The sequence below is a fragment of the Sulfurimonas sp. HSL1-2 genome (genome assembly GCF_039645565.1).
In the GTDB taxonomy this organism is placed as follows: Bacteria; Campylobacterota; Campylobacteria; order Campylobacterales; family Sulfurimonadaceae; genus Thiomicrolovo; species Thiomicrolovo zhangzhouensis.
In genome coordinates this window covers 1526440-1581500 of record NZ_CP147914.1, presented here as the reverse complement: position 1 = coordinate 1581500, position 55061 = coordinate 1526440, and the positions used below count along the sequence as shown (strand labels likewise).

The 55061-nt window shown below is 56.7% G+C and carries 64 protein-coding genes (2 of these 64 only partly in view); 35 read left to right on the top strand and 29 right to left on the bottom strand.

Annotation, left to right across the window (positions count from 1 at the left end; all coding sequences use genetic code 11):
* Positions 1–783 carry the 3' portion of a M18 family aminopeptidase gene (locus tag WCX18_RS08205; RefSeq protein ID WP_345987128.1) on the top strand. It extends 477 nt beyond the left edge of the window, so the window shows 783 of its 1260 coding nt (coding positions 478–1260); its start codon lies beyond the left edge, outside the window; its stop codon occupies positions 781–783.
* 105 nt (positions 784–888) lie between these two features.
* Here WCX18_RS08205 and WCX18_RS08200 read toward each other — a convergent pair whose 3' ends face one another.
* From WCX18_RS08200 to WCX18_RS08185, 4 genes are read right to left on the bottom strand one after another with little or no spacing between them, the layout of a single operon-like run.
* A complete protein-coding gene (locus WCX18_RS08200) occupies positions 889–1392 on the bottom strand; it encodes a hypothetical protein (protein ID WP_345984646.1) in 504 nt (167 codons plus the stop codon).
* Positions 1393–1412: 20 nt separating this feature from the next.
* Positions 1413–2057 carry a hypothetical protein gene (locus WCX18_RS08195; protein WP_345987127.1) on the bottom strand — a complete coding sequence of 215 codons (645 nt, stop codon included), beginning with the start codon at positions 2055–2057 and terminating at the stop codon, positions 1413–1415.
* Positions 2058–2060: 3 nt separating this feature from the next.
* Positions 2061–2306 (bottom strand): hypothetical protein, encoded by a 246-nt coding sequence (locus WCX18_RS08190; protein WP_345987126.1) that lies wholly within the window; start codon positions 2304–2306, stop codon positions 2061–2063.
* Positions 2299–2694: a NifB/NifX family molybdenum-iron cluster-binding protein gene (locus tag WCX18_RS08185; protein WP_345987125.1), complete on the bottom strand. Its 396-nt coding sequence runs from the start codon at positions 2692–2694 to the stop codon at positions 2299–2301. The genes WCX18_RS08190 and WCX18_RS08185 overlap by 8 nt, the downstream gene beginning before the upstream one ends.
* An 80-nt stretch (positions 2695–2774) precedes the next feature.
* On the opposite strand from WCX18_RS08185, the gene WCX18_RS08180 reads away from it, so the two are divergent.
* The 10 genes from WCX18_RS08180 (at position 2775) to WCX18_RS08135 (ending at position 8924) form a co-directional block, all read left to right on the top strand.
* A complete protein-coding gene (locus WCX18_RS08180) occupies positions 2775–3674 on the top strand; it encodes a NifU family protein (protein ID WP_345987124.1) in 900 nt (299 codons plus the stop codon).
* 11 nt (positions 3675–3685) lie between these two features.
* Complete coding sequence (locus WCX18_RS08175; RefSeq protein ID WP_345987123.1) at positions 3686–4135, top strand: TOBE domain-containing protein; 450 nt, start codon at positions 3686–3688, stop codon at positions 4133–4135.
* 27 nt (positions 4136–4162) lie between these two features.
* Positions 4163–4555, top strand: a complete 393-nt coding sequence (locus WCX18_RS08170; RefSeq protein WP_345984640.1) for a 4Fe-4S dicluster domain-containing protein — start codon at positions 4163–4165, stop codon at positions 4553–4555.
* 168 nt (positions 4556–4723) lie between these two features.
* Entirely contained in the window at positions 4724–5101 is a 378-nt protein-coding gene (locus tag WCX18_RS08165) for a NifB/NifX family molybdenum-iron cluster-binding protein (protein WP_345984639.1), read from the top strand.
* Between the two features lie 81 nt (positions 5102–5182).
* On the top strand, positions 5183–5578 hold the full coding sequence (locus WCX18_RS08160; RefSeq protein WP_345984638.1) for a 4Fe-4S dicluster domain-containing protein: 396 nt from the start codon (positions 5183–5185) through the stop codon (positions 5576–5578).
* Between the two features lie 9 nt (positions 5579–5587).
* Positions 5588–5863, top strand: a complete 276-nt coding sequence (locus WCX18_RS08155) for a hypothetical protein (protein WP_345987122.1) — start codon at positions 5588–5590, stop codon at positions 5861–5863.
* A 19-nt stretch (positions 5864–5882) separates the two neighbouring features.
* The gene (locus WCX18_RS08150) at positions 5883–6221 is read left to right on the top strand and encodes a hypothetical protein (protein ID WP_345987121.1); all 339 of its coding nucleotides are present in this window, start codon (positions 5883–5885) and stop codon (positions 6219–6221) included.
* Positions 6222–6315: 94 nt separating this feature from the next.
* Complete coding sequence (locus tag WCX18_RS08145; RefSeq protein WP_345987120.1) at positions 6316–7626, top strand: ammonium transporter; 1311 nt, start codon at positions 6316–6318, stop codon at positions 7624–7626.
* A 66-nt stretch (positions 7627–7692) separates the two neighbouring features.
* Positions 7693–8031: a P-II family nitrogen regulator gene (locus WCX18_RS08140; RefSeq protein WP_345987119.1), complete on the top strand. Its 339-nt coding sequence runs from the start codon at positions 7693–7695 to the stop codon at positions 8029–8031.
* 125 nt (positions 8032–8156) lie between these two features.
* Entirely contained in the window at positions 8157–8924 is a 768-nt protein-coding gene (locus tag WCX18_RS08135) for an SDR family NAD(P)-dependent oxidoreductase (RefSeq protein ID WP_345987118.1), read from the top strand.
* Between the two features lie 15 nt (positions 8925–8939).
* Here the strand turns inward: WCX18_RS08135 and WCX18_RS08130 are convergent, their stop codons facing one another.
* A complete protein-coding gene (locus WCX18_RS08130; RefSeq protein ID WP_345987117.1) occupies positions 8940–11624 on the bottom strand; it encodes a cation-transporting P-type ATPase in 2685 nt (894 codons plus the stop codon).
* Between the two features lie 159 nt (positions 11625–11783).
* Entirely contained in the window at positions 11784–12347 is a 564-nt protein-coding gene (locus WCX18_RS08125; RefSeq protein ID WP_345987116.1) for a hypothetical protein, read from the bottom strand.
* Between the two features lie 236 nt (positions 12348–12583).
* Here WCX18_RS08125 and WCX18_RS08120 point away from each other — a divergent pair, with 236 nt between their 5' ends.
* Both WCX18_RS08120 and WCX18_RS08115 read left to right on the top strand, forming a co-directional pair.
* Positions 12584–13027: an META domain-containing protein gene (locus tag WCX18_RS08120; RefSeq protein ID WP_345987115.1), complete on the top strand. Its 444-nt coding sequence runs from the start codon at positions 12584–12586 to the stop codon at positions 13025–13027.
* Positions 13028–13048: 21 nt separating this feature from the next.
* The gene (locus WCX18_RS08115; RefSeq protein WP_345987114.1) at positions 13049–13339 is read left to right on the top strand and encodes a helix-hairpin-helix domain-containing protein; all 291 of its coding nucleotides are present in this window, start codon (positions 13049–13051) and stop codon (positions 13337–13339) included.
* Here WCX18_RS08115 and WCX18_RS08110 read toward each other — a convergent pair whose 3' ends face one another.
* Positions 13340–13543, bottom strand: a complete 204-nt coding sequence (locus tag WCX18_RS08110) for a hypothetical protein (RefSeq protein ID WP_345984630.1) — start codon at positions 13541–13543, stop codon at positions 13340–13342.
* A gap of 5 nt (positions 13544–13548) precedes the next feature.
* On the bottom strand, positions 13549–14730 hold the full coding sequence (locus WCX18_RS08105) for a NifS family cysteine desulfurase (protein WP_345987113.1): 1182 nt from the start codon (positions 14728–14730) through the stop codon (positions 13549–13551).
* Positions 14731–14943: 213 nt separating this feature from the next.
* On the opposite strand from WCX18_RS08105, the gene WCX18_RS08100 reads away from it, so the two are divergent.
* Positions 14944–16947 (top strand): diguanylate cyclase, encoded by a 2004-nt coding sequence (locus tag WCX18_RS08100; RefSeq protein ID WP_345987112.1) that lies wholly within the window; start codon positions 14944–14946, stop codon positions 16945–16947.
* 99 nt (positions 16948–17046) lie between these two features.
* Here WCX18_RS08100 and WCX18_RS08095 read toward each other — a convergent pair whose 3' ends face one another.
* The 6 genes from WCX18_RS08095 to WCX18_RS08070 all read right to left on the bottom strand — a co-directional run bounded on the left by WCX18_RS08095 (position 17047) and on the right by WCX18_RS08070 (position 21872).
* Positions 17047–18042, bottom strand: a complete 996-nt coding sequence (locus WCX18_RS08095) for a rod shape-determining protein (RefSeq protein WP_345987111.1) — start codon at positions 18040–18042, stop codon at positions 17047–17049.
* Positions 18043–18173: 131 nt separating this feature from the next.
* On the bottom strand, positions 18174–19403 hold the full coding sequence (clpX, locus tag WCX18_RS08090; protein ID WP_345987110.1) for an ATP-dependent Clp protease ATP-binding subunit ClpX: 1230 nt from the start codon (positions 19401–19403) through the stop codon (positions 18174–18176).
* On the bottom strand, positions 19403–19999 hold the full coding sequence (locus WCX18_RS08085; protein ID WP_345987109.1) for an ATP-dependent Clp protease proteolytic subunit: 597 nt from the start codon (positions 19997–19999) through the stop codon (positions 19403–19405). The genes clpX and WCX18_RS08085 overlap by 1 nt, the downstream gene beginning before the upstream one ends.
* 94 nt (positions 20000–20093) lie before the next feature.
* The gene (locus WCX18_RS08080) at positions 20094–20960 is read right to left on the bottom strand and encodes a hypothetical protein (protein WP_345984624.1); all 867 of its coding nucleotides are present in this window, start codon (positions 20958–20960) and stop codon (positions 20094–20096) included.
* Entirely contained in the window at positions 20960–21442 is a 483-nt protein-coding gene (locus WCX18_RS08075) for a hypothetical protein (protein WP_345987108.1), read from the bottom strand. The genes WCX18_RS08080 and WCX18_RS08075 overlap by 1 nt, the downstream gene beginning before the upstream one ends.
* Positions 21432–21872 (bottom strand): hypothetical protein, encoded by a 441-nt coding sequence (locus WCX18_RS08070; RefSeq protein ID WP_231018413.1) that lies wholly within the window; start codon positions 21870–21872, stop codon positions 21432–21434. The genes WCX18_RS08075 and WCX18_RS08070 overlap by 11 nt, the downstream gene beginning before the upstream one ends.
* Positions 21873–22220: 348 nt before the next feature.
* Here WCX18_RS08070 and nifB point away from each other — a divergent pair, with 348 nt between their 5' ends.
* From nifB to WCX18_RS08000, 14 genes are all read left to right on the top strand, one after another.
* The gene (gene nifB, locus WCX18_RS08065) at positions 22221–23603 is read left to right on the top strand and encodes a nitrogenase cofactor biosynthesis protein NifB (protein ID WP_345984622.1); all 1383 of its coding nucleotides are present in this window, start codon (positions 22221–22223) and stop codon (positions 23601–23603) included.
* 108 nt (positions 23604–23711) lie between these two features.
* Entirely contained in the window at positions 23712–24833 is a 1122-nt protein-coding gene (nifV, locus tag WCX18_RS08060; RefSeq protein WP_345984621.1) for a homocitrate synthase, read from the top strand.
* The gene (locus tag WCX18_RS08055; RefSeq protein WP_345987107.1) at positions 24824–25648 is read left to right on the top strand and encodes a GNAT family N-acetyltransferase; all 825 of its coding nucleotides are present in this window, start codon (positions 24824–24826) and stop codon (positions 25646–25648) included. Before nifV ends, WCX18_RS08055 begins: the two co-directional genes overlap by 10 nt.
* Positions 25649–25659: 11 nt before the next feature.
* Positions 25660–25887 (top strand): FeoA family protein, encoded by a 228-nt coding sequence (locus tag WCX18_RS08050; protein WP_231018409.1) that lies wholly within the window; start codon positions 25660–25662, stop codon positions 25885–25887.
* Between the two features lie 71 nt (positions 25888–25958).
* Entirely contained in the window at positions 25959–26153 is a 195-nt protein-coding gene (locus WCX18_RS08045; protein WP_345987106.1) for a CCE_0567 family metalloprotein, read from the top strand.
* Between the two features lie 39 nt (positions 26154–26192).
* Positions 26193–26459, top strand: a complete 267-nt coding sequence (locus WCX18_RS08040; protein WP_345987105.1) for a hypothetical protein — start codon at positions 26193–26195, stop codon at positions 26457–26459.
* Between the two features lie 2 nt (positions 26460–26461).
* The gene (locus tag WCX18_RS08035; protein ID WP_345987104.1) at positions 26462–27970 is read left to right on the top strand and encodes a GNAT family N-acetyltransferase; all 1509 of its coding nucleotides are present in this window, start codon (positions 26462–26464) and stop codon (positions 27968–27970) included.
* 327 nt (positions 27971–28297) lie between these two features.
* Complete coding sequence (gene nifH, locus WCX18_RS08030) at positions 28298–29203, top strand: nitrogenase iron protein (RefSeq protein ID WP_345987103.1); 906 nt, start codon at positions 28298–28300, stop codon at positions 29201–29203.
* Positions 29204–29304: 101 nt separating this feature from the next.
* Positions 29305–29658 (top strand): hypothetical protein, encoded by a 354-nt coding sequence (locus tag WCX18_RS08025; RefSeq protein ID WP_345987102.1) that lies wholly within the window; start codon positions 29305–29307, stop codon positions 29656–29658.
* Positions 29659–29706: 48 nt separating this feature from the next.
* Positions 29707–31179, top strand: coding sequence for a nitrogenase molybdenum-iron protein alpha chain (gene nifD, locus WCX18_RS08020; RefSeq protein ID WP_345987101.1), 1473 nt, complete (start codon positions 29707–29709; stop codon positions 31177–31179).
* On the top strand, positions 31179–32726 hold the full coding sequence (gene nifK, locus WCX18_RS08015; protein WP_345987100.1) for a nitrogenase molybdenum-iron protein subunit beta: 1548 nt from the start codon (positions 31179–31181) through the stop codon (positions 32724–32726). The genes nifD and nifK overlap by 1 nt, the downstream gene beginning before the upstream one ends.
* A 244-nt stretch (positions 32727–32970) precedes the next feature.
* Entirely contained in the window at positions 32971–33123 is a 153-nt protein-coding gene (locus WCX18_RS08010) for a hypothetical protein (protein ID WP_345984611.1), read from the top strand.
* 8 nt (positions 33124–33131) lie between these two features.
* A complete protein-coding gene (locus WCX18_RS08005; protein ID WP_345984610.1) occupies positions 33132–33371 on the top strand; it encodes a hypothetical protein in 240 nt (79 codons plus the stop codon).
* 118 nt (positions 33372–33489) lie between these two features.
* A complete protein-coding gene (locus WCX18_RS08000; RefSeq protein WP_345987099.1) occupies positions 33490–34053 on the top strand; it encodes a DUF2628 domain-containing protein in 564 nt (187 codons plus the stop codon).
* 24 nt (positions 34054–34077) lie between these two features.
* On the opposite strand, the gene WCX18_RS07995 is transcribed toward WCX18_RS08000, so the two are convergent.
* Positions 34078–35244: a hypothetical protein gene (locus WCX18_RS07995; protein ID WP_345987098.1), complete on the bottom strand. Its 1167-nt coding sequence runs from the start codon at positions 35242–35244 to the stop codon at positions 34078–34080.
* A 9-nt stretch (positions 35245–35253) separates the two neighbouring features.
* Positions 35254–36399, bottom strand: a complete 1146-nt coding sequence (locus tag WCX18_RS07990) for a hypothetical protein (protein ID WP_345987097.1) — start codon at positions 36397–36399, stop codon at positions 35254–35256.
* A 188-nt stretch (positions 36400–36587) separates the two neighbouring features.
* On the opposite strand from WCX18_RS07990, the gene WCX18_RS07985 reads away from it, so the two are divergent.
* On the top strand, positions 36588–36800 hold the full coding sequence (locus WCX18_RS07985) for a hypothetical protein (protein ID WP_345987096.1): 213 nt from the start codon (positions 36588–36590) through the stop codon (positions 36798–36800).
* Positions 36800–36997: a hypothetical protein gene (locus tag WCX18_RS07980; RefSeq protein WP_231018395.1), complete on the top strand. Its 198-nt coding sequence runs from the start codon at positions 36800–36802 to the stop codon at positions 36995–36997. The genes WCX18_RS07985 and WCX18_RS07980 overlap by 1 nt, the downstream gene beginning before the upstream one ends.
* Before the next feature lie 27 nt (positions 36998–37024).
* Here WCX18_RS07980 and WCX18_RS07975 read toward each other — a convergent pair whose 3' ends face one another.
* From WCX18_RS07975 to WCX18_RS07940, 8 genes are all read right to left on the bottom strand, one after another.
* Positions 37025–38428: an efflux transporter outer membrane subunit gene (locus WCX18_RS07975; RefSeq protein ID WP_345987095.1), complete on the bottom strand. Its 1404-nt coding sequence runs from the start codon at positions 38426–38428 to the stop codon at positions 37025–37027.
* Entirely contained in the window at positions 38415–41549 is a 3135-nt protein-coding gene (locus WCX18_RS07970; RefSeq protein WP_345987094.1) for a multidrug efflux RND transporter permease subunit, read from the bottom strand. Before WCX18_RS07970 ends, WCX18_RS07975 begins: the two co-directional genes overlap by 14 nt.
* A gap of 12 nt (positions 41550–41561) precedes the next feature.
* A complete protein-coding gene (locus WCX18_RS07965; RefSeq protein WP_345987093.1) occupies positions 41562–42686 on the bottom strand; it encodes an efflux RND transporter periplasmic adaptor subunit in 1125 nt (374 codons plus the stop codon).
* On the bottom strand, positions 42683–43138 hold the full coding sequence (locus WCX18_RS07960; protein WP_345987092.1) for a MarR family transcriptional regulator: 456 nt from the start codon (positions 43136–43138) through the stop codon (positions 42683–42685). Before WCX18_RS07960 ends, WCX18_RS07965 begins: the two co-directional genes overlap by 4 nt.
* 138 nt (positions 43139–43276) lie before the next feature.
* The gene (locus WCX18_RS07955) at positions 43277–44848 is read right to left on the bottom strand and encodes a SulP family inorganic anion transporter (RefSeq protein ID WP_345987091.1); all 1572 of its coding nucleotides are present in this window, start codon (positions 44846–44848) and stop codon (positions 43277–43279) included.
* A gap of 112 nt (positions 44849–44960) precedes the next feature.
* Positions 44961–45602: a hypothetical protein gene (locus WCX18_RS07950; RefSeq protein ID WP_345987090.1), complete on the bottom strand. Its 642-nt coding sequence runs from the start codon at positions 45600–45602 to the stop codon at positions 44961–44963.
* A gap of 71 nt (positions 45603–45673) precedes the next feature.
* On the bottom strand, positions 45674–46492 hold the full coding sequence (locus tag WCX18_RS07945; RefSeq protein ID WP_345987089.1) for a thioredoxin family protein: 819 nt from the start codon (positions 46490–46492) through the stop codon (positions 45674–45676).
* Positions 46493–46587: 95 nt separating this feature from the next.
* Positions 46588–47499: an AraC family transcriptional regulator gene (locus WCX18_RS07940; protein ID WP_345987088.1), complete on the bottom strand. Its 912-nt coding sequence runs from the start codon at positions 47497–47499 to the stop codon at positions 46588–46590.
* Positions 47500–47642: 143 nt separating this feature from the next.
* Between WCX18_RS07940 and WCX18_RS07935 the strand changes: the two genes are divergently transcribed.
* The 3 genes from WCX18_RS07935 to soxZ all read left to right on the top strand — a co-directional run bounded on the left by WCX18_RS07935 (position 47643) and on the right by soxZ (position 49168).
* Positions 47643–48230 carry a DUF302 domain-containing protein gene (locus tag WCX18_RS07935; RefSeq protein WP_345987087.1) on the top strand — a complete coding sequence of 196 codons (588 nt, stop codon included), beginning with the start codon at positions 47643–47645 and terminating at the stop codon, positions 48228–48230.
* A 138-nt stretch (positions 48231–48368) separates the two neighbouring features.
* A complete protein-coding gene (locus WCX18_RS07930) occupies positions 48369–48821 on the top strand; it encodes a thiosulfate oxidation carrier protein SoxY (RefSeq protein ID WP_345984596.1) in 453 nt (150 codons plus the stop codon).
* A gap of 41 nt (positions 48822–48862) precedes the next feature.
* Entirely contained in the window at positions 48863–49168 is a 306-nt protein-coding gene (gene soxZ / locus WCX18_RS07925) for a thiosulfate oxidation carrier complex protein SoxZ (RefSeq protein ID WP_231019449.1), read from the top strand.
* A 112-nt stretch (positions 49169–49280) separates the two neighbouring features.
* On the opposite strand, the gene WCX18_RS07920 is transcribed toward soxZ, so the two are convergent.
* The 3 genes from WCX18_RS07920 to WCX18_RS07910 are packed head-to-tail and all read right to left on the bottom strand — an operon-like array spanning position 49281 to position 51917.
* Positions 49281–49676 carry a hypothetical protein gene (locus WCX18_RS07920; protein ID WP_345987086.1) on the bottom strand — a complete coding sequence of 132 codons (396 nt, stop codon included), beginning with the start codon at positions 49674–49676 and terminating at the stop codon, positions 49281–49283.
* A 57-nt stretch (positions 49677–49733) separates the two neighbouring features.
* Positions 49734–50903: a VWA-like domain-containing protein gene (locus WCX18_RS07915; RefSeq protein WP_345987085.1), complete on the bottom strand. Its 1170-nt coding sequence runs from the start codon at positions 50901–50903 to the stop codon at positions 49734–49736.
* A gap of 9 nt (positions 50904–50912) precedes the next feature.
* Complete coding sequence (locus WCX18_RS07910; protein WP_345987084.1) at positions 50913–51917, bottom strand: MoxR family ATPase; 1005 nt, start codon at positions 51915–51917, stop codon at positions 50913–50915.
* A gap of 249 nt (positions 51918–52166) precedes the next feature.
* On the opposite strand from WCX18_RS07910, the gene WCX18_RS07905 reads away from it, so the two are divergent.
* Positions 52167–52322: a hypothetical protein gene (locus tag WCX18_RS07905; protein WP_345987083.1), complete on the top strand. Its 156-nt coding sequence runs from the start codon at positions 52167–52169 to the stop codon at positions 52320–52322.
* Between the two features lie 169 nt (positions 52323–52491).
* On the opposite strand, the gene WCX18_RS07900 is transcribed toward WCX18_RS07905, so the two are convergent.
* Positions 52492–53415 (bottom strand): glutaminase, encoded by a 924-nt coding sequence (locus WCX18_RS07900; RefSeq protein WP_345990786.1) that lies wholly within the window; start codon positions 53413–53415, stop codon positions 52492–52494.
* Positions 53415–53822: a hypothetical protein gene (locus WCX18_RS07895; RefSeq protein ID WP_345987082.1), complete on the bottom strand. Its 408-nt coding sequence runs from the start codon at positions 53820–53822 to the stop codon at positions 53415–53417. Before WCX18_RS07895 ends, WCX18_RS07900 begins: the two co-directional genes overlap by 1 nt.
* A gap of 335 nt (positions 53823–54157) precedes the next feature.
* On the opposite strand from WCX18_RS07895, the gene ald reads away from it, so the two are divergent.
* Positions 54158–55061, top strand: partial view of an alanine dehydrogenase gene (gene ald, locus WCX18_RS07890; RefSeq protein ID WP_345987081.1) — the 5' portion only. The gene runs 194 nt beyond the window's last position; the window shows 904 of its 1098 coding nt (coding positions 1–904); the start codon lies at positions 54158–54160; its stop codon lies off the right edge, out of view.

Sequence of the window (55061 nt, the reverse complement as noted above, 5' to 3'; positions counted from 1 at the left end):
GAGGCGAACCAGAGCCGTTCGGTCAATCCCCAGACGGACCTGCCCGCGCTCATCGGCTGTGATGAAAGTTTCGACTTCGAAGCGTGGGTGGCGACGCAGCTGGAAGCTTCCGGCGTGAGCGACTTCGAGCGGCTGCTGTCGCACGAGCTGAGCCTATACGATACGCAGAAGGCCTCCTACGTCGGTGTGGCAAAAGAGTTTATCGCTTCGGCACGCCTGGATAACCTGTTGAGCTGCTATGTGGCACTGCTCGCCATCTGCAGCGTCGGAAATGACCGTCCCTACCTGATGATCCTCTCCGACCACGAAGAGGTCGGCAGCGAGAGCACCAGCGGGGCGGCAGGGCCTTTCCTGGAAAATACGCTGCAGCGCATGACGGGGAGCTACGAAGCCTTCGTGCAGCTCTGCCAGCGCTCGCTGATGGTCTCGTGTGACAATGCCCATGCGCAGCACCCCAACTACGCCCACAAGCACGACCCGGAGCACGCCCCCTATATCAATAAGGGGCTGGTGCTGAAACTCAACGCCAACCAGCGCTATGCGTCGAACTCCCGCACCGTCTCGCGGTTCGTGCTCGCCTCGGAACGTGCCGGACACCCGCTGCAGGAGTTCGTCACCCGCAGCGACATGGGTTGCGGCTCCACCATAGGCCCCATCACCGCGACGCGGCTGGGCATAGAGACCCTCGACGTCGGGCTGCCTACTTTCGCCATGCACTCCATCCGCGAACTGGCGGGCACGAAGGATGCTTTCGAGCTCTACGAGATGCTGCTGGCGCTTTAAAGCGTCAATGCCAAAGAAAGGGTGGGGACACTTTCACTGAAGCAAGTAGTGAAAGAAGATGTGGTTGGGCCGTCCGGACTGTGTCCGGATGGCGTAAAGCACGAGTTAGGCCAATGCCTCTTCGATCTGAGCCAGGGCGAGTTTCTTGCCGTTCTCTTCCTCTTCCGCGCTCCACCAGTACTCGATGATCTGCTGTTCGATAGAGCCCAGCAGGTCCATCGGCAGGTTGGCGAAGACTTCGAAGGAGCTGATGTCGTCGCGGCTCACCCCTTTGGATTTCGCCAGCGTGTCGATAAGTTCGCGGATCGATTTTTCGATGTCGGTGGGTTCGGGCAGCGGCATCTCATCGGTGGGTTCCTGGATGACCCGGGCATAGTCGATCCAGGTTTTGATCTCGCCTTCGAGGTAGTCGTACCCCTGGATCTGGTAGCACAGCACCCGGTTGTCGCCGTAGAGGATCTCGTCGCTGTCATCAAGGACATCCGAGGTCTTGGCGACACCGTCGTGCAGGTAGACTTCGATACGTTCGTTCTCGTGCAGGGTCGAAGCGGTTTCAAAAGCGTTGCGCGCGTGTTTGAGAAGTTCTTCTTTGAGGGTTTCTTTATCCATAGGTAACCTTTCTGTTCAATTCAATTCATGTAGGGGATATCGAGGACGGCGTCGCGGTCTTCGGCGTCGTACTCGAAGGTTTCGATCCGTGCAATGTTTGCGATCTTGCCGGTGATGGCGAGGCGCTGCAGCGGATGCAGTTTCCGGGATTCGACGCTCTCTCCGATAGCGTCGCAGTAGTGGTTCGTAATGATGGGGTGCCACTGCCCGTGGTGCGCCGCAAGTGCTTCGGCAAACGTTTTGAGCGCTTCGAGCTCCATGGCATCGAGGCGCGGGAGCTTGCGGACGAGGTTGCGGACAAACTGCTTCGTGAAAAAGGGCTCCCCAAGCTCCAGCAGCCGGGAAGCGGCGTCGATACTCGCTTCGTTCTCGCTGTAACTGTAGGCGTAGCGGAAATGTTCACAGACCCACTCGATGTAGCGGGGGTAGTGTTCCAGCACCATGACAAGCTCTTTGAGGTCCTGGTCGATCAGGACCTGGAAAAGACTGACGGTATTCTTGCTGATACGCCGCCAGTGGGGTTCTTCGGGCTGGAAATTGTCCTTGTCCAGGATGATCCGGTAGCGGTCGATCTGCGCACCGGCGGCTGTCAGCCGCCCTTTTTCACTGTACTCAGAGGTCTCATCAGGCACGCGGGCCTTACTGGCCTTGCTGTACTCCGGCATCCCTTACATTGCCTTTTTCTGCACGGTTTCCGTGCGGGCGTTGTGGAAGTCCCAGAGCTGTTTGTAGTGCGTATCAAGCTGCGAGAGCACGCCGTCAACGGCGATCAGGTCCTTGAACTTGCCGAAGCGTTCGTTGGGGAAGCGGTCGTACCACTCCTGCATCTCCGCCTTGAGCGCATTGCGCTTGGCGACGGTCTGCGCGATCAGGCCGCGGATCTCATGCATTTCTTTGGTGATAATCTCAGTCATGGCTGCATCCACATCCGCACTCTCCCGATGCCGTGCCCGGATCGAGGTAGGTCTGCGCGTTCGCCGAAATCACTTTGACGAAATTTTCCGTTTCCATCCCCTCGATAATAGTGGAAAGCGCCAGAGGCTCCTTCCCGAGGTAGTAAACACCGATGCCTTCCTCTTCCAGGATGCCGTAGGGGCCGTCACCCATGAAAGAGTAGACGACGGACGTCACGGAGAGATCGGCAAGCAGTTTGGCGGTTTTGACACCGTCCCCCTTGCCGTTGTTCGGAACGAAGTGGAACGCCTTTTCATCATTACTGTAAAGGGCGAACGCCTGGACGTTTCCGAAGAGTTTCGATGACTTGACATCCATAGACGCCTTGTCCACCGGTATAGCGATCATGTCGCCTCCTTAGATGAATTTTGCTTATCTTTGCAAAAAGTGTTCCACGGTTCTGGAACGTTCTTTGCATAAGGCCGGGTATGAAAAAGTATGCACTCGATTATTTCGGTTTTTCCAACGAGGAGGGGGACGGCTGCGTCGCCCAGTTCGTCGATTTTCCGGAGATCAAAGGGATCGGCGACTCCTTTGAGGAGGCCGAAGAAGATGCATATGAACGGCTCGAAGCCTATTTTCAAAATCAGGAGGAGCAGAAAATGACTACATTCGAAGCGGGCGTCAGCGCCTACGAGGCCAAACAGTATAAAGAGGCCTATGACCTCTTTGTCGATTCGGCGGCAAATGCGGATGCCAACGCCATGGTGAACCTGGGGGTCATGGCGATGCAGGGCAAAGGGTGCGGCCGCGATATCGAAGCGGCAAAATCGTGGTTTGCCAAGGCGGCGGAGCGCGGCAATATGCATGCGATGATGAGCCTGGCGCAGATCCATGAGAAAGGGATCGACGGTATGCCCGATGCCAAAGGGGCGCTGCAGTACTACAGAGCGGCCGCCGATATCGGCCATGTCGACGCCCAGTTCAAAGCGGGCATGCTCCTCAAAGAAGCGGGGCAGAAGGCCGAAGCGATGCGCTACCTGATCACCGCTGCGCACAATAACAATGTACGGGCACAGGAGGTCGTCACCTATGTCAGCAACAAAGAGCTGGCAACCCTGCGTAACGAACCGTTCCGCAGCCTGCCGGTGGAAAAGCAGATCACGCTGGTGATGCAGGTGATCGACCAGAAGATCCGCCCGACCCTCGAAGCCGACAGCGGCGGGATCGAGCTGCTCAATTACGTTCCGGGCGAGACCCCGCAGATCTGGTTGAACTACCTTGGTGCCTGTTCGGGCTGTCACCTCGGTTCAACGTCGACAGCGGACATGCTGCTCGACGCTTTCGAGGAGCTGATCGACAAAAATGTCGTCCTTTACCTGATGTAAGGGGGAAGAGGATGAACAGGATCGCCGCAGTCGTTACCGAGATCGAACAGACGGACATCGTCACCTATATCACCCTGCAGTGCAATGACACGCAGGTCCGTCTTATCAAAACAAAGACACCGCTTTGGGCCGGGGTGGGTGAAAAGGTCCTCTTCAGTTTCCAGGAGGCTTCGGTCTGTATCAGCAAGGAGTGCCCGGGCAAGGTCTCCATCGAAAACCGTATTCCGGGTACGCTCCTGAAGATCCGCAGCAAAGACTCGCTCTGCGAACTGACGTTTGAGAGCGATATCGGGACGGTCGTGTCGCTGATCACGGAAAACGCCTGCCGGGAGCTCGGTCTGGAAGTGGGCTGCAGGGCAACGATGCTGCTGCGCGGCGTGGATATCCACCTGGAGCCCGATGTGGTTCCGATGACAGTGGAGAGTTTCAAGAAGCGTTCGGGAACGAAAGTTGCAAACTGATAAGCATACTTTTTACAGGAGAAACAAATGGCAGTAATGATTACGGATGAGTGCATCAACTGTGACGCATGTGCACCGGAGTGTCCGGTCGCGGCAATTCTGAGCAACGGTGACGAAAAGAACCCTTATGACGACGAGCGCTTCTATGTGAAGCCGGAGACCTGTGTCGAGTGTGTCGGTCATGCGGATACACCGCGTTGTGCGGAAGCGTGCCCGACAGAGGGTTCCATCGTATGGGATATGCCGTTCACGGTTGACTTCGAAGAGTACTACGCCAAAGGAAACGAGGACGGTACCTACAAGATCCGCGAACACAAGAAAAAAGGGCTGATGCTTCCTTCCGTCAAGGAGCAGAAGTTCATGGACGAGATCGGTATGGATGCACGCGAAGCCCATGCCAACGTCGCCGATTCATTTTAAGTAATGCCCGGGGGCGCGTCAGCCTTCCCGGTTTCGGAGCGTTGGCAGATGCAAAGCCGTTTGCCTCTGCTAACGCTCTTCAACGCTCTACCTTCACTGGGTGAAGGTACTGTGCAGGAAGTGCCCCCGGGTGCATGTACGCATACAAACTCCAAAAAGGACTTACAGATGAGAATTGCATTTGCTTCATCAACGGGCGAGAAGATCGATCAGCACTTCGGCTGGTCCAAGACGTTCCATCTTTACGAAATCGATAAAGAGAGCGCGACGCTGCTCAAAGTCATCGACAGTTCTGATGAGCCTGAAGAGGAAGTGGCGAAACTCAACTACAAGATCGGGACGATCGAGGAAGCAGACATCATGTACTGCACCCAGATCGGACCGAAGGCTTCGAAGATGGTCCAGGCCGCGGGGATCCACCCCGTCAAGGTCGCCGAAGGGGAGGACCTCAAAGGCGCGATCGACCAGATCCACGAGATGCTGAACACGCAGCCGCCGATCTGGCTGCTGCGCGCTTTCCACAAAGGTGCCCAGCGCAGCGCCTGAGGAAGTTGATTCTTCTAAAACCCCCGGGATGACGGAGGTTTCACAAGGATCAAATCCGCAACAAACCCAAAAGGAAAAATTATGGCTGTAATTATTGATGACAAATGTATCACCTGCGACGCCTGTCTGCAAGTCTGTCCGGTCAACGCTATCGTAGACGATTCGGACAACCCTACCGGTGAGAGCCGCTACTATGTCCAGCCTGAAAAGTGTGTCGAGTGCGTCGGGATCTATGATGACCCGCAATGCGCCGCGATCTGCCCGAGCATCGGTACGATCACGTGGGACATGCCGTTCACCCCGGAGTTCGAAGAGCATTTCCTGAACGAAGAGATCTACAAGCTCGGCGAAAAGAACGGCAAGCTCAAAACACCGTCGTTCCGCAAAAAGAAATTCCGCGAAGATATCCCGGTTGAAGACCGCGGCGTCGGCAAACTTGTCGAGGAAGAGCCCGAAGAACTCAACGAGGCGGGGTAAAGGCCCTCTATGGCTGATACGGCCGCAACTATCCGTGCCTATCATCAGCGCGAAGAGCGGTACCAGGGATTACAGCTTGATTTCGACGGCACGGCCGCTCTGAAGTCGCGTATCCTCGAGACGATTGCGTCGGTCTCCAATCAGCGCGGTCTCTCTCCTATTCTAAACCACTACGGCAACGCTTCCATCTATATCGAGTTTCACGACGACTATGACCGTGACGGCGGCGAGTTCTTCACGGAACTGCTTGAGCGCCTCGGTATCGACAGATGCGAAAGCTGTTAAAGGAAAGTCCGGATGCCTTATGAACTTTAATACCGAAAAACTGCGCGACATCGCCGCGGCACTGGATCCTTTTGAAACCGGATGTGCCGTGACCGTCGCCCTGAAGATCTCCGATGATACCTGCAAGATGGGCGGGGAGCAGCGGGCGCTTTTCATGGCCCTGTATGATGCACTGCCTGAAAAAAGCTGCGATCTTTTCGAGGATGACGTTTCGGATCTGATCGCATCTGCGCGTGAAGAACGGACCGAAGCAATCGTTGCAAAAATCACGCCTCTGCGGGAGTTCGCGATGGATAAAATCACCCGGCCCAAGATGAAAGCGTTCAAAGCCGACATACGAAAGCGATATGCTGCCTAAAAAATAACCACCACTATCGAGTAAAAAGCCGACAAAATTGTATACTATTTTCATGAAACTTCCGCAGTCAAGGCTGCGAAAAAAGGATTAACCAATGAAGAAGTGGCTTTTGTCCATGATGATGCTTCTGCCGACGCTTGCGCTGGCAGAGGATGCTCCAACGCTCGATACAGGTGATACGGCCTGGATGATGGTGTCAACCGCATTCGTACTGCTGATGACGCCGGCAGGCCTGGCACTGTTTTATGCCGGGATGACACGTACAAAGAACGTACTGAATACCTATGCAATGGTCATGGGTGCCTTTGTCGTTGCCTTCGTGGTCTGGGTCATTGCAGGCTACTCCATCGCCTTCGGTGCGAGCGAGAGCGCAGCACTGCAGAACGTGTTCGGCGGCTTCGGCAACGTCTTCCTTTCCGGTATCAACTGGTCTGACCTGTCCGGCAGCTACCCGACCTTCGTCTTCATCGCCTTCCAGGGTACGTTCGCAGCGATCACCGTTGCCATCGCATCCGGTTCCGCGATCGAGCGTATGAAGTTCTCCACATGGATGATCTTCGTTGTCCTCTGGGGTCTGGTGGTTTACGCACCGATTACCCACATGGTATGGGGCGGCGACGGTGCCTACCTCTTCGACGAAGGTGCACTTGACTTCGCCGGCGGTACGGTTGTCCACATGAACGGCGGTCTGGCCGGTCTGGTCCTGGCGATCATGCTCGGTAAACGTGCAGGCTACCCGAAAACAGCGATGAAACCGGTCAGCATCATTCTGACTGCTGCCGGTGCAGCCCTGCTGTGGTTCGGCTGGTACGGCTTCAACGGCGGTTCCGCATTCGGTGCGAACGCGGTTGCAGGTCTTGCGGTTCTGACAACAACCATCGCTACGGCAGCTGCGGGTGTCACCTGGATGCTGGTTGAATGGTTCATGTTCAAGAAACCGACCCTGCTCGGTGTTGCTTCCGGTATCGTTGCCGGTCTCGTCGCGATCACTCCGGCCGCCGGCTTCGTCGGTGTCGGCGGTGCCTTCATCGTCGGTATCGTCGGTGCGCTCATCGGCTTCTTCGGTGTCGCGATCCTGAAAAAGAAACTGGGCTACGACGACAGCCTCGATGCATTCGGTATCCACTTCCTCGCCGGTCTGTGGGGTGCGATTGCTACGGGTATCTTCGCGCTGAACGATCAGGACCTCCTCTGGGACGGTCCGCTCAAAGCAAGCGGCGACCGTATGGGTCAGCTCTTCGTCCAGTTCGAGTCTGTCCTGATCGTCGGTCTGTGGACCCTGGTCGGTACGGTTATTGTTTACCTGATCTCCTCTGCGATCACCGGCGGTGCACGCGTTGACGAAGAGACAGAAACAATGGGTCTGGATGAGTCCATCCACGGCGAACGCGGATTCAACCTCTAATTGAACGGCTCGGGGGCTTCGGCTTCCGAACAGTGTTACAATACAAAGCACAAAAGGATTGTCAGAATGAAAAAAGTAGAAGCGATCATCAAGCCGTTCAAGCTTGAGGATGTGAAGGATGCCCTGGCTGAGATCGGTATTACCGGTATGACGGTCAGCGAAGTGAAAGGGTACGGGCGCCAGAAAGGGCACAGCGAGCTCTACCGCGGTGCGGAGTACGTCGTTGACTTCCTGCCGAAAGTAAAAATGGAGATGGTCGTCGAAGCGGCATCGGTCGACCAGGTCATCGATACGATCGTCGAAGCGGCCCGCACCGGCAAGATCGGTGACGGCAAGATCTTCATCAGTGATATCGAAAAGATTATCCGTATCCGTACCGGCGAATCCGGCTCCGAAGCCGTTTAAGCCTTCCATGGGCGGGCTCTCCCGCCTCTTTTTCTCCACCACACTTTCAAAAATACCTCCTCTTTTTTAGCCCCTTTTCACCGTAAAACCGATAGATTGTCTCCATTCTATTTTGGGGGTCAGTTGTGAAATCATTAGCAGGAAAACGTGCCTTTGTCAGCGGGGCGACGTCGGGCATAGGCGAAGCGTGCGCACGCCGGCTGGCCGAAGCGGGGGCGGACCTGGTTCTGCACGGGCGCGATCCGGCAAAGCTGGAGACGCTCAAGTCGGCACTGTCGGAATACGGCGTCGTGATTGATACCTTGTCTTTCGATGTCCGCAACCGGCAGGCAGCCGAGGCTGCAATGCGCGCTTTGTTGGAGGAGACCGTTATCGATATTCTGGTCAACAATGCCGGCCTGGCGCTGGGACTTTCTCCCATCGATGCAGGCAGTGTAGACCAGTGGGAAGAGATGATCGATGCAAATATCAAGGGTCTGCTCTATGTCAGCCGGGCCGTCATCCCGCAGATGCGTTCGCGCAATTGCGGCCATATCCTCAACATAGGCTCCATCGCCGGGAAGATGACCTATCCGGGCGGTAATGTCTACTGTGCGACAAAATCGGCCGTCCATGCCTTGACGGAGGCGATGAATATAGACCTGACGGGGACGGCCGTACGGGTCGGCAACATCGCACCGGGAGCGGTGGAGACGAACTTCTCGACGACCCGTTTTTCGGGTGACAAGGCTCAGGCCGACGCGGTCTACGAGGGGTACGAGCCGCTGTATGCCGACGATATCGCCGATCTGGCACTATACATTCTGCAGGCACCGTCGCATGTCAATATCCAGGACGTGCTGATCATGCCGACGGCGCAGCGCAACCCCTACGTCCTGAGCCGCAACGGCTGAGGCCCTCTGCCGGGCTCATGCGGCAAGAAATCCGACCCCTCTTCGAACAAAATATTTCCGGAGCTCCTCGATGCCGAATATAATGAAGGGTGCGGTGAAGATCAGTGCCCAGACTTCGGCGGGGAAGGGTGCGGCCGTAAAGAAGTTGCCTAACGGCGGCAGGTAGATAACGCCCGCGATAAAGAGCCCTTCGACGACGAGTCCCAGGGCGATCCAGCGGTTGGGGACAGCGAGGGAACGCAGCGCGCTCTGGCGGTTCGTGCGGCAGGCCATGACATTGCCCATCTGGCCGAAGATGATCGTCGCCAGAAAGGCGACGGCCGCCTGTCGGTAGAGCGAGGCATCGGTGGCGAGTTCGCCGCCCCACTGCCAGCCGCCTCCGTAGAGCACGGCGAAAAAGACGCCGAATGCCAGCAGGGCTTCGGCCATGCCGATCACCCCGTAACTGCGAAGGAACGTCCGGAGGCTTACGAGCCGTTCGTCCCGACGGCGCGGGGGGCGGTGCATGATGTCGGACTCCGGTTTTTCGTTGCCCAGCCCGATGGCGGGAAGCATATCGGTGACGAGGTCGATGGAGAGGATCTGGACGACCGTGATGGGCAGGGGAATGGGCAGCAGAACGTAGGCGATGAAGGGCAGGATCTCGGGGACGTTGCTCGTGAGGATATAGGTGATGAATTTTTTGATGTTATCGTAGACGGCCCGTCCCTCCTCGATGGCATGGATGATGGTGGCGAAATTGTCATCGAGCAGGATGATGTCGGAGGCCTCCTTGGCGACATCGGTTCCGCGCAGCCCCATGGAAACGCCGATATCGGCCCGCTTGAGCGCCGGGGCGTCGTTGACGCCGTCACCGGTGACGGCGACGACTTCGTCCATCTGCTTGAGGGCCTCGACGATCATCAGTTTCTGTTCGGGGGCGGTGCGGGCGAAAACGACCTCGCCTCCGGCCAGCGCATCGCACAGTGCGCTGCTCTGCATCGTCGAAAGCTCCTCGCCGGTGATGACGCGCGGGGCGGTGACGATACCGAGCCTGCGCGCGATATAGCTGACGGTTTCGGACTTGTCCCCGCTGATGACGATGATGCGGATACCGGCACTTTTACACGCCGACACCGCCGAGGGGACTTCGGGACGGGGCGGATCGGTCATGGCGACCAGACCGACAAAGACGAGCTGCTCTGCTGCCGTATCCGTCGTGTCGGTAACGCGGTAGGCGAGGGCGAGGACCCTCAGACCGTCGGCCGCGTAGCTCTCGGCGCGCTGCAGCAGCGTTTCGCGCTCTTCGCCGCGCAGCTCGCGTACGAGCCCCTCCGCATGCACCTGCGTACAAAGCCCGATAACGACTTCCGGCGCCCCTTTGACCGTCATGTAGAGCACGCCGCCGCCGGTTTGGTAGGTTGCGGCCATATACTTTTGTTCCGCGTCGAAGGGGAGGCTCTCCCGGAGTTCAAAATGGCTGCGGAGCGCGTCGTAGCCGCTGTGCTGTTCGACGAAATTCCCCATGGCGACATCGGTGGGATCCCCCTTCAAGAGGGTGTGCCCGCCGTTTTCCGAGGTGGCGATGGCATCGTTGCACAGGCCCATGATCTCGAGGGCGGTCCGGCCGGCGGGGTTGCGCGACAACGGCTCCGTGTCGTCGGCTTCAAGCTCCGTGAAGTCGAGGTAGAGCCGATCGAGGGCAAGGCGGTTTTGGGTCAGGGTTCCGGTTTTGTCGGTGCAGATGACGGTCGTGCTCCCGAGGGTCTCCACCGAGAGGACCTGCTTGACGACGGCGTTGCGCCGTCCCATGCGTACCGATGACTGCGTCAGGGCGAGTGTGACGGTGGGCAGAAGCCCTTCGGGGACGTTGGCGACGATGATCCCGATGGCAAAAATGAGATTGGTCCAGAACGGGTTGCCGATCAGGAAGCCTATGCCGAAAAAGAGGGTGCCGATGCCCAGGGCCAGCCAGGTGATCTTTCGCACGAAATCGCGCAGCTCCTTCTGCATGGGGGTGAGGTCCTGTTTGACTGCCTGTGAAAGCTGTGAGATGGCCCCGATACCGGTGGAGCGGCCCGTACCGGTGACGAGGATCTTCGCCGCCCCCGTGATCACCGTCGCTCCCGAAAAGACGGCGCTGGAGTCACTGATGATCGTGTCGGGCCCGCGTTTTTCAACGGGAACGGATTCGCCGGTAAGGATGGATTCGTCCAGCAGCAGCGTCCCCTCGACGATGATGCCGTCGGCGGAGACTTTGTCCCCCTCCTGCACGAAGAGGATATCGCCGGGGACGACCTCCTCGGCGTCGGCAACGACCTTTTCCCCGCCGCGCAGCAGCGCCACCTGTTTCGGGATGTAGTCGAGGAAGGAAATCATCAGTTTTTCGACCTTGTAGTTCTGGACAAAGGAGACGACGGCATTGAGCAGCACGACGCCCGCCAGCGCGGCGGCGATGAGACCGTACCCCTCCTCGGGGCTCAGCGTATGCGCAAAGAGGGCGAGGCCGGCCGCTGCGAGGAGCAGAAGGGGGAAAAAGCGTGCAAACTCGGCGAGAAACATCCAGACGGCGGAGCGGCTGCGGTGAAAGGTGATGCTGTTTTTCCCATACCGCTTCTGGCGCAGGGGGACATCGGCGTTCTGCAGCCCTTCGGCTCCACTATGAAACGCTATGAAGGCTTCGACGAGGGATTTGCCGTTCAGGGGTCCAGCACTGCCCATTGTTCTTCCTGACGCATCGCATTTGCGCTGCAGCTCCGTACGCCTGTACGGGGGGTGTTACGCCTGGGGCACATTATGGTTGTCGTATCGGATGCATTGTAACAGAAAAACGGTGGGAGTGTACGGTGGGGCCGCCCGGGAAAGGGCAGCGGGGCAGGATCAGACGGCGCCGAAGAGGACTTTGCCTTCGCTGCTCTGGGCGGCTTTGATATCGTCATAGCTTTTGTCGGAAATACGTAGCGTCGTCGCTTTGATCTCGTCGTAGACCGTATCGATCTTTTCGCCGGCATCGAGTTTTTTCAGGTCGCCTTTGGAGAGGTCTGCGTAGTCGAGCAGTTCGTTCCAGACAGAGCTTTCATCGAGGGAGAAGGCGTAGAACGTGAAACCCTCATACTCGAACTTGCCGTCGGCATCGAGGTCGGTGACGAAGAGGAGATAGAGACCGTCGGTGGAGAGGACCTCTTTGTACTGTTCGACGAACGGTTCGAAAAAATCGAGGGTTTCGAGTTCGCAGGCGATGAAGTCGATTTTGTCGCTGTTGCTGACGAGGATAACCTGTGTCGCCGTGGCCTTCGGCGGGAGCTGTTTGTCGGCAGAGAGCACCTTGCCCGGGGTGATGACGAGGCTGCCGCGGTAGCCGTAGGCGTATTTGTCTGTTTTCTCGCTGAAAGAGGCCTGCCACTGCAGGTTGTTCCCGAAAATGAAGTCCTGTACTGTTGACATAGAGTGTCATCCTTATGTTGTGATATTGCAAGCGGATTGCAATATGCGTTCTATGGATTTCAAAAAAGTCAGTATCGCACCGCTGAGGGTCATCTCGTACAAAACGGGTCGGACGGACAGAAGTTATGAGCATTATGATCCATTCTTGTGATGTTTATCTGTCGTCCGTAATCAACAAATAATGGTATATATTAAATAAAGTGTGCTACGCTGTCACTAGAGTGTCAATTCAAGTGATGAAAATGCTGCGCCGTATTCTCTCCGTATTTTTACTGTTCTTTCTGACGGCCTGTTCACAGTATCACGATACCAAAAAGCGTAATGCCAACGATGATGGGGGACTGTTCACAGGCAGGACCTGGGAGTGGATCGCGACCGAGACAATATCCGGCAGACTCGTTTCGGCGGTGCCGGAGCGCTACACGGTCCGTTTTGACGCAGTGGGGGGAGTACAGGCCCGACTTGACTGCAATAGAGGCGGCGGTTCCTATACGATCGAGGATGACACGCTGAGACTCGGGCGGCTGTTCGCGACAAAAATGGCATGCGGCCCGGATTCCCAGGACAGACGCTTCGTACGTGACCTTATGCGGGTTCACTCTTTTCGCCTGGAAGAGGGGAACCTTTATCTTGAACTGTCCGGTGAGGGCGGAACCATGATGTTCCGAGCCGCCCCGTGACCGGCAGAGAGGAGAACGCCCATGCACCCCGATAAAGTCAAACGCGAAACGACGAAAACATTGACCGATCTGCCCAATATCGGTCCTGCGCTGGCTGCCGATCTGCGCCGTATCGGGATCAACCACCCCGAGGAGCTGAGCGGCCAGGATCCGCTGGAACTGTACGGTATTTTGTGCGAACTGACGGGGATGAAACAGGACCCCTGTGTACTGGATGTCTTTATGTCGATTACGGATTTTATGAACGGGGGCGAGGCAAGAGTCTGGTGGGCCTATACGCCGCAGCGCAAGGCGATGCTGAAGAGTGAATGATCACTCTTCGCCGAAGATGCCGTAGGGATCGGCATTCACCAGCGAGGCGGGGTCGATCTTGATCTCGTCGACAATAAGCGTTTCGCGCTGGTGCGGCGGAAGGCGGAGCAGCAGGCGCTCTTTGGCCTGTGTCTCGTCCTTTGCATCGACGGGGTAGGTGCGTTTTTTCGTACCGTCGACGCGGACGTTTATGAGGTAACGCATCGGGTTCAGCCCGCTTCGCTTTTGTATCCGTATGTGGAGGAGATGGAGCGCAGGCGTTCGGCCGCTTTCGTGAAGGCGTCGATGACGTAGTCGATCTCATCTTCGGTCGTGAAGCGCGACAGGCTGAGGCGGATGGCGGTGTGCGCCAGTTCCGGGTCTTCGCCGATGGCGCTCATGATCGGGTTGGCTTGGAGCGATTCGGAAGCACATGCCGAACCGGTGGAGGCGGCGATACCGGCACGGTTGAGGTCCCAGAGCATCGCTTCACCTTCGATCCCGCGCAGGGAGATGAGAACCGTGTTCGGCGTACGGCCTTCACGCGGTCCGACGATGATGGTGTCGGGGATTTTTGCCAGGGCGTCTTCGAGTTTGTCGCGCAGGCGGCGTACTTCGGTGTTCATCTTGTCGACGTGACCTGCGGCCTGTTCCATCGCCAGACCCATACCGACGATATAGGCGACGTTGAGGGTACCGGCGCGTTTACCGCCCATCTGTTCGCCGCCGTGCAGCAGGTTGGGGAGCTGTTTGCCTTTTTTGACATAGAGACCGCCGACCCCTTTGGGACCATGGAACTTGTGCGCGGAGAAGGTAAGGTAGTCGACGTTGACCTTTGTCAGGTCGACCGGCAGTTTGCCGATGGCCTGAACGGCGTCGCTGTGGAAGAGGATGTCGTTTGCTTTGGCGAAGGCGCTGACCTCTTCGACCGGGAAGATCATTCCTGTTTCATTGTTGGCCCACATCATGGAGATCAGGACGGTTTTATCGGTGACGGCTGCTTTGATCGCTTCGGCGCTGACGCCGCCGTTTTCGTCAACATCGACGTAGGTGACGTCGACCCCATAGTCGCTCAGGAAGTGGAGGGTGTCGAGGATACACGGGTGCTCGACGGAGGTCGTAACGATGTGGTTCTTCTCCGGGTTTTTCAGGATATGCTTGAAATACACCCCTTTGAGTACGGTGTTGTTGCTCTCGGTCGCGCAGGAGGTGATGAGGATGTCATCTTCGTCCGGTACATTCAGGGCGTCGTACATTTTCCCCATTGCTTTGTTCAGGTGGGGGCGGACTTCCATCCCGTACTGGTGCAGGGAGTTCGGGTTCCCGAAAAGCTCTTCGAAAAAGGGCTGCATTTTGACTTTGACCAGGGGGTCGATTTTAGTGGTGGCATTGTTGTCGAGATAAACGCGCATTGAATGTTCCTCGTTTTTGTTGGGTGTTAATGCCCGGTAGAATGCAAAATCTGTTCGAGAAAAGGGGGCCAATGCGTTTTTGACGAAAAAAGAGGGTTTTTTTTGTCACCACCGGTTTAAACCGGTCTGGTTGCGGCCGGCTGTACACTTTGCTATAATAAATATAGAATGAAAACAAAAAATAATCTTTTTATTATATTATGTGAAATAGTAATGATCGGTATTGTCACCGTCATCTTCTATAAGGCCGACAGCCTGCACATGCAGATGGAGCAGGAGATTCTTGACGCAAAACAGATGTTGGAGACGGCCGACGAGTTGCGCCAGAGCTCCGACGACCTGACCGATTTTGCGCGCACCTTCGTTGTGACGAAAGACCCGGAGTTCAAACAGCGCTACTTCACGACACTGGCTATCCGCAACGGCAAAGCCCCCCGGCCGGAGGGGTATGCCAACGTGTATTGGGATCTGTCAAAAGAAGACAGGGAACGCAAACATCCTTTGGGGGAGAAGAAACCCCTGCGTGACATTATCAGGGATCTCCCGTTCACCCCGGAAGAGAAGGCCAGATTGAAAGCGGCGGAAGACCATTCAAATGCACTGGTCAATCTGGAGATCGAGGCCATCAACGCTGTGGAAGGGCGATTCAAGGATGCCCACGGACAGTACACCGTCCTGACGGAACCTGATCAGCAGAGGGCCATAGCGCTGCTGCACTCGGAAGCCTATTATGAGGCCAAACAGAAGATCATGAACCCCATCGACGATTTCATGAGCCTGCTCAACAAAAGGATCGAGGGGATTTTCTATGCCCTGAACAGCAATCTCGCTTTTTACGAATATCTGATGTTCGCGGTCATTGTAGGCTTCATCTTCATCAACCTTCTTATCTACCGCTATCTCGTTAAACGTAATATGCTGGACCGGCAGGAACTCGAGTACCTTGTGGAACAACGCACGCAGAATCTTGAAGCGTCACAGCGGAAGCTGCAGGAGGCGCAGAGCCTCGCGCACTTCGGCAGCTGGGAGCTCAACCTTGAAACGAACGCGCTGACCTGGTCGGATGAAGTGTACCGGATTTTCGAAATCGACCGGGAGGATTTCGACGTCTCCTATGAGCTGTTCTCACACTTTATACACCCCGATGACAGGGCATTGGTCGACCGGATCTACCAGAATTCGGTCAGTTATCGTACGCCCTACAGAATAGAGCACCGGCTGCTGCTGCGCGACGGCAGGGTTAAATACGTCCTGGAAAGCGGTGAGACCTTTTATGACACCAAGGGAACGCCGGTCCGCTCCATCGGGACCATCTATGACATTACGGACCGCAAGCGGTATGAACAGACCTTGAAAGACCGCGAGGCGCTGCTGAGCGCGGTCGTGGAACAGAGCATGGACGGGATCAGCCTGGTAGACAGAAGTGGGCATTTCGTCATGGTCAATAACGCCTATACGGAACTTACCGGGTACTCGAAGAGCGAATTGAGCCGGATGCATGTGTACGACCTTCTGCCCCATGGCCAGCAACCGGACATGTTTCCCGGGATCATCAGGACACGCCAGGCGTCCCGGCGGGAGAAACAGCTGCGACGCAAAGACGGCAGCGTCTTTTTGGCAGAGATTTCAGCCACTCCCATCATGATCGGACAGGAGGAGCGGGTGCTGGGGATCGTCCGTGACGTGACCGAATACCGGCGGATGGAGCGGGCGTTGGAATATTCGGCGCGGCACGATGCCCTGACCGGGCTTTACAACCGCCACGTCCTGGAAAAACAGCTGAGCGCAGAGCTCGTCAGGGCGGAACGCTACAACCACCCGTTGTCGCTTTTTATGCTCGACATCGATCATTTCAAGAAGATCAACGATACGTTCGGCCACCAGGTCGGGGATATGGCGCTGCGCAAGGTGGCGGACATTTTGAAAAAAACGATGCGTAAAACCGATATTACTGCCCGTTACGGCGGCGAAGAGTTTGTGATCATTCTCCCCGAATCCTCACATGATGAAGCGATGGAGCTGGCACAGCGTCTGTGCAGCGAGATCGCAGCGGAGCCTTATATGAGGGGGGGTGAAGGGGAGTTTTTCCTGACGGTGAGCATCGGGGTCGCCAGCCTCTCTAAAAGCACGGACAGTCCGGGCAAACTGCTCGAAGCGGCCGATACGGCCATGTATGCAGCGAAGCATTCAGGCCGTAACCGGGTCGTGTCCGCTTAGGCCTCTTCCCCTTTTTTTGTAAGTACATGTCGGCTCAGCCGCCGGAGAGGTACGACTTCAAAGGGGCTGTTCCCCGGCAGCCGGATGGCTTAGGCAGGTTTACCTGGCACTAAGATGCGCAAACAGTTTCCGGTCCTCCATGATACGCCCGGCGCCCAGGGCGATCTCCCGGAGGGGGTCACGGCTGAGGACGGTTTTAAGCCCGAGCGTCTTCTCGAGGTGTGTTCCCAGACCGTCCAGCTGTGCGCTGCCGCCGGTCATGTAGAGGCCGTTGTCGCGGAGACGGGGGGCGAAATCCTCGGGAAGGGTGCGCATGAACGTACTTACGAACCGACCGAGGCGGCGGATGCCGGGCTGCAGGGCTTCGCGTACTTCATTCAGAGGGACCTGCAGGGCGTGGGGAATGGCATTGTCGCGACTGAGGGCATGGACCTTCGCCGTGTCGGCTGCACCGGGACGGGAGAGCTGGAGTTTCAGGCTTTCCGCTTCGTGCGAAGCAATCCGTTCGCGGTGGACGCTGTCGAAATGGTGGATGATGGCCTGTTCGAAATCCCATCCGGCGGAGCGTACGGAGTGCGATGCGACGATGCCGCCGCAGCTGAGCAGCGAGATCTCGGTGACGCCGCTGCCGATGTCGAGCAGCAGGGCGCCGTCGGGGGAGTGGAAGTCGATGCCGGCGCCGACGGCAGCCGAAAAGGGGTCCTTGATCATCACGATGCTGCCCGCCCCGCTCTGGAGGCCGGCCGATCGGACGGCATCGCGTTCGTACGCCGTGAGGTCGAAGGGGACGCTGACGGCGATCGCAGGCGCGAAGAGACCGCGTCTGAGCATCAATGTATGGATAAGATGCTTCAGAAAGCGGACGGTCGCATCGAGATCGGCGATGGCGCCATGCGAAAGGGGACGGATGACAGGGAGGTGCGGCGGTGTCTTGCCCAGCATCTGTTTGGATTCGTGCCCGATACAGACGGTTTTCTTGCTGCTTTTGTTGACCGTGATGCAGGTCGGCTCGTTGAAGATGATACCCCGCGACGGTTCATAGACGATGGTATTGTCCGTACCGAGATCGATGGCGTAGCGCCTTCTTGAAAACATGCTTTCCCCCTCATTGTTTGGAGACATTTTACAAGATGCCCGTAAATGCTTGGCCACGTGGTCGGAGGAGGAGGGAGTGTCCGGAAGGTTGTTTTGGGAGATGTTCCCGCGCGGGGGAACGTTGGGAGCGCTTACGCTTCAGCGCTCTCTTTTTCCTCTTTTTTGAAGGTGTAGATCGGTTCGGTCGTCGGGTCGCTGACGACCCCCTCGGTGATCGTGACGCTTTCGAGGTCCTCGCGCGAAGGGCAGCTGTACTGCAGCGGCAGCATCACCTCTTCGATGATACCGCGCAGACCGCGGGCACCGACGCCTTTGTCGATCGCCTGCTGTGCGATCGCTTCGAGGGCTTTGGCTTCGAATTCCAGGCTGATACCGTCCATATCGAAGAGCGCCTGGAACTGTTTGATCAGGGCATTGTCCGGTTCCTGGAGAATCTGGACCATCTGATCCTTGGTCAGTTCGCGCAGCTGGGCGATGACCGGGATACGGCCGATGAACTCGGGAATGATACCGTAGTGGACCAGGGCGCGCTGGTCGACTTTGAAGTCGGCAGCCATCTCGCTTTTCTGGACTTTTGCAAAGCCGACCTTGTTGGTGCGCTTCGTGTGCTTGTCCGGCACGAGGCCGACGAAGGCGCCCCCGCAGACGAAGAGGACGTGCGTCGTATCGAAGAGGACGGTCTCCGTCGTGGAGTTCTTGCGGCTCCCTTTGACCGGGACGTAGACTTCGCTGCCCTCCAGGATCTTGAGCAGACCCTGCTGGACCCCTTCGCCGGAGACGTCGCGGCCCATCGTGGCGCTCTCGGATTTGCGGGCGATCTTGTCGATCTCATCGATGTAGATGATCCCGCGCTGAGCCGCTTCGATGTCGTAGTTGGCCGCGGCGAGGAGGCGGGAGAGGATGCTCTCGACGTCTTCACCGACGTAGCCCGCTTCGGTCAGTGCTGTCGCATCGGCGACGGCGAAGGGCACGTTCATGATCTTGGCCAGGGATTTGGCCAGGAGGGTCTTACCGCTCCCCGTCGGTCCGAGCAGCATAATGTTCGATTTTTCCAGCTCGACATTATTGTAGATCGGGTTTTCGATCCGCTTGTAGTGGTTGTACAGCGCGACGGCGAGGACCTTCTTCGCGTCCTCCTGCCCAATGATGTACTTGTCGAGGAAGTCGACGATCTTCGAGGGCTTCGGCAGCTCCTGGTGCATCTTCTCCTGCTGTTCGTAACGGACCTCCTTCTGGAGGATGTTTGAACAGGTCGTGACACACTCGTTACAGATATTGGTGTTCTCGGAGGAGAACATTTTTTTCACTTCGCTCTGCTTACGCCCGCAGAACGAACATGTTTTCTCTTCTTTGGTACTCATCAGACTTCCTTTTTCGTAATAGCATTGAGGATCTGGTCCGCCAGACCGAACTTGATGGCGTCTTCGGCGACAAAATAGTTGTCGCGGTCGCTGGCCTTCTCAATGGTTTTGACCGGCGCACCGGTGGCTTCGGAGAGGATCCTGTAGAGGCGCTTTTTGAGGCTGATAATGTGGTTGGCCTGGATCTCGATATCACTGGCCTGGCCCTGTGCGCCGCCGAGCGGCTGGTGGATCATCACTTCGGCGTTGGGGAGCACGTAGCGGTGTCCCGGCTCGCCACAGGTGAAGAGGACGGCGGCCATCGATGCGACCATTCCCAGACCGTAGGTGTAGACCGGGGCACTGATCAGCTGCATGGTGTCCAGGATGGCGAGACCCGCCATCACCGAACCGCCCGGAGAACTGATATACATATGGATCGGCTCTTCGGAATCTTCGGCTTCAAGATAAAGCAGTTGGGAGACGATGATCCCCATCATGTGGTCGTCGATCGGTTCGGTGATCATGATGACACGGTCACCCATCAGTTTGGAAAAAAGGTCAAAATAGCGTTCGCCCCGTGGGGTTCTGTCTTTTACGGTAGGTATGTATGGCATAAGTTTCCTTTGTGTGGCTTCGCCGCGTCATCCCGCTAAGCGATCGCTCAAGATTGCGTATCGTTTGCCCCGATTGGGGCAGGTGTTTTGGGTTTTAGATAAACGCCTCGGTGAAGGCTTCGAGCGACATCTTGATCAGTTCGAGATTGTGCTTCTCGACGAATTTCTTCTCTTTTTTACCGAGTTCCTGGTCGGTGATGAAGTAACCCCCTTCGAGGTCGTGCGTCAGTTCGTTGGCGACCATACGGTCGGTATCGCGGTCGAAATAGGTTCCCATGAAGAGGTACTTTTTCGTCTTGCGGTAGGTTTTGAGTACGGACGGGACGGCATAGCCGCCCATCGCTTCGGTCAGCCAGTCGACATAGTCGGCGTCGGAGATGACGAAGCTCGGGTCCGGCAGCGGGGAACCCATCGGCTTGAAGAGGATCTTCTGGGCGTCGTCGAGGGCCTCTTCGTCGACCTGGAAGTACTTCTTGTTCTCGACATCCCACTCGTAGATCTCGTAGCGGTAGTCGTTGTCAAGGATACGCGACTTCCCGATGATGAACGTATGCGGTTCGAACGCGAGCATCTCCTGCAGCTTGGCATCGCGGTTGGTGTCGATGATGTAGCGCGGCGACATGTTCAGGATCGCCTTGTGCAGCGGTGTCGGTTCGAACTCCTTGGTGTAGATCCAGTTGGTCATCTGCTGGATGTAGTCGACGCCGCGGCGCTGCTCGAGGTGCATGGCGGCCCGGGAATATTCGAACATCAGGCGCGGGCTCATGGCGCGGCCGTTGTTCATCATCAGGATCATCGAATCCGAGTCAAAGGGCATCTGTTCGCCCTCTTTGGTCGTGATCCCTTTGAAGATTCCCAGCCCGAAGTAGGGGACGGTCGTCTGGTTGCGGATCTCTTTTTTGATCGTTTCGATCAGTTCACTGTAGTCTTTGGTCTCTGTAGTCGTCATTGTTTCACTCATTAGTGGCATCCTTTCCCGGTATAACATTCCTGCGCAGCGTAAATTTTCCGCACGGCCGTTTCGGCATTGAACGGATCATGCAGGTTTTTTGCAAATTCGTCGTAATAGAGTGCACCATCTTTGGAGATGATGAACAGGGCCTTGGTCAGCTCCCCTGCGAGAGGCTCACCGCTGAGGCGCACGCCGTACCAGTCGGCGAACTCTTCGTCGCTGTCGAGCAGGAAACGGAACCCTTCGACTTTGGGGTCCTCGTGGGTGGTCGCCGCGACGATCAGCGAGGCATTGACGCCGTCGCCTTCGGGGAGCGCTTTCCCGATGGCTTGCAGTTCGGCGATGAAGTCATCGTCTATAAAAGGGGCCGTAACGATCAGCTGGGTCTTACCGTCCTGTCCGCCGACGCTCTGTGACGTACCGTCGGGGGCCTTGAGCATAACTTTTTCGGAGGCATAACCGATATCAAGCGGCAGCTCTTCAAGACGCATAGTAGACGTGTTCAACTGTATTTGCAAGTGAAGCTCCTATGATGAAATTTTTGATGGCGTTCTCCGTCGTACGGATGACGGAGGGGAATTTGAACAGGTGGATGCCGCCGTTGGTCAGTGCGCGTTTGGTGTTGTCGCAGAAGCGGTCGGCCAGCAGGTAGCTGCAGCCGGCGAGCACTTCAAGCAGCGCATAGTGTTCGGTGATATGACGGATATCTTTTTGGCGCTCTTCATCGCAGGTACACGTGGTTGAAGAGGTGTCAAAGAGACCGCACGCCGTTTTGCACCAGGGGTTCATCTCAACGCTCAGCAGGGAGATGCCGACCCGGCTCTTTTCCATAACAATTTCATAAATGCCGAATTTGGGGGCGGTCGAAGGGTTATCGCGATAGAGCTCGAGCTGTTGACTGAACGGGACAGCGATCTTCATAGAGTTTCCTTTACCGTCGCCCGGAATCAGGCGTACTTGACGGCTAAAATGCAAGATGCGTTCCAGTGAAGAGCTCCCCGGCTGTCGGGCGTTGGCGGAGAATGGGAGGTTTTGCATGAGATACTAATTAATAATGTTGCCGTGCTCTCAAAGAGATCATCGGGGGACAAAATTGTAAGGATTGTCGGAGGTGGTAGCCCGTTGGGCCGGAAAATGGCTGGAATGGGGTTTGCATCATTGGCAGCAGAATATGATTGTAGCTACATGATGCAAGGTCAGGTTCGTCAAACCTATACATCTATTAAAGGAGCTAAAATGAGCTGCGGTTCAAGCCCAACAGAATCAGCATTGCCAGCTGATATTGCAGAAAAGGTCCACGATCACCCATGTTACTCTGAAGGAGCCCACCACCACTACGCACGTATCCACGTTGCGGTTGCACCTGCATGTAATATCCAGTGTAACTACTGTAACCGTAAATACGACTGTTCCAACGAGAGCCGTCCGGGGGTTACAAGCGAACGCCTGACACCGGAAGAGTCCGTCAAGAAGGTCATGTTCGTCGGCGGTGAAGTTCAGCGTATGAGTGTTCTTGGTATTGCCGGACCGGGAGATGCCCTCGCCAACCCGGAAAAAACATTCAAGACATTTGCAATGGTCCGCGAAAAAGCGCCAGACCTGAAACTCTGTCTCTCTACGAACGGCCTTGCACTGCCGAACTTCGTTGATGAGATGGTTAAATACGACATCGACCACATTACGGTCACGATCAACTCTGTAGACGAAACAGGCGAGATCGGTTCGAAAATCTATCCGTGGATCTACCACAACAACAAACGCATCTACGGTAAAGAGGCGTCCCGTATCCTCCTCGAGAACCAGCTCGAAGGGATGAAGAAGTGTGTCGAGCACGGCATCCTGATTAAGGCGAACTCCGTTCTGATCCCGGGCATCAACGACAAGCACCTGCCGGAAGTTTCCAAGAAACTCAAAGAGATCGGTGTCTTCCTCCACAACATCATGCCGATCATCTCCGAGCCGGAGTTCGGTACGAAATTCGCCCTTGACGGTGTACCGTCTGCGACGGATCAGCAGCAGATGGAAGTCCAGGAAGCGTGCGGTATGGATATGAAACTGATGCAGCACTGCCGCCAGTGCCGCGCCGACGCCGTAGGTCTGATCGGTGAGGACCGCGGTGCGGAATTCACGAAAGACCGCTTCAAAGAGATGAGTTTCGATGCCCTCGAAGCGCACTACAATGTTGAAGGCCGTAAAGAAGCGCATGCGAAGATCGAAGAGTTCCGTTTCTTCCTCGACCGTGCGAACGAGCGTGTCCGCAAAGAGAAGGCAGACCTCAGCTCCGACGGTCAGACCATCCTTGTCGCGGTAACGACGGCGGGCGAAGGGATGATCAACCAGCACTTCGGTTCGGTCAAAGAGTTCCTCATCTATGAAGCCGGCGACCGCGGTATCCGCTTCATCCACCACCGTAAACTCGACTACGAGTACTGTGCGGGACCGGATGGCACGAACCCGATCGATGCGATCCTTGAGAAACTCAAAGACTGCAAGCTGATCCTGACAGCGAAGATCGGCGGCTGTCCGCAGGACGACCTCGCGAAAGCGGGACTGATTGCGGATATGAGCTATGCGTATCAGCCGATGGAGGCTTCCGTCCTCAAGGCGACACGCAAATACTTCAATCTCCCCGAGGAGATGGAAGCGAACTAAGAGCGTCGGTGCGCTCCGGGTTTTCCCGGAACTGCCGGCAGGCCGCTAAACAGCAGACAAATGCTTTCGCATTTTGCGTCAGATGAGACGAATTGACGAAGGTGAAGGATGGAAATGGCTTTGATCAACGACACGACGTTACGTGACGGTGAACAGGCGCCCTATGTGGCGTTCAACACCGGTGAAAAAATAGCGATCGCCCGCGCGCTTGATGCCTGCGGTGCCGATGAACTCGAGATCGGCATTCCCGCCATGGGAACGCGCGAACAGGATGACATCCGCGAACTGCTGGCCCTCGGGCTGGAGGCGCGGATGATGACCTGGAACCGTGCGACGATGCGCGACCTCGAGGCTTCGCTTGAATGTGGCGTGAAAGCCGTTGACCTTTCCATTCCCGTCTCGGATATTCTGATTGACGTTAAATTCGGCGGTGATAAAAGCCGGATGCTTTCGCAGCTCGAGGCAGTCATTATGGCCGCGAAACGCGAAGGACTCTATGTCTGTATCGGGGCCGAAGACAGCTCCCGTGCCGATCTTGGCTTTATTGCCGACGTGATGCAGCTGGGCCATACGCTCGGCGCTGACCGTTTCCGCTACTGCGATACCGTCGGGATTCTGACACCGACACGAACCTACGAAGCCATCAAGGCATTGGTTTCCCTCAATCTCCTTCCGATCGAAATGCACACGCACAATGATTTCGGTCTTGCCAATGCCAATGCGCTCAGCGGGTTGGATGCAGGTGCGCTCAGCGTCAATACGACGGTCATCGGTCTGGGCGAACGGGCGGGTAACGCTTCGTTCGAACAGATCTCCATGGCGCTCAAACACCTCTACGGCGATACGCGCCGCATCGATGCGATGCAGATGCGTTCGCTCATTGCCATCGTCGCTGAGGCGGCGGGCGTAACGATCGCGCCGAACGCCCCCATTGTCGGGGAGCGTCTCTTTGCCCATGAGAGCGGTATCCATGCTGACGGTATGATGAAGAACAGCCGTGCATACGAACCCTTCGATGCCGAAGAGGTCGGGGGACTGCGTGCTTTCCCTATCGGCAAGCATTCGGGTACCGGGACGGTCATGTACCATCTCAAACAGCTCGGCATCAGCGCCGAAAAGAGTGCACTGCAGTCTCTGCTGCCGCGCATTCGCGAAATCGTGACCTCGCGTAAGCAGGTCCTTGACGACATGGAGCTCGTATCTCTTTACAGGCAGAGCCTATGTTCATAGGATGGCTCAAATTCGCAGACGTCGCTGAACTGGTAAAGATTGCTGATACGGTGGGCTGGCTTGCCGACGGTTACCATATCAAACTGATGATGATGCACTCGCCCAACCTCTGCTACGGTGCGTACGAAGACGGCAAACTGGTGGGGGCGATCATGTCGATCGGCTTTACCGAAACGGCACAGATGAAATATTTTATGGTGCGTCCGGAGTACCAGAAGCAGGGAATAGGCAAACGCCTTTTCCAAACGCTTCTGGGGGTACTGGAGAACGATTTCCGCAAAATTTATCTCCATGCCAACCCGGACCTCGTACCGTTTTTCGAAGCCCACGGCTTTGAATCAAATATGGAAGTGGGCCGCTTCATCAATGTCGGCAAAGTGCCGCCGTTCAATTTTACCAATGCGCATGCCAAAGAGCTTGACGGCGGAAACTTCGAATCCGCCATCCATGCCATCGATCATGAAACGTTCGGCGAAGACCGCCTAGCCTTCCTGCTCGATGAGATGGAACGCACCAGCTCGCTCAAGTTCACGCTGCCGAATGCCTTTCAGCACTCCAGCGTCGTCAATGCCCGCCATGTCTATCTGGGCCCCTGGCAGGTACGCCAGGGCCATGACGACGAAGCGGAAAAAATGATGAAAGGGGTCCTCTATTTCCGGGGGCTCAAAAAGGTCTTTGCCGACGTTCCCCTCGGGGTGAAGCCGGTCGTTGATCTTTACGAGAAGTACCACTTCAAACAGCAGCAGAAGTTCGTCCACATGAGCAAGGGCGGCAATTCGATTAAGTTCGAAAACATTTACGCATTTTCACTTTAAAGGAGCCCGAAATGTGTTTATTGCAGATGAAAGTCGGTGAAATAGCCGCGGTGGACGCCATCAATGTTCACGGTGCGCTTCGCGCTCGCCTGCTGGCGATGGGCCTGATGCCGAATGCACAGATCAGCATTAAGCATTTCGGCTGGTTCAAAAGTACCGTCCAGGTGATGATCAACCGTACCCTGGTCGGCCTCCGCAAAGAGGAAGCTGCCCTTATCGAGGTGCATAAAGTGGCCTGAGGGCCTCTTTGCAAAGACGATTTCGGTCGTGTTTGCAGAGGGGCCTGAACCACCTCGAACAAGGAGATAGAATGTCAGAAGAGGCAAAAGAACTGAAAAAAGAGCTGGCTAAGCGTAAACGTCTGGCGGTCGAGATCGCTTCGGAGATCCACGATATCGTCGAAGACACACTCTGGACCGATTACGTCAAAATGCCGGAACTGAGTGAAAAACTTCGCGCTGCAGTCGAAGACGCCAACACGTTCAAGACTGAAAACGGCCTTTGATCCTCCCCGCCATGGACGCCCGTCCTGCGGAGGCTAATCATGCGAAATAAAGAAGAGATTCTCCGGATGGAGATCTGCGAATGCGGCGAAAAAAATGTCGCCGAGGCTATCGACATCTTTCAAAACACCTCCCTCCCATTTAAAAAAGCGAAAAAACTGGTGACCGAATGCAATAAGAGCTGCTGCCGTGCGGCACTGGTAAAATTGTACGACATGAACCAGTTCGGTACGTACGATTTTGAAGAGATCGAGCACCTGATCGAACAGCGCCTCGAGCGGATACGCCGTTTGGCGGAAGGAGAGTAACTATGTCCGAACCGCAATGGGAGACCCTGCGTACCTGGCTGATGGCGCAGCGGGCCATCGCACCGGAAGTCAAAGTCCCCGCCGAGGTGAAACGCCTCGATCTGAGCAACCGCGCGCTGCAGAGCCTGCCCGAGAGTTTCGGTCTGCTCAGCGAACTGGTTGCGCTCAACCTGGGCAACAACAAACTCGCTGCACTGCCCGAGTCCATGGCATCGATGACGAAACTGGGCAACGTCGACCTTCGGCGTAACGCCTTCACGGCCGTCCCGGCGCTGTTGGGGGCGCTGCCGATCCGTTCGCTCAACCTCAGCGGCAACCGTATCAGCGACGTTTGCGAGCTGGTCCGTTTCACGATGCTGCGTGTGCTCGATCTCAGCGGCAACGTGCTCGAGCGCTTCGACAACTGCCTGAGCGTTCCCAATGAACTGCGCACCCTCAACCTCGCGGGCAACTATATTAAAGATATTGCCGCCATGCTGGCCCAGCTGACTTCGGTCGAGCGTCTGAACCTCGAGGGAAACCTGATCACCTCTATCCCCCCGGAGGCGGCGTACCTCAGTTCGCTGCTGGAGCTGGAGCTCTCGGACAACCGCATCGAGACGATCGACAAAGCCTTTTTCACCCTGGGGGTCGAATCGGTCAACCTCGCATCGAACCGGATCAAGGAGGTGACACTGCACGGGCTGGATGAGCTAGAAGTCATGACGCTGGACGACAATGCACTCTCTTCGCTGCAAATTGCGGATGATTTCGCCCCCTATCTGCGCGCCTTCTCCTGTGACGGCTGCGGACTGACGGCCTTCCCGATGCTGCCGTCGACCACCCTGGGGTCGCTGTGCTTCTCTTCCAACGCCATTTCCGACGTGCCGGAGACGATCAGCCGTTATACGGAGCTGTACGAACTCGATATCGACGGCAATGCCATCGTCGACCTGCCGGAGGAGCTGGCGAACATGAAGAGCCTGAAATCCCTCTATATAGGAGACAACCCGCTTAATGAACATGCGAAGCTGGTGATCGAAGTGCTCCACCCGGAGATCTGTGACATCAATATGAAGACCGGCATCACGATCGAAGCCGCGACGGAGGAGGACCTTCCGCACATGGCCGAGTTGCTGGGGGTGCTCTTCGCCATCGAACAGGATTTCGAGATCGATTTCGACAAGCAGCTCTCCGGGATTACGAAACTCTACGGCCACGAGGGTACCGACCTGCTCGTCGCACGGCACGAGGGGAAGGTGGTCGGGATGCTGACGATGCAGCGCCTCATCTCCAGTGCCGAAGGCGATTACGTTGGACAGATCGAAGACCTGGTCGTCCTGCAGGAGTACCGGAAGATGGGGGTGGGCAGTCGTCTCATCAACAAAATGCGCTTTATGGCACAGTCGTACGGCTACAAACGCATCCAGCTCGCCGCGGATATCGACAATGAAAACGCCCATAACTTCTACACCCGCCGCGGCTTCCGCCGCACCAATCTCACCGTCTTTCATTTTAAAAATAATTTTTAAGCTTCAAAGCCCCAGTTTTGGGGCCTTTCCCGCTTTTTGTAGCATCCACGACAATTTTTGTCCGCTTTACGACAATTTTGAAGCCCGCCTGACCATCCTGATTTTGAGAATTCCTTTCAGTAGTGAATCCCTTCAAAGCCCCATGAATAGGTGCTTTGCAGCGTTATACGACAAAATGTCGGGGCTGCTGCAAATCCTATTCTTACAAATTTGTACATTTTTCCGATTGTTGTACGACTTTTTTAAAAATGTCAGGAATTGTCACTCAAAAAACCGGGAACGCATCATGCATCAACTACGGCGAAGTACATCTACAAGGAGAAAAAAATGGCTGAACTTCGTCAAATCGCATTCTATGGTAAAGGTGGGATTGGTAAATCTACTACTTCCCAAAACACGCTGGCTTCTATGGCTCACTACTTTGATAAGAACATCCTGATCGTTGGTTGTGACCCGAAAGCGGACTCAACTCGTCTGATCCTGCACGAGAAAGCACAGTCTACAATTCTGCAGCTTGCTGCTGAAATGGGTACTGTTGAGGACCTCGAACTCGAAGATGCAATGAAACCGGGTGCAGGTATTTTTGCTCCTGATGCACCGGGCGGCTGGATCAACTGTACTGAGTCTGGCGGACCAGAGCCGGGTGTTGGATGTGCAGGTCGCGGTGTTATTACTGCAATTAACTTCCTTGAGGAAGAAGGCGCTTACGAAGAAGAAGGTCTTGACTTCGTTTCTTACGACGTTCTCGGTGACGTTGTTTGTGGTGGTTTCGCTATGCCGATCCGCGAAGGTAAAGCTCAGGAAATCTACATCGTTATGTCTGGTGAGATGATGGCAATGTACGCTGCTAACAACATCTCCAAAGGTATTCTGAAGTATGCAAACACTGGTGGGGTTCGCCTTGCAGGTCTCGTTTGTAACGCTCGTATGACTGACAAAGAGTATGACCTGGCGATCGCGCTGGCAAAAGACCTCGGCACTCAGATGATCCACTTCGTACCGCGTAACAACATCGTTCAGCACGCTGAACTTCGCCGTATGACAGTTGTTGAGTACAGCCCGTCTTCTGACCAGGCTCTCGAGTACAAAGAACTTGCTCGCAAGATCATCAGCAACGACATGAAAATCATCCCGACTCCGCTCGAGATGGACGACCTCGAAGACCTTCTCATGAAGTACGGTCTTGAAGACGAGGCTGACGAAGAAAACATCGGTAAGGCTGCAGAAGCGTAATTGCCTTTGCTTTCCCTTGGTTGAAAGATGCGTTTTCCCCTTCGGGGGAATAAAAATTCTCATAATGAAAAGAAAAAAACAGACAAAGAAGGAGAATTATTATGTTTATTCTTGGTTTCCACTTCCCAGCAGATATGGGGAATTCAATCCCGGACGAAAAAGTTGTTGAAAAACTGGAAAATGCAGGCGTCGATTTCGACAGCGTCAGCGAAATTAAAATGCTCATGGAAAGCCGCGAAGGCCAAAAAGAAGAGCTTTCTTATACGAACAAAGACACGTTCATGTTCAAAGCGCTTGTGCACTATGCCAAGACGGCTGAGTCTGACTACATGATCTATACAAACCGCTATCAAATTGCAGAGCTCTCCAAGCGTCTCGATGCAGGCGATGACGAGACTATGGCCCTTTGTAAGAAATTCGACTCTATGGCTCAGTTCCGCATTACGGCAGCGTAAGCAAACTAAAAATTATAGATTCTTTAATAAGACATAGAGGAGGATATTATGGGTCCAGAATCATTGGAAGCAAAACAAAAAGCAGCGATCGAAGAGGTACTCAAAGCGTACCCGGCAAAAGCTGCGAAAAACCGTGCTAAGCACCTCGGTGTAGGTTCACCGGAGGATGAAAGCCAGAAAACGTGCGGTAACGTCCGTTCGAATAAGAAAACTGTTCCGGGTGTCATGAGCCAGCGTGGCTGTGCCTATGCCGGTTCCAAAGGGGTCGTCTGGGGTCCGGTCAAAGATATGGTTCATATCTCTCACGGTCCGATCGGCTGTGGTCAGTATTCACGTGCCGGCCGTCGTAACTACTACATAGGTACAACCGGTGTCGATACATTCGTTACGATGAACTTCTCTTCCGACTTCCAGGAAAAAGACATCGTCTTCGGCGGTGACAAGAAACTGGCTGTCTGTTTCGAAGAGATCGACGCGCTGTTCCCGCTGAACAACGGTATCACTGTCCAGTCTGAGTGTCCGATCGGTCTGATCGGTGACGACATCAACGCAACTTCTAAAGTTTACGCGAAGAAAACGGGTAACACGATCGTCCCGGTTAACTGTGAAGGTTTCCGCGGTGTTTCTCAGTCTCTGGGTCACCACATCGCGAACGACACTGTCCGTGACTACGTCTTTGACGGTAACGTTGAAACTCTGGGTGAGGCTATCGAGCCGACTGAGTATGACGTTGCGATCATCGGTGACTACAACATCGGTGGTGACGCATGGTCAAGCCGTATCCTTCTCGAAGAGATGGGTCTGCGTGTCACTGCCCAGTGGTCAGGCGATGCTACGCTCAAAGAAATGGCACAGACGCCGAAGGTTAAACTGAACCTCCTGCACTGCTACCGTTCTATGAACTACATCTCCCGTCACATGGAGAAAGAGTTCGGTATCCCCTGGGTTGAATACAACTTCTTCGGACCGACTCAGACATACAAATCTCTGCGCAAGATCGCTGCATTCTTCGACGAGAAGATCCAGGCGAAATGTGAAGAGGTTATCGCGAAGTACGAGCCGATGATCAATGCGGTTGTCGACAAATACAAGCCGCGCCTCGAAGGCAAGCAGGTCATGCTGTTCGTCGGTGGTCTCCGCCCGCGTCACGTTATCGGTGCCTACGAAGACCTCGGTATGGAAGTTATCGGTACGGGTTACGAATTCGCACACGACGACGACTACAAACGTACGAAAGACGAGATCATGCGTTCTACTGTCATCTACGATGACGTCAACGAATACGAGCTCGAAGCGTTCGTCAAGAAACTTGAGCCGGACCTCGTTGCTTCTGGTATCAAAGAGAAATACGTCTTCCAGAAAATGGGTCTGCCGTATCGCCAGATGCACTCTTGGGACTACAGCGGTCCGTACCACGGATTCGACGGTTTCGCGATCTTCGCAGCCGACATGGACCTCGCGATCAACTCTCCGGTATGGGGATATAGCAAAGCACCTTGGGAAACGGAAGGAGAAGCGTAATGCAGAACGTAGATAAAATCGACAACGGTAAAAACCTCTTCCAGCATCCTGAGTACCGGGATGTCCTGGCAAACAAAAAACAGTTCGAGGGTGCCTGGGGCGCCATCGACAAAGAAAAAGTCGCTGAAATCGCTGAGTGGACGACGACGTGGGATTACCGCGAAAAGAACCTGCAGCGCCAGGCGATCACTGTCAACCCGGCAAAAGCATGTCAGCCCCTCGGTGCTGTCATGGTCGCTCTCGGTTTCGAGAACTGTATGCCGTACGTTCACGGTTCACACGGTTGTGTTGCTTACTTCCGTTCTTACTTTACGCGCCACTTCAAAGAGCCGACACCTTGTGTTTCCGACTCTATGACAGAAGACGCGGCGGTATTCGGCGGTCTTGCCAACATGAAAGACGGTCTGAAAAACTGTGCAGCGGTTTACAAGCCGGACATGATCATGGTTTCCACGACATGTATGGCAGAAGTCATCGGTGACGACCTCTTTGCATTCATCACGGCTGCGAAAGAGGAAGACGGCGGCGTTGACCTTCCGGAATCTTTCCCGATCCCGTATGCACACACTCCGTCATTCGTCGGTAGCCACATCACCGGTTACGACAACATGATGCACGGTACGATGCAGCAACTGACTGAAGACCAAAAAGGTGAGACGAAAGAGCGCATCAACATCATCCCGGGCTTCGAAACCTACATCGGTTCACTCCGTGCGGTTAAGACGATCGTTGAGAAGATGGGTGCAGACTACATCATGCTCGGCGACCACTCTGACCAGTGGGACATGCCTGCAGGTGAATACCACATGTTCGCCGGCGGTACGAAGCTTGAAGACGCTAAAGACTGTATCAACTCTAAAGCGACGATCTCTCTGCAGAAATACGCTACGCCGAAAACCATGAAAATGGTCGAGAAGCGCTGGAAGCAGAAAGGCAGCACAACGTGTAACCCGATCGGTCTGAAAGGCACTGACGAGTTCATCATGAAGCTTGCCGAACTGACTGGTAACGAGATCCCGAAAGAGCTGAAAGTAGAGCGCCAGCGCCTGGTCGATGCTATGCAGGACTCCTACCCGTACATGCACGGTAAGAAATTCGCGATCTGGGGCGACCCTGACTTCCTGATCGGTGTTGTTTCCTTCCTGCTCGAAATGGGTGCGGAACCGACACACGTACTGTGCCACAATGCACCGCGCGGCTGGGAAGAAGAGATGCGTGCGCTTCTCGACACGTCACCGGCAAAAGACACCCTGAACGTCTGGGCAGGCAAAGACCTGTGGCACATGCGTTCATTCCTCTTTACTGAGCCTGTCGATTTCATGATCGGTAACTCTTACGGTAAAGAACTGATGCGTGATACGGGTACTCCGCTCATCTACATGGGCTTCCCGATCTTTGACCGTCACCACCTGCACCGCTACTCTCTGAGCGGTTACGAAGGTGCGCTCAACATGCTCACTCAGATCACGAACAAAGTTCTTGATCAGCTCGACGAAGAGACGAAGGGTATCGCTACGACGGACTACTTCTTCGACCTTATCCGCTAAATCTCTTCCCCCGGGGAGAGGGATACCTGTTTTTTTTGAGTTTCGCCGCGGCCCCACGGCCGGTTCGGACCGCTGGGGCGGCACCGGGGCGTCTTCTTCGGACCCCCGACTTTCTCTCTCCTCAATTCATGTTGTCCCCTTCGGGGGACACTCCCTTCCACCACTTTCAAGCACGGTTTTTGCATTAGATGCGGAAAAAAGGACTATACCCATGGCCGTTTCCGAGAAGATCAAGGAAAATCTGATGAAAGAGATCTACACCAACATCGATAAACTCTACGATTTTATGGAGCAGCACTACGCGCTCAGCGAAGAACACCACGATCTTGTTATCCGCGAACTCAACAAACTCAAAGACCAGTTCTACCTGATCTCCAGCAACAGCAAACTCTCCTAAGGCTTCCCATGCCGTCGCAATACCACGTCGTCGTCGAAAAACTGTGCGGCTGCGCACAAAAAAGGGGACTGGAGCAGATCCGTACCTTCTACAGCCGTGATGAGGCCGAAGAGCATGCTTACGAGTGGGCCGATACGCTCAACAACAGTTTCTGCGGCAAACACGGTTTTGACGTCAAGGAGGTGGACGACAACTTCGTCATTTCCGTCGAAGAGGGCGGATTCGTCGAGGCGTGCGAGCTTTACTAGTCCGGTCAGCTTTCGTGTACCGGATTGTCACGATTTTAAATGCTTTTTCGATACGATAGGGCGCTTGTAACGTTGCGTATGCATTGCACGAGCAGAGATTATCCAGGAGCCCACCAGTATGGAAAACCAACCGAATACGCCGGCGTCAGAAACGGCAGAGCCGTCCGAAACGGCTGAACACACTACGGCAGTAGCGTCACAATACGAGGACGCGATGCTCGACGCGTTCGTACAGAAACCCGAGAAGTTCGCATGGTACAAGCGTACCTTCGCCAAGTTCAACCAGAACGGTGTCGACAGTTTCGCCTGGAGCTGGTCCTGGTGGGCCTTCTTCGTGACCTTCTGGTTCCTGCTCTACCGCAAATCCTATCTGGCGGCGCTGGGCTATTTCGGTGCGGCGGTCGTCTTTTCGCTCCTGCCGCTCGGGCTCATCGGTTCGCTGATCTTCATGGTCCTGGCGGGTGGTACCGCTCCCTATTTCGTCTACAAGACCTACAAAGAGCTGAAACTGAAGGCGGAAGCCGCCTCAGAGGATTCGGACGCGCGTGTAGCGGCAATGAAACAGCTCGGCGGGTACCATACCTGGGTCGTCGTCGTCGCCGCGATCATCAATGTGCTGATGCTCATCGGCGTCGTAATCGGTTTCGTAGCGCTCGGCGTCGTCCTCAGTCAGCAGCAGTAACGACGCTTCAAACGACTTTCCGTATCAAAGCCCCCGTTGGGCGAAGAGGGTGATTGCCATCTGCTGTGCAGCGAGGATTGCGCCCTGGACGGCGGCGATATTGATGTTCATCGACTGTTGTGTGGAAACGATCTGGTCGGCCTGCAGTCCGATATTGTCCGCCATCGCGAGGATGATATCCGCCTCTTCGAGGATGCGGTTGGCCATGACGCCGATATCGGCGGAGAGCTGCAGCATGCTTTTGAGCGAGGCATAGAGCGTGGGGTCAGAGGTCATGGAGGCCATACCCCCGATCGCGGTAACGTAGCCGTCTACTGCCGTTGAAAGCGAACGGAGCATCAGCGCAAGGTTGCCGAGGTCCGTAAGCGTGTCGGCACTGATGTACAGGCTGTTATGCACCGTATTCGCCGTGATGCTGCTGTAGACGGATTCGACTTCGCCCCGGTATTGATGTACATCCCAGGAGACGGCTTCGAGTTCCATGGACATCGTCCACGGCGTCAGGCTGACGGCATCCATGCGCTGTGCCAGGAAGTCGCCGCTCGATTTCAGGCTTTCCAGTTCGCTGTTGAAGCTGTCCGATTGCATCACCGAGATGAGCGCGAGCATATTCTTCTGTGTCTGCAGGAGGGTGGACTGGGTGAGCGCGACGTTGTCGTTCTGCAGCTGCTGGGTCTCAAGAATACGGTCGGCCATCAGGCCGATGTTGTCCGACATGATCAGAATCTTGTCCGCCATCTCGCCGATGCGGTCCGCCATCGTCCCGATGTCGTCCGAGAGCCTGAGCATCGCCGTGATTCCGTCGTTCAGGGTGGCGGCGTTCATGGATGAAGAGAGCATCTGGAGGTCCGTGGAGAGGTGCAGCGCTTCATTGGCGAGGCCCAGGACCGTCAGGGTGTACTGATCCAGCGCCGTAAGCACGTCTGCATCCACCTGCAGCGGGGCGGCAAGGCTTGCGTCGATACGGCTGATCTCGTTGACGAGGTCACGTGCCGCATTGTTTGCCTGCAGCAGCGGTGCGCAGACGCTGTCGCTGCCGAGGCTGATCGCTTCAAGCTGGCTCTTGAAACTGCCGGCGTTCGTATTGGCGGTCTGCAGGTCGGTCAGCAGCGTCGCATGGAGCGGGAGCGACGCGGCAAGCAGGGCGCCGAGGAGCATGAGGGTTTTAAACGGGTTTTTGAATGTCTTCACGGTGCCTCCTTAGGGGTTCATGGACTGGAAAAGGGTGATCATAGAGCTCTGTGCGCTGAACATGGAGTGGAACATCGTCTCAAAGCTCCCCTGCTGCAGCTCCTGGGTCTGGCGGATACGGTCGGTCATGATACCGATGTTGTCGGCCATCACGATGATCTTGTCCGACATCTCCATGATACGGTTTGACATGGTACCGATGTCGTAGCTGAGCTTCAGCATGCTGGCGATCGCCGCTTTCAGAACGTCCGAATCGGTCTGATCGGAGAGGTTTTCGATGGACGTGGCGAACGTCTGAAGGCTGCTGCCCATGTTCTGGTGTATCTGGGAGAGATCGCCGAACATCGTCAGGGTCTCTCCGCTGGGTTCGATCACCGCGACCTGGTTGTTCTTGGCGGACCATTCGTAGAGGTTCTTTGTGGACATCATTAGCCTGGAGGCGTTGACTTCAAGCTGTTGCAGCTGGACGTCCATCGTCGTCTCCGTCAGCGTCGTTCCGGCCATAGCATTCGCCAGGGCCTGGCTCTTCGCGATCAGCCCGGAGAGCGTGGCGTCATAGATCTCCGGCGTAAGCGCATCACTGAGGCCGACCATATTGTTCTGCGTCTGCAGCACGGACTCCTGGGTCAGGAGGATATTGCTGTTCTGCAACTGCTGGGTAATGAGAATCCGGTCCGCCATGATGCCGATATTGTCGGCCATGACGAGGATGCGGTCCGCCATTTCCAGGATGCGGTCGGCCATCGTCCCGATATCATCGGAGAGGCGGAGCATCGCCGCCATCAGGACTTCGTAGTTGGAACGATCGTAACAGCTTCCGGTCGTTTGAAGACCGGTGGAGATGCGGAAGGTGTTCCTTGCCATCTGAAGGGCAATCGCGGAAAGACTGTCGAGTGAATCGAGGTCGTCGACACTGACAGAGTAGGGGGAAGGTACATGGCTGGATGCCACCTGGATCGAGACGATATAGTCTTTGACGGACGTATTCAGTGTCCCGAGTTCGCTGCAGGCGTTCTCCTGCGAAAAAGTAAAGGCGGTTAGTTCACCGTTGAGGGTTTCGCCCTGCGTGACGAGTCCCTGCAGGTCCGTTGTCGTCGACGCCTGGGCGCCCTGCCATAGCAGGAAAAAGATCATAAGCAGACTGTTTCGAATCAAGAGTATTCCTTTAAAGATGGTTTTTAGGGGCGGAATATTACCAAACATTATATTGTGTATTTATATTGCTCCCGGACTAAATCATATCTTCAAGAATAGAGCGTTACCGGAAGAGGCTATTTCTCCCCAAAAAAGGCCTTCTGGAACGGGGTATGCAGAACAACGGGAACTCAAAAAAAGGATTACAGATGGAATACCATGTTGTAGTAGAAAAAATGTGCGGATGCGCCAAGCGCCAGAATATGCCGCAGATCAAAACCTTTGATGACAAGGAGAACGCGCTGATGGTCGCCCGTGCCTGGGCGCAGCAGCTCAACGAGTCCTTCTGCGGCAAGCATGAATTCAACGTGATCCCCGTCGACGACAACTACGTCATTGCTGTCGGGGAAGGCAGCTACTGATGGAAGAGGAAACTTTCTTCTACTGCCAGGAGTGCAACGGGAAGATCACCCTGGATCAGCTGGCACTTCTCAATGAGGGCAAATGCCCCCACTGCGGCTCGCTCGCAGGTTTTTCCACCAATCCCAAAGGGACCGAGGACGGCTTCGAGAAAGCGAGAGTCCTCAACGATTCGGATTTTCTCAACGGGAACTTCTGATACGGCGGACCGGGAGTGTGGTACCCGTTAGGGGCGGGCACGCTCCCATCCGCCCCCCAAGGCTTTGTAGAGCGAGATCTGGTTCGTGATCCGGGCGGCACTCAGCTGCACGAGGTTCAGCCGCGACGCAAGCAGGAGCCGCTTGGCGTCGATGACTTCCAGGTAGGTTCCGTACCCGCTGTCGAAGCGGCGCTGTGAGAGGCTCAGGACTTTTTCCAGCGCCGTATTCGCCTCCTCCTGCGCGGTGAGCTTCTCATCGGCCGCGCGGATCTTCGCCAGCGCATCATACACCTCTTTGAACGCCACCTTTACCGTCTGCGCATAGAGCGTGACGGCTTCATCCTTCTTCGCTTCCGCCTCCCTGACGCTGTTCCCGATCCGCCCGAAATCGAACAGGGGAACGTAGAGCGCGGCGCCGAGGCCCCACATCTGGGCGGAGGCGTTGAGGAGGTTGTCCAGCTCGCTGCTGCTGTAGCCGGCGGTGCCGGTCAGTGAAATGGTCGGGAAATAGGCGGCCTTCGCCACGCCGATCGTCGCGTTGGCCGTGCGCAGGCGCGATTCGGCGGCCAGGACGTCGGGGCGGCGCTCAAGCAGGCTCGAGGTGAGGTCGGCCGGAACAGACTGCGGTTCGGGCAGCATGCTCACCGTGTCATAGGCCGCTTCGAGCAGGGCTTTCGGCGAACGACCCAGCAGGATGCCCATCGCGTTTTCGGCGAGGGCATGCTCCTCGCGCAGGGAAGCAAGGGAGACCTTCGCCGTCGCATAGAGCGCATGGGACTGCTGCAAGGTGAGCTCGTCGATCGCACCGTGCTGGAACTGGCGCGCACGGTACTCGTAACTCTCTTTGAAAGCTTCAACCGTCTCTTCGGTGACGATGATCTGACGCCGCAGGGAGACGAGGTTGAAGTAGAGCTCCGCGACGCCGGCAATGAGGCCGATCCGCACGGTTTCCCGGTCGGCTTCGGTCGCGATCAGCTGCCCGCGCGCCGCCGCTTCGAGGTTTTTGTATTTGCCCCAGAAGTCCAGCTCGTAGGCCGCCGTGACGGAGAGGTCGTAACTGTTGTAGATAAACCCGGAGAAGGGCGAGAGCGTCTCCCCGCTGGTCTTCTGCCGGTATGCCGATGCCCCGCCGTCGAGGGTCGGGTAGCGTTCGGCACGGCTGAAGCCGAGCGATGCCGCCGCCTGGTCGACACGGCTCGCGGCGATTTTCAGGTCGTCGTTGTTTTGCAGCGCCTCTTCGACCAGGGCATCGAGCGTCTCGTCGTTGAAGGCTTTCCACCACGTCGCACCGAGCGTGCTGGCATTGGTGTCGGCCGAAGCCGTGCTTTGTTCCGGCAGTTCGGGCGGCGTGACGGTGAGCTTCGGCGCCATGGAACAGCCGCCGAGCAGCCAGAGGGCCGCCGCGAGGGAGAGGAGCTTATGCGCGTTCATCTTCGCCTCCTTTGTCGGTGTAGAATTTGGCCCGCAGGCGCATGATCAGGTAGTAAAAGAGCGGGATGAAGAAGATCGCGACCACGGTCAGCATCACCATCCCGCCGACGACGGTCGTCCCGATGATATGGCGGCTGTTCGCGCCGGCACCGGTGCTCAGCGCCAGCGGCAGCGTCCCGCCGATAAAGGCGAGCGACGTCATGACGATGGGGCGGAAACGGATCCGTGCCCCCTCCAGCGTCGCCTGGTAGAGGTCGAGCCCCTCGCGCAGTTTCTGCTGCGCGAACTCGACGATCAGGATCGCGTTCTTCGCGGTAAGGCCGACCAGGGTGACGAGCCCGACCTGGAAATAGATGTCGTTCTCGAGCCCGCGGAAGTAGACGGCCAGCGTCGCGCCGAGCAGGGCGAACGGGACGGTCATCAGGATCGTGAACGGGATCATCCAGCTCTCGTAGAGGGCTGCGAGGATCAGGAAGATGAAGACGATGGCGAAGATGAAGGCGTTGTTGCCTTTGCCCGCCACCTGCTGCTCCTGGTAGGAGGTCCCGGCCCAGGCGATGGTATAGCCCTCAGGCAGGACCTCCGCCGCCACTTCCTGGATGGCGCGCATCGCGTCGCCCGAACTGTAGCCCGGTGAGGGCTGTCCGGAGAGCTGCGCCGCCGTGAACATGTTGAAACGCTGCACGACGCTCGGCCCTACGATGCGCTTGGCATCGACGAGGGAGCTGATCGGGATCAGCGCACCGCTGGAGGAGCGGACGAACACGTCGCGGTAATCCTCGACGCTCTCCCGGTAGGAGGGCTCGAGCTGGACGTTGACGTGGTAGGTACGTCCGTAGAGGTTGAAGTCGTTGGCGTACCCGGTCCCGAAGGTCGAGCCCAGCGTCGTGTAGATATCGGAGATCTGGACCCCCAGCGCCTTGGCCTTGTCCTCGTCGACGGTGATGCGGTACTGCGGCACCCCGGCGTTGAAGGTCGTACGGACCCGCGTGAGCTCCGGCCGCGCGTTGGCTTTCTCGACCAGCTGTTTCATCAGTCCGTCAAAGGCGAGCAGGTCGCCGCCGGTGCGGTCCTGGACATAGAGCTCGAAGCCGCCCGTGGCGCTCATGCCGCGGATCGGCGGCGGGTTGACCGGGATGATCATCGCCTCTTTGTTCTGCATCATCTGCATCATGAACTTGCCGGCCATCGCATCGGCGCTCTGGCTCGGCTCGGTCCGCTCGGACCAGTCGGTGAGGTGTGCAAAGGCGACCCCCGCGTCGGACTTGAAGGCGAAGGTCGCGAGGTCGATCCCGCTCATGGCCCCCAAGGACTCGATCAGCGGGTCGGCCAGAAGGGTGTCGGCGACCTGGCTTTGGACTTCGACGGTGCGTTCGAGCGACGCACCCGGCATGAGGTAGGTGAGGACCATCAGGACCCCTTTGTCCTCGCCGGGGACAAGGCCGGTCGGCAGTTTCTGCGACATCCAGGCTCCGGCCCCGATAAGGACGCCGAAGATCAGCAGGTTCATGACCGCCAGTTTGAGCGTCAGGCGTACCCCGCGGTTGAAGCCGGAGGTGAGACGTTCAAAGAAGGCGTTGAAGATACGGATCGGCAGGATCGGACGCGGCTCCTCGCGGCGCAGGAAGACCTTGCAGAGCGCCGGCGTCAGGCTGAGCGCGACGATCCCCGAGATGACGACGGAGATGACGATGGTCATCGCGAACTGCTGGTACATCACCCCGCTGAAACCGCCCATGAGCGAGGCGGGGATAAAGACGGCCGAGAGGACGAAAACGATCGCGACGACCGGTCCCGTGATCTCGCGCATCGCCTCGATCGTCGCTTCGCGGACCGTGAGCTCCTTGCGCTCGTGCAGGAGACGCTCGACGTTCTCGATGACGATGATGGCGTCGTCGACAACGAGCCCGATGGCGAGAATGAGCGCGAAGAGGGTGAGCAGGTTGATCGAAAAGCCCGCAATGTAGAGCCCGGCGAAGGTTCCTACGATGGAGACCGGGATCGCCAGGACCGGGATGATCGTCGCCCGGACGTTGCCGAGGAAGAAGTAGATGATCAGGACGACCATCACGATTGCCTCGGCCAGGGTCATCAGCACCTCTTCAATGGAGGTCTTGACGAAGGTTGTCGTGTCGTAGAGGGTGTGGTAGCGGACATCCTCTGGGAACTTCTGCGAAACCTCTTCGAGCACCTTCGTCAGGGCAGCATCGACCTCGAGCGCGTTGGCGCCGGGAGCCAGGAAGACCCCGGCTACGGCCATCGGCTCCTTGTTGCGGGTGCCCTTGAGCATATAGCGTTCGGCGCCCAGTTCGACCCGGGCGACGTCTTTGAGGCGCAGCGAAGAGCCGTCAGGATTGGTGCGGACGAGAATGTTGCCGAACTCATCGGCACTCTTGAGGCGGCCGGGGGTCGTGACCGTGTAGGTGTAGGCCATCTTTTCTGCGGCGGGCTCGCCGCCGATCTGTCCCGCGGCGAGCTGGACGTTCTGGCTGCGGATGACGCTGAGCACGTCGCTCACTGTCAGGTCGTAGGCCGCGAGGCTGTCGGGTTTGAGCCAGACGCGCAGGGCGTACTCTTTCGACCCGAACAAAAAAGCGTCTCCGACGCCGGGGATACGCTTGATGTCGTCGATGACGTTGATGAGGGCGTAGTTGTTCAGCCAGAGGGCGTCATGGACACGCTCTTCCGAGGTAAAGGCGATGACGCGCAGCATGTCCGGGGAGCGTTCGCGCACACTGACGCCCTGCCGGCGCACCTCTTCGGGCAGCTTGTTCAGGGCCACCTGGACGCGGTTGTTGACGTCGACGTTGGCGGCGGAGGGGTCCGTGCCGGTGGCGAAGGTGATGCTCATGGTCAGGATCCCGCTCGGCGAAGCGGTCGAGGTCATGTAGATCATATCCTTCGCACCGTTGATGGCGTCTTCGAGCGGGGCCGCGACGGTATTGGCGAGGGTTTCGGCATCTGCGCCCGGGTAGACCGCCTGGACGTTGATCTGCGGCGGCACGATGCTGGGGTACTCCTGGACCGGCAGCCCCTTGATCGCTACGACCCCCGCCAGAATGACAATGATGGAGAGGACCGAGGCAAAAATGGGCCGGTCGATGAAAAATTTTGAAAACATTAACGGTTACCTTTATTTGCCTTCCGCATCGACGGTTTTGTCGATGATGACAGGGGCGCCGGGTTTGACACGGAAGAAGTTGTTCACGATGACCTTATCCCCTTCGGCAAGCCCTTTGCGTACGACGAAACTGTTGCCGACGGGGTCGCCGAGGACGACGGGGCGGACGGCGGCCTGCCCCTCCTGCTCGACGAAGACGATGGTGCCCATCGGGTTCTGCAAAACGGCCTTCTGCGGGATCATGATGACGTTTTCGCGACGGATACCTTCGATCGTGATGCGCCCGAAGGCACCCGGCAGCAGGAGGTTGTCGCTGTTCTTGAAACGCGCCCGGGCGCTGACGCTGCCCGTCTTCGTATCCGCATCCGGTGCGATATAGTCGATCTCGCCGCTCACCTTGATGCCGTCGACGTCGAGCGTCGCTTTGAGCTTGCCCGTTTTGGCCCAGCTCCAGCGCCCCTCTTTGTTGGAAACACGTGCTTTCTGCAGGTCACCCGAAGGGATGGAAAAGAGGGCGTAAATCGGGTCGGTCTGGGTGATGGTCACGAGCGGCGTGCCGGCGTTGACGACGTTACCGACGTCGGTCTGCTTGATGCCGGCGATCCCGCTGATGGGGGCGGTGACGTCGGTATAGCCCAGTTCCAGCTCTCTGGTCTGCAGCTGCGCCTTCGCCGCGTTCACCTGCGCGCGTGCCGTTTCAAAGGCCGAGAGCGCTGCATCGTGCTCCTGGACGCTGATGGCGTTGTCCTTGTAGAGGGACTGTGCCCGTGCCCAGTCGCGTTCGGCTTTCGTATAGAGCGCTTCTTGGAGGATGACGGAGGCTTTCTGCTCGTTGACCGCCGCCTGGTAGAGGTCGGGTTCGATCTGGTAGAGGCGGGTGCCTTTCTTGACGTAGTCGCCCTCTTTGAAGCGCTTCTCAAGCAGTACGCCCGTCACGCGGGAGACGACGGTGGCACTGCGGATGCTCTTGAGCCGGGCAGGGTAGCTCAGGACGACGTCGCTTGTTTTCAATGCCTTGACGACGTAGGCATCGGCGTGCGGTGCCGGGGCGGCGGGGGCTGCCGTTTCGGCCAAAAGGCTGCTTCCGAACAGCAGTGATGCCGCGAAAACGAGCGGGGCGTAGGGGTGTCGTTTCATAGTGATGCTCCTAGTTGCTTGGTATGGGTTTCGGAAGTGTCGACGATGGTGTCGAGGACACGGTAAAAAGTTTTGATCTCATCCGGGGTGAGCCGGGCTTTGATGGCATTGTTGAACGTCAGGGCTTTGGGGATGACCAGGTCAAGGATCTCCTGCCCCCTGTCGGTGAGACGGATCGGTTTGATGCGCCGGTCTTCGCTTTTGCGTTCACGGACGATCAACCCCTTTTTTTCAAGGGCGTCAAGGGCCCGGCTGACGGTCGGTTTTCCCTTCGCAAGCATCTCGGCGATCTCGGACTGGGTGATCTCGCCGTCCTCGCTGATGATCTTCAGTGTCGCGAACTGTTCGGGTGCGATCCCGAAGGGTTCGATGCATTTCGAAAATCCGGCGTGAATGATGTTGGCCGTGCGGTTGAGACGAAAACCGATTGAATCATCCAGAAGATATTCCATGGGGCTCCTTTAATTACCTATGCAACTATTGCATAGACAATCTTTTTATTTGCTTAGGTTACAAGGGCAGATCGGATTTAAAAAGATCGGGACGGTTTCCGGAGGGAAAGAAGCGGTGGGCCCGGGGAGCCCGGGGGGTCAAATCAGTGCGACTGCACTTTGGAGGGAGGGGGCGAAGTCGACGTTCTCGAACCGTTTTTCGTGGTTGAAGCGCATCAGCTTCTTGGCAAACGCGTCGGGGGCGGCGATAATGACCCTGACCCCGTCCGTTTTCAGCTTTTCGATGAGGTCTTTGAGGGTGAAGATCGCCGTGATGTCCATAAACGGTACGTTCATAATGTCGATGATGACCGTTTTCGTATCGAGCAGGTTGTTCGCCTGGCGCTCGAAAAAGGTGCTGGAGCCGAAGAAGAAAGCGCCGTTGATCCGGATGATGCGCGCATTTTTTGCTTCCAGGTCAGGCTGCTGCGTACCGGCACCGGCAGTCTCGAGCACGATCTGCGTCTCCTTGGTGATGCGGTAGACGATGAGCAGCGACGCCAGGACGATGCCGAGGCCCACGGCGGTGATGAGGTCGACGAAGACGGTGACGAAGAAGACGGTGAGCATCGTCATAAGGTCGCTGCGGGGGCTCTCCTTCCAGACCTTCAGGAAACGGTAGTCCAGGATGTCGACACCGACCTTGATGAGGATACCGGCCAGTACCGCCAGCGGGATCTTGGAGGCGAGCGGTGCAAGGAAGAGGACGATGAGCAGCAGCACCACGGCATGGGTCATACCCGATAGGCGGTCGGTTCCGCCGCTTTTGACGTTGATGACGGTCCGCATCGTCGCCCCGGCACCCGGGACGGCACCGACGAGGGCGCACAGCGTATTGCCCAGCCCCTGGCCGAAGAGTTCACGGTCGGGGTTGTGCTTGGTCCGGGTGATGGAGTCGGCGACGATGGAGGTCAGCAGGGTATCGATGGTCCCCAGGACGGCCAGCGTGAAGGCCAGCGAAATGATGACCGTGTAGTGTTCCAGTTTGAAGTCCGGCAGGACAAGTGCCGGGAGCTCGGCGGGAATCGTGCCGATCGTCTCGACGGGAAGCTGTAGGAGCGCGGAGAGCGGGGTGAGCACGACGAGGGCGATCAGCGGGGAGGGGACGACCTTGGCCAGCCGCGCCGGCGTGAAAAAGACGATGGCCAGGGCGGCGAGTGCCAGCAGGAGCGCCCAGAAGTTGGTCTGCGGCAGCAGCGAAGGCAGGGTGACCAGCAGGTGCAGGACGGCAGCGTCCGAGGGGAGTCCCAGCAGGGGGTTGAGCTGCAGCAGGATGATGATGACGCCGATCCCGCTCATGAAGCCCGAGATGACCGGATAGGGGATAAAGCGGACGAAGCGGCCGATGCGGGTGAACCCGAAAACGATCTGGAAGATCCCCGCCAGAAGGACGACGGTGGCGACCAGGCCGATATCGCCGCCGAGCGTTGCGACGGCCGCGGCCACGACGACGGTCATGGGGCCGGTCGGGCCGGAGATCTGCGTAGGGGTACCGCCGAACAGGGCGGCGAAGAAACCGAGGATGATGGCGCCGTAGAGCCCCGCCGCCGCGCCGAGACCGCTGGCGACGCCGAAGGCGAGCGCAAGCGGCAGCGCGATGACGGCGGCCGTCAGCCCGCCGAAAAGATTGCCGCGAAGATTGGAAAAGAGTGACACTGAGGGCCTTTGCATGACGGCCCCGGGGCCGCCGATAGATTACGTGAAATTGTATAGCAGATCGGGAAAAAAGTAGATGACAATTTTGTCGGGCTCGTGGAGTACAGCAACCCCCCGATCGCGACGATCAGCCTTTGAACGCCTTGACGGCGAACTCTTTGACGCCAACGTAGGGGGGAGTGACTGTCGGGTAGATGACGACGTCGTAAACGCCCCCGTTCTGTGGCAGGTCGATCGTGTAGGTTTGACTGTCGACGGTAACATCGATACTGCTTTGATTGGAAAGCGCTGCACCGTCAAACTCCCTGACGGCACAGGCGCCGAAGTACTGCTGACCCGTATCGCCGCCGAAGTCGATTGTAAAGTGTGTATCGGTCGTATTAACGACATTGAGCGAACCGGGGTTTGGGGCATGGTAGAGATGGTCACGATTCACTTGATTGTCATCCGTACAGTCGGTGGCGATGTAGGCGTTGATCAGGTGGCCCTGGGAAATGGTCACTTTGCCCACTTTCGTGTCAGGGGCAGCGGGCAGCGTGTACCAGATGCTGGGGGCTTCGGAGACGTCTTCGAAGTCGTCGTCGAGGGATGTTCTGGGTGCCAGTGGCGTGATGTCGCCGTAGAAGTGGTGGGCGGAGATATTGCCGTCGAGGGCATTGATCATCGTGAGCAGGTGGACACGCAGTTCGGTCGAGCTGTCCTCGCCGCAGCCGGAGAATGCCAGCGCGGCCGCGGCCGATGCCGCCAATAGCAGTGGGCGTATTTTCATATTCTTCCTTCGTCAAAGCAATCGGTTTGGGCCATTGTACTGTATGGGGACAAACGGGTCAACATCCCCGTTCAGGGACGTTTGTCCGCCTCGAGCCAGTGAACGAACTCGTCGCGGCTGTTGTAACCGGCGACCGTGTGGTAGGCCTGCTGCGTCGCGGGGTCGACAAAGTGGACGACGGGGGTGAAGGAGATGTTGAATGCCGGCGGGAAGGCGTCTTTCTCCTTGTTGAGGATCACCGGGACGTATTTGCTGTGCACGAGGGCGTTGACATCCTCCTTGCGCAACACGAGCTCTTCGAACTTCCGGCACCAGGGGCAGTAGTTCGCGACGAGGACCAGCATGACGTTTTTGTGCTCTTTTTTAGCCCGCGCGACGGCCGTTTCGTAGTCTGTTTCATACCCCAGCGACGCCGCGAGCGATCCTTTTTCCTTGACACGTTTGAGGGTGCCGCGCTCCTGGGCGTACTGGTCGGCGAATTTGGACAGCAGCTCGTCGACGCTGTCTTCGAGCTTCTCTTCGACGCTCTCCTTGTCATAGGCAAAGGCGAGCGCGTTCTGGTAGGTCAGTGCAAAGACTTTATCGTCGGAGCCCATGCGCTTCACCTGCTCGCCGATGACGAGGCGGACGTTGATCAGCACGGTTTCCCCGACATACTCTTCCGCGACAAGGATGGCGAGGGAACGGTCGCTGTAACCGGCGGTATCGATGCCCAGTTCACCGATGGTGGCATCAAGGGCCTCGCGGATGGCGGGTTTGCTGCTCTTGGGGACCTTCTCGCCCGAGATGTCGACGACGGGGTAGACCCTGTCGACGCCGCGCAGGGTAAAGATCGATTCGGCGCAGAGGCTGGCCGCGGCGAAGAAGAGGAGTAAAAGGATTCGGTACATTGTTGTTGTCTCCATGGGTTAAACTGAACGCCATTCTAGGCGCTTTTTGCTCTGATGCAGGTAAGAAGCGGGCGGGAAGGGCGCGCCGATGCGGCTTATGCGAGTTTGCGGCACTCCTGGCTGATCTCCCGGGTATCGCCTTTTTTCAGATCGGACGGCGGGATCCCGAAATGGTGCTTGAATTCGCGGCTGAACTGGGCCGGACTCTCATAACCGACCTTCGTGGCGGCGTCCACGATTTTCATCTTGTCGAACAGGATATATTGTCTGGCCTTGTTGAGGCGTATTTTTTTGATGTACTGCAGCGGCGAATCGTTGAAGATCTCCTTGAACTTCTTGTGGAAATTGGCCTTGCTCATTTTCGCCTTTTTGGCCAGTTCATCGATGTTGATCTCTTCGTCAAGCTGGTTCTGGATTTCGTCGACGATGTGGGAGATGCGTGCGAAGTGCGTCAGCTGGCAGCAGAGCTGGATCAGGTGTTCCCCCGCCGTGCTTTTGATGATCCGGTAGTAGATCTCGTCGAGGACCTGGTCCCCCAGGACCTTGGAATCCTCAGGGTTGAGCAGGATCTTCATCAAACGGTTGAACGCTTCGTCGAGATCCTCGTTCATATTGCCGGTGACGATGTTGGTGGGGGTTTTGAAGGCGTGGGGCGGCGCCTTCTTGTCCAGCAGCGCGCTGATGCGCTGCAGCCGCTGCATGTTCAGATTGATATAGACCCCCTTGATGCCCGTTTCGCAGACGAACGTTTCGCACTCTACGGGCTGTATGGTCGCGACGATGACGTAGTTGCTGCTGCCGACCGTCACCTGTTTGTCATCGATATAGCCGCGCTGCCGGCCGCTTGCGATCAGGACGATCCCACGGTTGTAAAGCAGGGACTTTCCCTGCTCATGGTGATTGATCTGCAGCAGTTTGACTTCATCGAGGTAGGTGTCTTTGAACCCCTGGGTGTTCTCGAAATCATAGGTTTTAAAAAGTTCTTGTATAAGGGTTTCTTTTTCCACTGAAATCTCCATTTGATACAAATAGACAATTTTTTCATAGAAATGCCCATTCAAATCCGTTTCTTAATAGACTATTATACATAAGGTGAAATTCCAGGGCTATGAAAACCGTAGTCTATCAACAAAACTTTAGGAGAACGTAGATGATAAAAGGCCTTTTGACGGGTGTATTTGCAGTCGCCCTCGCACTGACAATGAGCGGATGTTCAACGATGCATATGGGATGGACGGCCGTAACGGGTCAGCACAAACTGGACGACAAGGCGATGGAGGCCTATGACAACATGTTTACAAAGGTTGTCGAGTACGGCGATCCTGCCAGAGCGATGATGCAGGAGTGGCAGGTCAAAGACGATATCGCGAACGAAGATGTCGCCGAGACGATCAAATCGCTTGCGGAAGAGTACAACATGCGTGTCACGGGCGATATCAAGATGTACACCAAAGACGACGCGGCGCCGGAAGAGGTCAAGCATGCGCGCATCTTCTCGCTGTGCAGCCTTCCGATCGCGAAAGTCTTCCTGAACTACTCCCGCTACTACGGCGGTTTCATGCCGTGCCGCATCATGCTGGTCGAATACGGCAGCGGCGTCCGCTACCTTGTTTCAATGGACATGACGCTTGCGATCCACGGCGGATACGAGCTCCCGACTGAAATGCTCAAAATGGCACTCAGCGTCAAAAAAGCGATGGATGAGATCCCGGCGCGTGCAGCGATCGGCGATTTCTAGTCACACCTTTCCCGATGCCGCAGTCTCTTTGCGTTACTGCGGCGTTCACAATCAGTTCACATTTGTACGATAAACTCGACACTGTGATTGACAAAGTGCTCCGAAGAGCAGTTAGATCTCAAACCAAAGGATAACCCAATGCAAAGAAGAACATTCCTCTCCATGGCGGCTGGCGCCTGTGCTCTGGCTGCCGTACCGGCAAGCGTCCTGGCGGAAGATTTCCGTAAATCCAAGCCGACAGTATGGACGGCAAAAACTGTTGACGATGCCCTCAAAGCGATGTACGGCACGACGGCGACTGTCGCTCAGGGCGTCACTGTCGTCGCTCCGGACGTTGCAAGCAACGGCGGCGCGGTACCGGTCGATGTCAAATCCGACATCGCTGCGAAATCCATGATCATCGTCCAGAACGTCAACCCGGAAGCAGCGGTTATCGTTTACGACCTCAACGAGTACAGCATCATCGACTTCTCCATCAAGATCAAGATGAAGGCTTCCGGTACGATCACAGCAGTCGTACAGGGTACAGACGGCAAGCTCTACAGCGGCTCCAAAACACTCGACGTTGCACTCGGTGGTTGTGAGGGCTGATCGCCTTCGCCTATAGAACAAAGAAATAGAAAGGTTATATCATGAGAATCAAAGCAAAACTCAAAGGTAATGTCGTTTCTGTAAAAGCGATGGCGAAGCACGACATGTGGACATACGATATCGCTGAGAAGAAAACCGGCGACCGCAACAACGCGAACTTCATCACGCACATCGACGCAAAAGTCGGCGCTGCAACCGTTATGGACGCGTCTGTCAGCCAGTTCCTCTCCAAGAACCCGATCTTCAAGTTCGCATTCAAAGGCGACTTCAAAGCGGGTGACGAACTCGTCATGACTTGGGTTGACCTCAAGGGCAACACCAAGACTTCCAAAGCCAAAATCAAATAATCTTCCGGCGGACGCCCCGGCGTCCCGCCATTACCTCACGCTCCCCGCTTTATTCAGCACGCTTAATATTACAGACTTGACCGCAGACGACAAATGACACTGTGCGTTTGTCTCACGCTTCGGGGCGCTGCTCTTTTTGTTGATCCGTATCGGGTTTCGTGTCGCGCAGGTGATCATAAATGGCAGGGATCGAACCGGTATGCGGATAGTGCAGGTAGTAGCGCTGCAGCAGCTGGTTGAGCTTGTTCTGGTTGAAACGCCAGTAGTGCTCCTTGTCGAAGGCTTCGTGCCTGACGATCTGCTCAAAGAGCTCCTGAGCCGTAAGCGGCGCCTCGTGGCGGTGCTCCTTTTCGATGACCTCGAGCATCAGGGTGGTCAGCTCCTCCTTGGAGGCTTCGTTGCTGTCGTCATCGGGCAGCGGCTTGTTGGGCAGAAAGGCGTAGAGCTTCCATGCGGCCAGTACGGTGGCGGCGGTAAAGGCGATGATCATAATCGTCTGGACGGACATTTTGGACTACTCGCGACAAAAAAATTGTCGTGTATTGTAGCCCCGTGGGGCTGAAGGCTAGGAGTTGAAGATGACCAGCCCGCGCCCGAAGGGGACCTTGGCCGGGCGGGAGAGGGCCCAGAGCACCTCGTACGGCGGCGGGATGCGCGGGAACCAGCCGTCGCCGTCGGTGAAGTAGAGCAGCATCGTCGTCATCGGCAGCTCCGCCTCGATGTAGTCGAAGACGGGGCGGTAGTCCGTCCCGCCGCCCCCTTTGAGGGGGAAGTCCAGCTTCTCGCCGCCCTGGAAGCTGTAGTGGCCGTGCACTTTCGCGTCGGCGATGATCAGCTCGATCCGGATGGCGGGGAAGGTCGTCATGATGCTTTTGAACTCCTCCGTAAAGGCCCCCAGCAATGCTTCGTTGATGGAACCGGAGGTGTCGACGGCGACGCAGAGGCTGAGCGTATCGCTGGCCAGGGAGGGCAGCGCGACGCCACGGTAGAGGTGTTTCTTGTTCGGCGGCATGAAAGCGTAGTTGTTGCGCATGTGCTTGTTGACGGCGTTGTAGAGTTCGAAACGCCAGTCGACGTCGGCGGCCTTGACCTTCTTGCCCAGCCGCTCCATCCCCGAGGGCATCGCGCTTTTGCGCTGCGCGACCTCCTGGGCGACGGAGGAGGCGTACTGCCACTCCGACTCGTTCTGGGCGTCGAGCTCCTCTTCGATATTGCCGAGGTTGGAGAAAGCGCCGCTGTCCTCCTCTCCTTCACCGCCTTCAGCCGATCCGCCCGGCATCCCCGGCGGGGGAGGCACGTCGTCCTCGCCGCCGAAGGCGTCGTCAATGTTGCTGTAATAGCTCTCTTTGAGGGCGTCGTAGATCTCCTCGGCGTACATCCCCTCGAACTCTTCGTTGAAGTTGGCGCCCTGGGGAATGGCGAGGCCGTTTTTGTGCAGGAGGTTGTTGATGGCGTAGTCGGTGGCCAGCTGCCAGAGTCCCCCTTTGCGTCCCAGCTGGCGCTGCTGGTGCGAGAGGACGTGGTGCATGACGCAGTTGGTGAGGATGAACATCACTTCCTCGATGCTGCGGCGCCCCATGAACTCCGGGTCGTACAAAAAGCGCTTGCCGTTGCTGGCATAGCCGCGCAGCCCCTCTTTGGGCTCCTGTTTCAGGCGGGAGGCGAGCATCCCGAAGTAGGGATGCTTCATCGTCAGCTGGGACTTGGCTTTGGTCAGTAGCTGTTCAGGGGTCAAAACAGGCCCTTAGTGCAGGAGGTTGTTGAACTGGCGCATCCAGAGCGTCCAGCTGTCGACGTGGTCGAGCTCGATCTTGCGTTCGCGCAGGTCCTGGATGATCATGACGGCAAATTCGCCAGGCATCTTGAGGGTGTAGGCGATGAGGTTGTTGAGCTTTTTGCTGCTGGTCCCTTCGCCCACGCGCATGGCCAGGGCGGTGCTGAGCATATGCAGGGCTGCCGGTTCCGTCGGGACGGCGGAGACGCTGCCGTCAAAAATGCCGTCGAGGTCGGGGAGTTCGCCCGCGACGACTTTGAAACCGAGGAAGGCTGCGGCGAGGTCTTCGCCAATGGCGCCGGCGACCAGGGGCATGATCAGGTCGGGGTCGGGCTCGGAGGCGACAATCTCGTTGACGTACTCCCAGGTCCGCGGCGTCGCGAAGGAGCGGCTGTCGTCCTTGCCCTGTCCGAAGGTGAAGAGCGCGTCGGGGCGGTAGGAGATAAAGGCGATGATGGCGGGATCGATGCCGGCGCCGACGGCCCACTGTTTCCAGTCCTCGACGCTTGCTTCCATCTCCAGGTGCACAAAGCGGTTGGCCAGCGGTGCGGCCATGCGGAAGACGACACCGCGGTCGCTTTCGCGGTTACCGGCGGCGACGATGGCCCATCCGTCGGGCAGCTGGTATTCGCCGATCTTTCGGTCGAGGATGAGCTGGTAGGCCGAGGCCTGCACCATCGGCGCGGCGGTGTTGAGCTCATCGAGGAAGAGGATGCCCTCCGCCTTGCTTCCGTCGGGCAGGAAGGAAGCGGGGGCCCAGACGGCTTCGCCAGTGTCTGCGTTAAAGAAGGGGATGCCCCGCAGGTCGGTCGGGTCGAGCAGGGAGAGACGAAGGTCGATGTAGGCGATTTTCTTCTCCTTGGCGATCTGGGCGACGATGGAGGATTTGCCGATGCCCGGAGGCCCCCAGAGGAAGACGGGTACCTTGCGGTCGGTGAGGTGGGTCAGGGAGCGTTTCGTGCTTATCGGGTTCATGGCGGTCCTTGCAATACTATATAGTTGTCGCCGACGCCATTGCAATTTTGATACGAACGGGTTAAAAGAGATAAAAAGACTCTTTTTAATGACAAATATCTCGGTTTTTCTGACAAATATGACAAAATTGTCGTAATATTTTATTTTTAGTATGAAAATTGCATATATTCGGAGTGAAAAACGGGAACACGAATTGTATCAGTAGGGGTAAATCTAGGAGCCCGAGAGACTCCGCCTAAAGGATACAAAATGTTTGAATGTGAAATGATTGAACTGGAAGATTTTAGTTTTAACCACCTGCTGCACCACTATGATGACTGCAACTGTGAAAACATGCACTTCAACGAAGAGTTTGACTGCATTGATGCTCTGGCGGACTGCTGCGAAGAGATCCTCTGGGACTGATATCTGCTGCGAGGGTACCCCTGAAGCCCCTTGTGCCAACGGCCTGAGGGGTGCCCTTTTAAGACTTCGCTCTTAAGCACCACCCCGGCGACGGCACTCTCCTCCATACAATCCGCCGCCGCTTGCCCTATGTTTAAAATACGTACCGGTTCTCCCCGGTACGCTCCTCCTAAAAGATCGACAATCCTGTTTTACTGGTAAAGAGCTCCAACGCTTTCGTGCCCGCCAGGGAGTTGCCCTGTTCGTTCAGTGCCGGCGACCAGACACAGAGGCTCAGCTTTTTCGGAATAACGGCGACGATCCCCCCGCCGACACCGCTTTTGCCGGGCAGACCGACATGAAAGGCGAAATCGCCCGAAGCGTCGTAGTGGCCGCAGGTAAGCATGACGGCGTTGATCCGCTTCGCCTGCTGCGGGGTGATGAATTTTTTGCCCGTAATAGGGTCTTCGCCGTGGTTGGCGAGGTAGAGCATGGCACGCGACAGCGTGCGGGTGTTCATCGCGATGGCGCAGTGCTCAAAATAGGTATGCACGACTTCCAGAACATCATTGTCGAGGTTGCCGAAACTCTTCATCAGGTTTGCCAGTGCGCGGTTACGGTAGCCGTGCTGCATCTCCGACTCCGTAACGATCTTGTCGCTTTCGATCATCCCGTTGCCGGCGATCTCCCGGATAAACCCGAGGATCTCTTTGGAGGTGAGGGCCACGGAACCGTAGTGCGAGATCAGTGCGTCGGTAACGTTGATGGCCCCGGCATTGATAAAGGGGTTGCGGGGGATGCCGTGTTCGTATTCGAGCTGGACCAATGAGTTGAAGGGGTTTCCGGAGGGTTCGCGGCCGACGCGGCGGTAGAGGTCATAGCCGTAGGCGTCGAGCGCCAGCGTGAAGGTAAAGACCTTGGAGATGCTCTGGATCGAGAAGTGGGTATCGGCGTCCCCGACGCTGTATTGCGTCCCGTCGAACATTGTCAACGTCATCCCGAACTGCTGCGGGTCGACTTCCGCCAGGGCGGGGATATAATCGGCGACTTTCCCCTCACCGAGATACGGTTTGATCTCTTCGGCAATCTCGTTCAGTACGGCCTGGTAGTCCATCATTTTCCTCCTTGCTTTTCCATTTCCAGTATCAATGTGATGTTGAAGTCGCAGTTTTCGGCTTTTTGGTCTTTGGAATGTATAGGAATCCGATATGTTTTCCCACTCGATGCTTGATTAAATAAAACATATGAGTTAAAGCGCTCTTTGGTGTTTACATAGCTATTCTCTATGAAATCTATAGAACCCTTCGGAATAGTAATTCCTTTGTTTCTAAGATATCCTTTGCATGAAAAAAGATTCCACTCTTCGTCTTTCAGCTCTGGTGAAACAGCTGCTTGTTTGGGGTTTACCAACTGCTTTGGAAAAAATCTTGCGCACTGCATCATAAAAGCCTGTATGATCGGTCGCTTGTATCTGAAATAGATTTTCCGCTCCACATCATCGCGTACGCCGTTGCTGTTCACATCCACACCGAGCAGCGTCGCACTGTTGACTTTGGGATCGGGCTCGGGCGGAAGCCGATGCCCGTTGATGACAATGGAAGAGTCATCGGCGAAACAAAACGACAAAAAAAGGACGGAGACCGACACAAAAAACGGACATATACGTTTGATAATGGACCCTTCCGCTTCAATCTGCTATATCATATCACATTACCGACACAAGAAATTGATGACGGAGAAGGTACGGAAGTACGGTAAACAGGCGGCAGACCCCTTTTGGGAACTGTTAATGCATGTAGTTGATAGTATTTATCCTTTAGTTAAAACCCATATCACTAATCATTAAAGGGGACCCCATGAAAATCGGCGTGCCAAAAGAAGTTAAAACAGAAGAGTACCGGGTGGCGGTGACGCCTTCGGGGGTCAAGGAGCTGGTCAAAAACGGCCATACGGTCTATGTGCAGACCAGTGCGGGCGAGGGCAGCGGCTTCAGCGATGATGACTATGCCGCGGCCGGTGCCGAACTGCTGGAAGGCGCCGCGGCCGTCTTCGACGCGGCGGAGCTTATTGTCAAGGTCAAGGAGCCGATCGCGCAGGAGTACCCCCTGTTCAAGGAGGGGCAGACCCTCTTTACCTACCTGCACCTGGCCGCGGACGAAGCGCAGACCAAATTCCTGCTGGAGAAGAAGATCAAGGCCTACGCCTACGAGACGCTCAAGGTGGACCGCCGTCTGCCGCTGCTCGAGCCGATGAGTGAGGTCGCCGGGAAGATGGCGGCGATCATGGGCGGCTTCTACCTGGGACGCTACCAGGGCGGCCGGGGTATCCTGCCCGGCGGGGTTGTCGGGACGCCGCGTGCCGACGTCATGATCCTCGGCGGCGGTGTCGCCGGGCTCTCCGCGGCCCAGGTCGCGGCGGGGATGGGGGCGAAGGTGACGATCCTCGACATCAACCTTGCGCGCCTGCACTACCTTAACGACGTGCTTCCTGCCAACGTCAGCACCTTGTACAGTACGACCGACGCCATCGAGTCGCTGCTGCCGAAGACGGACATCGTTATCGGTACGGTGCTGATCCCGGGGGCAAAGGCCCCGAAGCTGATCACGAAGGAGATGCTCTCTATCATGCAGGAGGGCAGTGTGCTGATCGACGTCTCCATCGACCAGGGCGGCTGTTTCGAAACCTCCAGGGCGACGACACACACCGAACCGACCTACGTTGTCGACGGGGTCGTGCACTACTGCGTCGCCAATATGCCGG

What these genes read in the sequence shown, in the direction of transcription:
- WCX18_RS07945 (WP_345987089.1), bottom strand. Translation starts at nt 46,492, where the DNA reads ATGTACCGAATCCTTTTACTCCTCTTCTTCGCCGCGGCCAGCCTCTGC.
- WCX18_RS07970 (WP_345987094.1), bottom strand. Translation starts at nt 41,549, where the DNA reads ATGTTTTCAAAATTTTTCATCGACCGGCCCATTTTTGCCTCGGTCCTC.
- WCX18_RS07960 (WP_345987092.1), bottom strand. Translation starts at nt 43,138, where the DNA reads ATGGAATATCTTCTGGATGATTCAATCGGTTTTCGTCTCAACCGCACG.
- WCX18_RS08070 (WP_231018413.1), bottom strand. Translation starts at nt 21,872, where the DNA reads ATGAAGATCGCTGTCCCGTTCAGTCAACAGCTCGAGCTCTATCGCGAT.
- WCX18_RS07965 (WP_345987093.1), bottom strand. Translation starts at nt 42,686, where the DNA reads ATGAAACGACACCCCTACGCCCCGCTCGTTTTCGCGGCATCACTGCTG.
- WCX18_RS08120 (WP_345987115.1), top strand. Translation starts at nt 12,584, where the DNA reads ATGAAAATGCTGCGCCGTATTCTCTCCGTATTTTTACTGTTCTTTCTG.
- WCX18_RS07930 (WP_345984596.1), top strand. Translation starts at nt 48,369, where the DNA reads ATGCAAAGAAGAACATTCCTCTCCATGGCGGCTGGCGCCTGTGCTCTG.
- WCX18_RS08170 (WP_345984640.1), top strand. Translation starts at nt 4,163, where the DNA reads ATGGCAGTAATGATTACGGATGAGTGCATCAACTGTGACGCATGTGCA.
- WCX18_RS08185 (WP_345987125.1), bottom strand. Translation starts at nt 2,694, where the DNA reads ATGATCGCTATACCGGTGGACAAGGCGTCTATGGATGTCAAGTCATCG.
- nifV (WP_345984621.1), top strand. Translation starts at nt 23,712, where the DNA reads ATGGAAATGGCTTTGATCAACGACACGACGTTACGTGACGGTGAACAG.
- WCX18_RS08100 (WP_345987112.1), top strand. Translation starts at nt 14,944, where the DNA reads ATGATCGGTATTGTCACCGTCATCTTCTATAAGGCCGACAGCCTGCAC.
- nifH (WP_345987103.1), top strand. Translation starts at nt 28,298, where the DNA reads ATGGCTGAACTTCGTCAAATCGCATTCTATGGTAAAGGTGGGATTGGT.
- nifD (WP_345987101.1), top strand. Translation starts at nt 29,707, where the DNA reads ATGGGTCCAGAATCATTGGAAGCAAAACAAAAAGCAGCGATCGAAGAG.
- WCX18_RS07955 (WP_345987091.1), bottom strand. Translation starts at nt 44,848, where the DNA reads ATGCAAAGGCCCTCAGTGTCACTCTTTTCCAATCTTCGCGGCAATCTT.
- WCX18_RS08160 (WP_345984638.1), top strand. Translation starts at nt 5,183, where the DNA reads ATGGCTGTAATTATTGATGACAAATGTATCACCTGCGACGCCTGTCTG.
- WCX18_RS08195 (WP_345987127.1), bottom strand. Translation starts at nt 2,057, where the DNA reads ATGCCGGAGTACAGCAAGGCCAGTAAGGCCCGCGTGCCTGATGAGACC.
- WCX18_RS08180 (WP_345987124.1), top strand. Translation starts at nt 2,775, where the DNA reads ATGAAAAAGTATGCACTCGATTATTTCGGTTTTTCCAACGAGGAGGGG.
- soxZ (WP_231019449.1), top strand. Translation starts at nt 48,863, where the DNA reads ATGAGAATCAAAGCAAAACTCAAAGGTAATGTCGTTTCTGTAAAAGCG.
- WCX18_RS08025 (WP_345987102.1), top strand. Translation starts at nt 29,305, where the DNA reads ATGTTTATTCTTGGTTTCCACTTCCCAGCAGATATGGGGAATTCAATC.
- WCX18_RS08110 (WP_345984630.1), bottom strand. Translation starts at nt 13,543, where the DNA reads ATGCGTTACCTCATAAACGTCCGCGTCGACGGTACGAAAAAACGCACC.
- WCX18_RS08115 (WP_345987114.1), top strand. Translation starts at nt 13,049, where the DNA reads ATGCACCCCGATAAAGTCAAACGCGAAACGACGAAAACATTGACCGAT.
- WCX18_RS08000 (WP_345987099.1), top strand. Translation starts at nt 33,490, where the DNA reads ATGGAAAACCAACCGAATACGCCGGCGTCAGAAACGGCAGAGCCGTCC.
- WCX18_RS07920 (WP_345987086.1), bottom strand. Translation starts at nt 49,676, where the DNA reads ATGTCCGTCCAGACGATTATGATCATCGCCTTTACCGCCGCCACCGTA.
- WCX18_RS07975 (WP_345987095.1), bottom strand. Translation starts at nt 38,428, where the DNA reads ATGAACGCGCATAAGCTCCTCTCCCTCGCGGCGGCCCTCTGGCTGCTC.
- WCX18_RS08040 (WP_345987105.1), top strand. Translation starts at nt 26,193, where the DNA reads ATGCGAAATAAAGAAGAGATTCTCCGGATGGAGATCTGCGAATGCGGC.
- WCX18_RS08150 (WP_345987121.1), top strand. Translation starts at nt 5,883, where the DNA reads ATGAACTTTAATACCGAAAAACTGCGCGACATCGCCGCGGCACTGGAT.
- WCX18_RS07910 (WP_345987084.1), bottom strand. Translation starts at nt 51,917, where the DNA reads ATGAACCCGATAAGCACGAAACGCTCCCTGACCCACCTCACCGACCGC.
- WCX18_RS08055 (WP_345987107.1), top strand. Translation starts at nt 24,824, where the DNA reads ATGTTCATAGGATGGCTCAAATTCGCAGACGTCGCTGAACTGGTAAAG.
- WCX18_RS07950 (WP_345987090.1), bottom strand. Translation starts at nt 45,602, where the DNA reads ATGAAAATACGCCCACTGCTATTGGCGGCATCGGCCGCGGCCGCGCTG.
- WCX18_RS08075 (WP_345987108.1), bottom strand. Translation starts at nt 21,442, where the DNA reads ATGCGTCTTGAAGAGCTGCCGCTTGATATCGGTTATGCCTCCGAAAAA.
- WCX18_RS07905 (WP_345987083.1), top strand. Translation starts at nt 52,167, where the DNA reads ATGTTTGAATGTGAAATGATTGAACTGGAAGATTTTAGTTTTAACCAC.
- WCX18_RS08105 (WP_345987113.1), bottom strand. Translation starts at nt 14,730, where the DNA reads ATGCGCGTTTATCTCGACAACAATGCCACCACTAAAATCGACCCCCTG.
- WCX18_RS08130 (WP_345987117.1), bottom strand. Translation starts at nt 11,624, where the DNA reads ATGGGCAGTGCTGGACCCCTGAACGGCAAATCCCTCGTCGAAGCCTTC.
- WCX18_RS08165 (WP_345984639.1), top strand. Translation starts at nt 4,724, where the DNA reads ATGAGAATTGCATTTGCTTCATCAACGGGCGAGAAGATCGATCAGCAC.
- WCX18_RS08050 (WP_231018409.1), top strand. Translation starts at nt 25,660, where the DNA reads ATGTGTTTATTGCAGATGAAAGTCGGTGAAATAGCCGCGGTGGACGCC.
- WCX18_RS08175 (WP_345987123.1), top strand. Translation starts at nt 3,686, where the DNA reads ATGAACAGGATCGCCGCAGTCGTTACCGAGATCGAACAGACGGACATC.
- WCX18_RS08200 (WP_345984646.1), bottom strand. Translation starts at nt 1,392, where the DNA reads ATGGATAAAGAAACCCTCAAAGAAGAACTTCTCAAACACGCGCGCAAC.
- WCX18_RS07980 (WP_231018395.1), top strand. Translation starts at nt 36,800, where the DNA reads ATGGAAGAGGAAACTTTCTTCTACTGCCAGGAGTGCAACGGGAAGATC.
- WCX18_RS08145 (WP_345987120.1), top strand. Translation starts at nt 6,316, where the DNA reads ATGAAGAAGTGGCTTTTGTCCATGATGATGCTTCTGCCGACGCTTGCG.
- WCX18_RS08045 (WP_345987106.1), top strand. Translation starts at nt 25,959, where the DNA reads ATGTCAGAAGAGGCAAAAGAACTGAAAAAAGAGCTGGCTAAGCGTAAA.
- WCX18_RS08125 (WP_345987116.1), bottom strand. Translation starts at nt 12,347, where the DNA reads ATGTCAACAGTACAGGACTTCATTTTCGGGAACAACCTGCAGTGGCAG.
- WCX18_RS07900 (WP_345990786.1), bottom strand. Translation starts at nt 53,415, where the DNA reads ATGGACTACCAGGCCGTACTGAACGAGATTGCCGAAGAGATCAAACCG.
- WCX18_RS08080 (WP_345984624.1), bottom strand. Translation starts at nt 20,960, where the DNA reads ATGAGTGAAACAATGACGACTACAGAGACCAAAGACTACAGTGAACTG.
- WCX18_RS08190 (WP_345987126.1), bottom strand. Translation starts at nt 2,306, where the DNA reads ATGACTGAGATTATCACCAAAGAAATGCATGAGATCCGCGGCCTGATC.
- clpX (WP_345987110.1), bottom strand. Translation starts at nt 19,403, where the DNA reads ATGAGTACCAAAGAAGAGAAAACATGTTCGTTCTGCGGGCGTAAGCAG.
- WCX18_RS07985 (WP_345987096.1), top strand. Translation starts at nt 36,588, where the DNA reads ATGGAATACCATGTTGTAGTAGAAAAAATGTGCGGATGCGCCAAGCGC.
- WCX18_RS07935 (WP_345987087.1), top strand. Translation starts at nt 47,643, where the DNA reads ATGATAAAAGGCCTTTTGACGGGTGTATTTGCAGTCGCCCTCGCACTG.
- WCX18_RS08005 (WP_345984610.1), top strand. Translation starts at nt 33,132, where the DNA reads ATGCCGTCGCAATACCACGTCGTCGTCGAAAAACTGTGCGGCTGCGCA.
- WCX18_RS08095 (WP_345987111.1), bottom strand. Translation starts at nt 18,042, where the DNA reads ATGTTTTCAAGAAGGCGCTACGCCATCGATCTCGGTACGGACAATACC.
- WCX18_RS08155 (WP_345987122.1), top strand. Translation starts at nt 5,588, where the DNA reads ATGGCTGATACGGCCGCAACTATCCGTGCCTATCATCAGCGCGAAGAG.
- WCX18_RS08140 (WP_345987119.1), top strand. Translation starts at nt 7,693, where the DNA reads ATGAAAAAAGTAGAAGCGATCATCAAGCCGTTCAAGCTTGAGGATGTG.
- nifK (WP_345987100.1), top strand. Translation starts at nt 31,179, where the DNA reads ATGCAGAACGTAGATAAAATCGACAACGGTAAAAACCTCTTCCAGCAT.
- WCX18_RS08010 (WP_345984611.1), top strand. Translation starts at nt 32,971, where the DNA reads ATGAAAGAGATCTACACCAACATCGATAAACTCTACGATTTTATGGAG.
- WCX18_RS08085 (WP_345987109.1), bottom strand. Translation starts at nt 19,999, where the DNA reads ATGCCATACATACCTACCGTAAAAGACAGAACCCCACGGGGCGAACGC.
- WCX18_RS08035 (WP_345987104.1), top strand. Translation starts at nt 26,462, where the DNA reads ATGTCCGAACCGCAATGGGAGACCCTGCGTACCTGGCTGATGGCGCAG.